The organism is Paenibacillus sp. MCAF9 (genome assembly GCF_052114265.1).
GTDB lineage: Bacteria > Bacillota > Bacilli > Paenibacillales > Paenibacillaceae > Pristimantibacillus.
Genome location: NZ_JBFREL010000003.1, coordinates 461,371 through 519,041 on the forward strand (window position 1 = coordinate 461,371; position 57,671 = coordinate 519,041).

Sequence of the window (57,671 nt, forward strand, 5' to 3'; positions counted from 1 at the left end):
AAACTAATATCAACTACACCAGGCTGGCTATTGCTGTATGCATGGAGTACAACGTTCGTACAAGCCTCGGTTACAGCAACCTTCATATCTTCAATTTCCTCATAAGAGAAACCTGCTTTGTTCGCAACGCCAAATAATGTAAGTCTAACAATATCAATGAATTCTGCTCTCGCCGGAATCGATAAACGAATGAATGAGTTCATAGTCGCTTCTGTCCTCTCTTCTATGTTCCTATTATAGCTTATATTTTCTTAACTTTATTCCATATCCTTATTGTGGATATCGCACCATCATATATCGTACTTATTAAGCTAGGTTCTGACGCTGGTTTCTTCTTCCCTTCACCTTTTATGGAAGCAACTACGCTTGCTGCCGATTCCTTAGCCGCTCCGGTAAATGAGTGCAGGGCGTGACCAAGATCATTGACGGATGCGAACAACACATCGAGCGAGCTTAGCTTCGTTCGTACATCAAGTGTCATTGCATTCGTATTATGAACGGCCTCCTTCACCTCAACGCTAATTTGAGTCACTTCGGTTCGCAGCGAGCCAACGGTTTGCCTCATTTCATCAAGTGCACCTCGCAATACTTTCAACGTTTGAATTAGTGAATACAAGAGAACAAGAAAAGCAATCGCTATAACCGCAATACTGATTTGCATAAGTAGATCCATCGGTCATCACTTCCTTTTTTTCATTACATACCCGCTATTTCATTCTTTGAAACAAAAAGCGGTTTTTCTCATATAAGAGGCAGGAATATTCTATGCACTCTTTCATGCTATAATAAAGAGAGACTGTTACTAGAATTCTTTCATATAAAGGAGTTTATTCTATTGGGTAATTTACGTTTCAAAATCCGCTCAAAGATTTTACTCGGCTATTTTCTGATCATAATCTGCTTAGGCGTTTCTATCCTTGTCGTCAGCGAGAGAATATCATCCTTGCAAACAGAAATTAAGTCAATTACAAGCCGAGACATCGAAGTGCATAATTTGATTACCAGTATTCGCTATAATGTCGTAAGCATGGAGACTAGCCAGCGCGGTTATGTGATTACCGGCAATGACCTATATTTAGAGCCCTATATTCGTGGAAAAAGCGAATGGGAAGCCAACTATAACGCACTGTACCAGTATTTGTCCGATAATCCTACTACACTCAAAACGATGGAAGAAATAAAACTGACCATACAGAATTGGATCGAAATTGCCGGTGAGCCTACTCTAACCATGCGCAAAAATAACGATACGCAAGGCATTATTGATTTCTTTAATGACGACATTGGAAAAGACCATATTGATTCTCTTCGGATACAGTTAGAAACCTTGCGACAAAATGAGATCGCTTCAACGAAAGAGCATATTGCTGAATTGGAAAATCGAAATGACATCCTCATTATTAGCTTGTATCTCATGCTGCTTATCGTGTCAGTTATTGCTTTCATTATCGTTTCATTTGTTTCCGGCGCAATCGTCAAAACGATCCAACAGGTTGTGAAGACGATAAACGATATCGCATCCTCCGGAGGGGATTTATCCACTCGTATAAAAGTAAATACACGAGATGAAATTAAAGATCTCGCTGAAGCTACCAACAGTTTGCTTGATAATATAAACGACCAAGATTGGATCAAAACGAAAGTTGCCGAGGTGGCAACGATGAATCAAGGCATTAATGATACCTCAACGCTAGCCGATTCGTTTCTCACAAAACTTGCTCCAATTCTAGGTGCTGCCTATGGCTTATTTTATCTCCGCCAAGGTACAGGCGAGCAGCAGAGACTTGTGAAAATGGCTTCCTATGCAGCCCATGGCGATCAGTCAGGACTAGAAAGCTTCCGATTGGGCGAAGGCCTTGTCGGTCAAGCAGCGCTTGAAAAACGTACGTTTTTGTTGAACACGGCTCCAGAGCATCCTATTAGCTTAACCTCAGGTCTTGGAACGCTTCAGCCCAAGAGCATCCTGATCGTGCCTTTCGAGTATGAAGGCAAAGTAGTAGCTGTCGTTGAATTTGCTTCCGTCGATTCGTTTACTTCCCAGCACTTAAAGCTGCTTGAGCAAATCGATACTCATTTTGGCGTTGCGATTAACAGCGTTGTTGGCCGAATGGAAATCGAGAGGCTGCTTAGCGAATCGCAAGTAATGACGGAAGAGCTTCAAACGCAAACCGAGGAACTGCAGACACAGTCTGAAGAACTTCAGATGCAGCAAGAGGAAATGCGCATGACTACCGAGCATCTAGAGGAACAGAATCTATTTGCCGAACAGAAAACAAAGGAATTGGAAAAAGCAAAAGAAGAGCTTGAGGCCTATTCGGAGCAGCTTAGACAAAGCTCGCAGTACAAATCCAATTTCTTGGCTAATATGTCGCATGAGCTTCGTACTCCATTAAACAGCATCTTAATTCTCTCTCAGCTCCTTGCGGAAAATGAGAACCATACGCTTAATTCGGATGAAGAAGGGTATGCAAAAGTCATTAATACATCCGGTAAAGATCTATTAACGCTAATAGATGACATTCTTGATTTGTCTAAAGTCGAGGCCGGAAAGCTCATTTTGACAATGGATGAGGTAAACGTAAGTGAAATTCCTGAACATATGAAGCTGCTATTCCAACCTGTCGCTGAGCAGAAAGAAATAGCTTTCCATATTAACGTCAATGCTAATGTCCCTCAATTGCTTTATACGGATGGTCAGCGGCTGCAGCAAATTTTGAAAAATCTATTATCCAACGCTTTTAAATTTACGGAAAAAGGATCAGTTACTCTGGGCATCCAAAAGGCTGGCTCGCATGAAGTACAAAAACTTGTACCCGCACATATAAATAAAGACGTTTTGGCCATATCTGTAACCGACACCGGAATAGGCATTCCACTGGATAAACAGCAGCTTATATTTGAAGCGTTCCAGCAGGTCGATGGCGAAACAAATCGTCAATATGGCGGAACAGGATTAGGCTTATCCATTTGCAATGAATTTACTAAGCTTTTAGGCGGCAATATCGTCCTTAACAGCTCGCCAGGAAAAGGAAGCACTTTTACGCTTTACGTGCCAAGCCTGCCTGATATGGAGAAAGAACAGCTTGTATCCCTTGATCAAGAGGTTGCAGCAGCTTCAGAAACTGTGGTCATCGATGCTGCGCCTGATATTGCCGATCATAACATTTCTGATTTATCGGAAGATGAATGCACTCTATTTAAAGGGAAAAAGGTACTGCTCGTCGAGGATGATTCCCGTAATGTGTTCGCACTCGTCAAAGCGCTCGAGAACAAAGCCTTTAACGTAACCGTGGCAAGCAATGGTAGACAATGTTTGGATATTATAAAAGAACAATCCAACTTCGATATTGTGCTCATGGACATTATGATGCCAATTATGGATGGATTTGAAACGATGCAAATCATACGTCAGGATACTGAAATGAAGGATACGCCAATTATTGCACTTACGGCGAAAGCGATGAAAAGCGATCGCGACAAATGTTTGGAAGCCGGTGCTTCCGATTATATTAGCAAACCTCTAAATATGGACCAGCTTTTCTCGCTGATGCGGGTATGGTTGACGAAGCAGGTGGGCAATTGACCAGTCAAGGAAATGAAGAAGCTGTAGATTATAATGAATTAACGCTCGATGATCTGGAACGAATCGAAATCGATTTGTTATTGGATGGCATTTACCGCGTCTATGGTTATGACTTCCGCAATTACTTGCGTTCATCGCTTCGAAGACGCATTACGCATCGAATGAATCTTGAAGGCTTGCCCACGATCACCTCTCTCCTTGAGAAGGTGCTCCATGAGCCTGGATTTATTCATATATTGCTTAATGATTTCTCCATACGAGTAACGGAAATGTTCCGTGATCCAAATTTCTTTGCTTCGTTCCGCAAGGATGTTATTCCTTTTCTTAGGAACCTTCCTGAAATTCGCATTTGGCATGCGGGCTGTGCGACTGGAGAAGAGGTTTATTCGATGGCTATCCTGCTCCAAGAGGAGGGCTTGCTGGATAAAGCGAAGATTTATGCAACAGATATGAATGAGCATGTTATCGAGAGTGCAAAACAAGGGAAGTTCCCGCTCAAACGAATGCAAGGATTCACCAAAAATTACTTGCAAGCTGGCGGTACAAAAGAATTTTCCTCTTATTATACGACTGATTATGAGCATGCTTTATTCCATCCTTATATCAAAGAAAATATGATGTTTGCCCAGCATAACTTGGCAACGGATCGTTCTTTCAATGAGTTTCATGTTATTTTGTGCCGGAACGTTCTCATTTATTTTGACCCGGATCTGCAAAGCCGTGTTCATACTTTGTTTTTTGAAAGCCTCGCTCTACAAGGCTTCTTGGCACTAGGCAATATGGAATCACTAATCTCGGTTCATAAAATCAAATACGAGGATTTTAATCAGTCAGAACGAATTTTTCGCAAAATAAGTAATTAGCTAAAGCTGCTTCAGCTCACGAAACAAATAAGAGCCAAAATCCTTTCCTAAGGATTTTGGCTCTTTTCATTTTATTACCGAACCTGCTGCTTTAATCGAGGCGCTAATCGTTAGTTTTTTCGCTAGGCATTGCAGCTCCTCCGCCGTTCCCTCGAATGGCTTGAGAGCAAGGCATAATTGCAATAAAGCAGCTTTTGCTGCCTCTTCAGCGAGATATGCATCTTGCAAAATAAAGTGAGCAACCTGATAGGCGTATGGCTCAACTCCTTTTAATTGCTGGAGCTTGCAAGCTGTTAGAATGGCTCTGCTCATAACATTTCCTCATCAATTTATTTTTCCGACGATTTCCATATTGTTTAAATGTAAATTCTCCTTTAATTCTTCTGGTGTTTGCTTGTCATTGCCGATTTCAACAACACGGCCAGTATAGAGCAATTTCCCTGTTGCAAGATCGAGCACAGATGCTCCGGCAACATCTGCATGTTGAGTCATAACGTATACACGATTTGATTTAATCAACGGGAATTTGATCTCGTCTACGTTCAACTGGTCTGCGGATAATTTGGCATAAGCTTGCTCGAATTTATTTGTTGATAAATGATACCGCGATAAGGTGATGTGTTCAGGTCCACCTTTTGCTACATAATACACATCGCCTTGCAGGCTCGTCCACGCTTCCTTAATATCTAAATTAGTCAGTTCAGTCATTAAGCCCATACGGTAGGAATAGGCAAAATATTTCTCGCTTAGCGTTTCTGGCACCTTGTTCGCTTCTCGATCTTGTTGGCTAATTTTCTCTTCCATCACAATAAAGAGTATTCTCTCGGAAGGAGTGCTGTATTGGGTGCTTGAATCCCCCAAATGTCCAATTTCGATTTGAACGTCTTTTTTATTACTTGTGGACTTGATGCTCAGTGACTCGATATTCGTGTTGCGCAGCAGCTTCCCGCTTTTCATATCGATGACAAATATCTCGTACCTGCTGCTCTCGTTGTCGTAATCATATGTACTGACGAGCAGATGAATCTCTTCATCTACCTTTTGAACATCTACTAAATTCATATAATTATTGCTGAAATTGTTCACTCTTGTCGTTTTCACAGCTTTCGGCAGCTCATAAGTCACTTTAAGCTTCGATACTTTGTCTGTTGATTCTTCAAGCAGCTCCAGCTGAAATACCGCAATTGCGGCTTCTGAGCCCTTTTTTTCTGCTTTAACTTCTGCATAGACAACCCATTCCTCGTCTCTGTAAAAGCCTTGTGCATTAAGCTTGCCCCGCATAAATGACTTATGATCTTTTATCATTTGCTTAATGTCAGGCTGCTTATAGAACCATGAGTCTCCGCTAAGCACATTTTTACGCATATTTTCGTTCGACCTGTAATATTCGCTTCCTTTGAAATTAATATTTAGAGCTTCGGAGCGTCTCTCTAAATATTGAGAGCCTGATAATTCGATAACAGCGCCTTCCTTGGCATCGCCTTGTATCGTTTCCAGCTTATAATCAGGCAAGAAATCTAATCTGCCATATGAATAATAAGTGGCTATTCCGCTTACAACGAGCACAACCATTAAGATCGATAACCAATAACGTCTCATGAACATTCTCCTTACACCGTAATCTTTTTGGCCATCAGCCGCATGCCGAGCCACACCGAAATGCCGAGCACAAGAATGCACAGGGTTAGCCCAAGCGCAAATATTTCATAGGGATACAAATAACTATAGTACTGATCCATATACAAAAATAAAAATGGAGCTGCCACAACGAACACACAACCGGCCAAATAAAGCACGCCATACAAAATGCCTAAACGGCGATAGCTTCGCTCCAGCAAAATAGCAGTAAACACAGCGACTACGACGATGGCTCCAAAGCCGTATAAATAAACAAACTGTTCAAACTGCTGCGGAATAAGCCATACAAGTGCTTGATTGCTGATGATTGCTTCAACGATATGGGAGTCTATTCGCTGATCAGCCGGAACGATGAGGTTGAATACGATATGCTGAACCTTGAGCAATAGTAATTGAAACGAAATAAACGCAAGAACGAACAGGAGAAATGCCGATATTTTGGCTAAATAAAGATTCCTTCTAGCCGTTGGCAGCATAAGCAATCGATATACAAAGGTAGAGCGGCCAAACCAATCACGGTACCAGATAACAAAAACATACAAAGCAAGTACACCCATACAAAGGAACATCGGCAAAATATAACCCATCTGCGAGCTGAAAATGGCCCATTCAAACGATAAATATTGAGGAGAAAAACCACCCAGGAGACTCTTGTCTACAGTCTCTAACAACAGCTTTTCTCGAAATGACAATTCTTTGGTCGTCGCCCAAATGAGCGAAGCAAATTGGGTAATCGCAACAATTGCCATTAGAATAGCGAGCACCCAGCGAAAACGATGTACTTCCATATGAACAAGCTTAAAATAACGGTTCATCCTCGGTACACCTCTCTCATCACATCAATGACTGATTTCCCTTGCTCGCTGCGCATTTCTTCGCAGTAAAACGATTTGTTTATTTTACCGTTCTGCAATAAAATAGCTTTATCAATGAGCTGCTCCATCTCTCCGATTTCATGCGTTGTGAGCAAAACGCCACGCCCCTCAATCAATTCACTCGTAAACACTTCCACTATCGTTTCTCTGCTGAACAAGTCAATGCCGGAAAACGGTTCGTCCATTAAGATATAATCAGCATCTTGTCCTAACCCCAGCATGAGATTGAATTTAGCGGCAGTTCCTTTCGACAGGTTCCCGATTTTATCCGAATACTCCAGCTTAAAAAACTGCATGAGCTCACTTGCGCGTTTTGGATTCCAGCTTTCATAAAAATCAGCCATAAACCTGATCGCTTCGGATATTTTCATGCTGGTTGGCATCGTCAAATGATCGGGCACGAACGCTATTTTCTCATACAAGCTTGGACTTAAAAGTTGTTCATCAATAAGGATCGAGCCTGCCGATATAGGAGTCAGTCCCATGATTGCCTTCAGAATCGTTGACTTACCGGCTCCATTCACGCCGATAAGGCAAGCGATTTCTCCTTTTTGCACGGTAAAAGAAACGCCACTCAGAACATCGCGGCGTCGATACCGCTTATGTATATCTTTTACCTCAATCATGCTCCGGCTCACCTTCCTCATATTTGTTTTTAACCAGCTGCAGCAGCTCTTCGATAGGTACATCAATTTTGCGCACCGACGCCACAAAAGCACCTACCGCCTCGCCAATAAGCTCCGATCTTATATGATTCAGCAGTTCTTTATCATTCGTAATTCGGCTAGGTGAGTTTCCTTCCGTAATAATCAATTGCTGCTCCTCCATTTCCTTATACGCTTTCTGTACCGTATTGGGATTAATTTTCATAAGCGTGCCCAGCTCCCTTCTGGAGGGAGTTTCCTGGCCAGCGGCAAGCTTTCCCGTTGCGATTCTTTCTTTAAAATGACGGACCACCTGCAAATAAACAGGGTCCCGATTATTGAACGCAACTTCCGTCCAGCCTTCAATCGTGTTCATAGTCATACCTCACATTCATCGCAAATGTGTATTACGCGCGTAATACACTTCATAAGCGTATTATGCATGTAATACACTTGGAAGTCAATGGGAAATTATCCAGAAACTCTAGATCAGAATCAAAAAAAAGCGGTGCAGGAATTATTCCTGCACCGCTTTTTTTGATGTTTTTGTAACCTTAATCTCACTAATCCTCTGCTGCTGCATCCAAATATTTCGTTAGGACAACTTCTGTTCCATTCTCCAACGGATGAACCTCTACCTCGTCCATCAGCGCCTGCATTAAATAAATGCCTAGACCGCCAACACGAAGCCCGCTAACATCCGCATCTGGGAGCGGAGCAGCTTTATTAAGTGCATCCGATAAAGGAAAGGTTGATCCACTGTTCTTTACTTTGATCGTTAATCCGGTTTCAGTTGGTTCAAAGGAAACGTCGATAACCTCTTGCTCGGAGCTCTGAACGCCATGAATAACTGCATTATTGCAGGCTTCAGAAACAGCTACCTTCATATCTTCCATTTCTTCATATGCATAACTCATCTTTGAGGCAATTCCGAATAGACAGATTCTGACCAGATCGATATAGTCCGCATGGGCCGGTATTTGTAAACGAATGGCATTCATGCTTGGGCCTCTGTCCCTTCTATTAAATATCTTGAAATGCCTGTGATGTCAAACAGACGCTTAACCGCGGAAGGAATATCCCGCACGAAAAACGGCGCTTTTAGCTCATCACGAAGTTTTAGCACCGAAACGATAATGCCGATTCCGGTACTGTCGATATATTTTAAATGTTTAAGATTTAGAATCAATGCTTTATCTTCGCGGTTCATAACCGGTTCCAGAGCTGCCCGCAGCTGCGGCACTACAGATAAATCCAACTCTCCGCTTACATGAAGAATAATTTGATTTTGTGTCTCTTCTTGCTTGACTTGAAATTGCTCAGCTTTCATTCCATTCACTCCGCTCACGTTTGTTTAATAAATAGTATCAAGATCCTTCTCCTTGTACAAGCAGTACAAGTGATTTATTACATAGAGAAGCTGTGGAAGTAATGAATGGACGTCAGCTTCTGCGTATCCGCATCAATAAAAAGCTTTAATAGGGCTTCATCTCGCTCGAATACGATACCGTCCTCCGTCACATAATCGGGCTCTCCTAACGCATTCTTTACAGCATCTACAGTCGCTGCAACTTCACTTCCATCAATCAACAGCGTTTTGGTATTCTCCGCCATTTCAACAGATTGTATGAACTCACCGCTAAAGATGACATTCATATTCGGGTAATGATAGGTGATCAGATCAGCTAAATCCGGGTCTGCCGTTTTGCTTTTTGGTTTGCCCAGTTTCTGAATCACAAGGCTTGGATCATCATAAAGCATGATGCCGTTAACCATTTGAAGCGTAAATTCTGGTTTTTTTGCCTTCACAACCGGTGTTGATTCTGCTGCATAGGTAACTTCCGTTACAGTAGAGGGAGATGCAGAAGCGATTACAATGTCATGAGTTGCTTCCTCAGCCTTTATCGCCTTCACTGGGCTTGAAGCAGTCACTGGCGAATACGTCGCGGCGACCTGCCCAATATCTCCCGTGTATGCGAATATACCTCCGATTAAACAACCAATAAGAATAAACGTCCTCATAATTATCTCCCTCCTATGCGGGATTGTCGAGCTTCCTTTTGCTTATACTTACATATAAACCGTTCGGATTGCTTTGAAACAGGTTAAACATTTATTTTTAAAATATAATGATATCTCCAAGCCGGAGAGTTATTTGGTTTCAATCATGACTAAGCATATATCGTCCTTCTGGCTTACACTCGCATGCTCCGATAAAAACTCGCTGACCATTTCCGCATGCTCACTCGCATCTTTTATTATTAGCTGTTCAACAAGCATATTAAGCTTATCCTCTTCGTTATCGCCAAGAGATTCACTTAATCCATCCGTATAAAGAACGATCTTCATATGATCCTCGTAAGAGATGCTGCCCTTTTGGATGTCTATATTTTCAAACAGCCCAATCGCACAGCAGCCTGCAGTCAACAAGGTTGTCTCATCGCCAATTAGTACTTTTCCCGGAGGATGTCCGGCATTTACATATTCAATGACCCGCTTATTCGTATCCAGCACTAAATAAATGGCGGTAAAATAATAATTAAGCAGTTCTTCCTTCTTATACAGCTGGTTCATATACCGATTCAGCTCGCGCATAACAAGACTTGGATCGGTAATATGCGTAATTGTATCCTTAAGAACCGAGGAGATATACATGCAGACCAGTGAAGAAGAAATGCCATGTCCCATCATATCCAGCAAAATAACGCCATAACGATTCTCATCAATCGGGTACCATGCGTAGAAATCGCCCGCAAGCTCCGAAGAAGGCTGATATACAGCGCTTATCGCCACATGATCATCATTGATAGGCTGGCTTAATACATTTCTTTGCACTTTTTTGGCTAACTCCAGCTTTGCTTTAATCTGCCTGTCTCTTTCTTTGTGCCAATCAATTTCTCGCTTGAGCCTTAAAGCAGATCGAATTCTAGCCAGCAGCTCCATCTTGTTGATCGGCTTCATCACGTAATCACTGGCGCCGGCATCAAGCGCTTCCGCCATCTTGCTGGAATCGCCAAGCGCAGTAACGAAAATAATCGGTACATCCTTATAGCGCTCCACCTGTAAAATTCGTTTGCAAGCTTCCAAGCCATCAATCTCCGGCATCATCATATCCATCAAAATCAAATCTACGTTTGATTCAGTCGATAGCGTACAATCAATGTCCAGCATCGTATAAAGCTCCTTTGCCGAGGACGCGATTTTCAAATTTTTATAACCTTCTTTATTTAAAATAGCTTTAATAATAATCTGGTTAGTAGCATTATCATCTACAATTATAATACTCATATGCAGGCTCCTTTAGCTCCAATAACTACTACTTATATTCTGAGCGTAAGCGGTAGTAGAGTCAAATTTTTATAAGTAAAATTACCAAGCAGCACAATAGCTTATAAGCTTACTTATAAAATTGAAACTTAGCTTTTTAATAAAGGGCCTACCCTCGCGGATAGGCCCTGATTAGATTCTCGGTAGTTGTGGAGCCTGTTGTTAGCCCATGTATTGTGGGTAGTAGTATACGGCAGGATCAAACTCATCACCCGTATATTCTTTACCGCCCCATGCGATGACTAAGATTTTATCCTGATCCATCTCACGCTCAAGACGCTGTGACTCTTGCTCCGAAATACCCAGTGATCTCATCTTCGCCCGCAGCTCATCTCCGTTCGAGCGGAAAATGTTTGCGATAGCCGTTCCTAGGCCTTCCTCGGCAATGCCGATTTTCTCAGCATCCGTATTGTCAGCAATACGGTTTGTCCGGTCCTTATCATGCGTCAGTACAAAAATTTTGTCCTTCGCATAACCTTCCGTTTGAAATTTATAAACCTGCTCTTGCACCTCGACAGCGTTGTTTACCGTGTGTACCTTCGTATTGGATAGTTGATTCATAATAAATTCCTCCTCAGTATTTGTTTGGAATTGTTTGATTTGAGTTCTTGTTGTTCTATCTGGTTAGATGAAGTTAACTGACTCGTCTTCTTCCAACGATGAGAGAAACAATAAAGAGAATAACGAATACGACGAATAATATTTTTGCTATCCCAGCGAGTGCCGAGGCAATGCCTAGAAATCCGAAAATGCCTGCGACAATGGCAAAGATGAAAAATAATAATGCCCATCCTAACATCGGAATCATCCTTCCTTTGAAGCTTTGTTTTTGTTGATTGGTTAATTTGTTAACTTGTCATGATATTAACCAGCCTATTGACCTTTGAAACAACCCATTCTCAGACTTTCGAATTGAAAATAGGGCTATTAATGAAGAAATAAATAATCCGTTTTTTCAAATGTTTCAGAAGCTCTGGAATAGGTTAAGAGACTACACCAAAACAAATCGATAATAGAAAAGGCTGGTGATGATCGATGGAAAAGCAGCGTATACACGTTAATGGCATCGATTTAGTCTATGAAGAATGTGGCAGTAGTAAAGGAGACGTCATTGTATTGCTCCACGGCTTTTGCGGCTCATCTCAATACTGGCAAAAAATCTGTCCTGTATTAGGTGATCAATATCGCGTCATCATCCCTGATCTCCGCGGTCACGGCGGTTCATCTGCTCCTGAGGGCCCGTATACAATGGAGACTATGGCCGAGGATATTGCAGCACTTTTGGAAGCACTTGCAATTGAGAAGGTTGTTATGTTCGGTCATTCCTTGGGCGGTTATGTAACGGCTGCTTTTGCAGAGAACTATCCGGACAAGCTGGCAGGTTTTGCCCTTATCCATTCGACTGTGCTTCCCGACTCCGAGGTTACAAAGGAGAAACGTGATACAGATATTGAAGCGATTCAAGAAAAAGGCATTTCAAAATATTTGTACAGCATCATTCCTAATCTATTTACCGATGATAAAGTCGGAGAAATGCGCGACGAGGTCAATCAGCTTATTGGTGTAGGTCAAGAGATGGAGGCGCACGCTGCTATCGCTACATTAGAGGGGATGAAGATGCGTCCCGACCGCAGCCATGTGCTGGCAGAAGCCAAATACCCTATATTGCTAGTAGCAGGCGCAGAGGATGGCGTCATTAAACCTAATGATACGTTCACGGTTACGAGTCTGGATCAACCAGAAACGACGTTCAAATACCCTCATATTCTGGAGACAACATTCGAGGATGTCGGACATATGAGTCTTATGGAAGTATCCGATCAGCTAGCGAGAGTGATGTCGACCTATTTGAAGACGCTATTAGAGCGTGAGAAAACGAGAACTGAAGCAAAAACGGAAAATGCCGCAAGCAGCTAAGTTATCTTATTTCACTACAAACTGTTTCATATCATGCTAAGCGGGGTAAATAAGAATAAGCAGGTAACCCCCTATCTACCTGCTACAAAATAACTGGAGGTGCTAGTTACTATGAGTAGTACGAATACTTCTTATCGAACGGGAGAAATTGTTAAGCATGCTGGGAACTACATTTCAGAGTCAGGCAAGAAAGATAAGCTCCAAAAGGGAGAAAAATTCCCTGCTTGTCCTATTAGCGGTAATGAAACAACTTGGAGTAATGCCGATTAGCGCAAAATAAACGTATGGAACCATATTGAAGGGCTGTCTCAGAAGTAGATCATCTACTTTTGGGGCAGCCCTTCTGGCATTTTAAATTTACGCTTACGCGATTGTATACTTGTATGGTAGTATGGTAGTGTGAAGATGAAAGGAATGAGCCGATGGATTACCATGTACGTCAACAGCCCCTATCCACTAGAGACTCCGTTTATATGCAGCTAAGAGAACAGATTTTGAAGCTGGAACTGCCGCCTGGAACAGCTCTTTCAGAGAATGAGACCTCCATTTTGTTCAAGGTCAGCCGTACTCCCGTAAGGGAAAGCTTCCTTAGACTCGCTCAAGAGGGTCTTGTTCAAGTGCTTCCACAGCGGGGAACACTCGTTTCATTAATCGACACTGCACTCGTAGAGGAAGCAAGATTTATGCGAGAGCATCTAGAGAGGGCTGTCATTCGGTTAGCGTGCAGCCATTTTCCTGCGCCCTACCTTCTCAAGCTTCAGAACAACCTTCACCTTCAGCAGGAAAGCATTCACAACAAAGATAACCAAAGTATGTTTTCGCTTGACGAGGCTTTTCATCGCATCTTATTTGAAGGCTGCAGCAAGAGCAACACCTGGTCGAATATGCAGCAAATGAATGGGCATCTCAATCGAAGCCGTATGCTGCGTCTGGTGGATGATCTCCACTGGGAAAATCTTTATGCGCAGCATCGCATGATGGCAGAAGCTGTAGAAGCTCAAGATGCGGATACTGCTGATCGGCTCATGACGGAGCATCTTACTCAGAACATATCCGATCAGGCCGTGCTTAAGGAAAAGTATCCGCATTACTACAAATAAAACGGGAGGATTGATACGCATGAAAATGACTTTTAGATGGTTCGGAGAAGGCAACGATACGGTTCCCCTTAGCTATATTAAACAAATTCCCGGTACAGACGGTATCGTCTGGTCGCTTCATGATGTTGCGGCAGGAGAGGAATGGCCGCTGGAGCGAATTTTGGAGGTAAAGCAGCAAGCAGAGCAATACGGTTTGCATATCGATGTTGTTGAAAGCGTTAACGTACACGAGGATATTAAGCTTGGTTTGCCGTCGCGTGATTTATACATAGACAATTATAAGAAAACAATTGAGAAGCTAGGCAGCGTTGGCGTTAAAGTTATTTGCTATAACTTCATGCCCATCTTCGATTGGCTGCGCACCGATTTGCACAAGCCGATGGGCAATGGTGCAACCGCTTTATTTTACGAGAATAGCCGAATTGCTGATGCCGATCCATTCCAATTTGTTGAAGAGATTAACGCGAACTCAGCGCTAACTATGCCGGGTTGGGAGCCTGAGCGGCTTCAGCATTTGACGAAGCTGTTTGAGGCTTATCAAGGCGTGACCGAAGAGCATCTATGGGAAAATCTTCGTTACTTCTTAAATGAAATTATACCTGTGGCAGCACGCAGCGGCATTCGAATGGCCATTCATCCGGATGATCCGCCATGGTCTGTGTTCGGATTGCCGCGTATTATGACAGGACAGGAAAACTTCAGAACTTTCCTCAAGCTTTATGATAGTCCGTTTAACGGAATTACGCTTTGCAGCGGCTCGCTCGGCGCAAATCCCAGCAATGATATTATTTCTATGATTCATGAGTTTGCAGACCGTATCCCATTCGCCCATATCCGCAACGTCCGCGTGTATGAGAACGGAGACTTTATCGAGACGTCTCACCGTACAGAAGATGGAACCGTTGATATCGCCGGCATTGTGAGAGCTTATCACGAGGTGGGCTACACAGGATATGCAAGGCCTGACCATGGGCGTCATATTTTTGATGAGCAGTGCAGACCGGGATACGGCCTATACGATCGCGCGCTCGGCATTATGTATTTATGGGGGCTTTGGGACGCGTATCAGCTTGCAGCCGCTTCAACTGCAGGTTTGGAGGGCAAATCATGACACAGCTGCCTAAGCATAAGTCATTTGAAGGCAAGGTCGCTGTCATCACTGGCGGTGCGGGCGTACTTTGCCGAGTCATGGCGCTTGAGCTTGCTAGACAAGGTGCCAAAATCGCCATACTCAATCGCACCGCTGAGAAAGGGATTGCCGTGGCTGAGGAGATACAGGCTGCCGGCGGGATCGCCATCGCTGTCGCATGTGATGTCACGAGCGCTGAAAGCACGAAAGCAGCGGCAGCCGCTGTGCTCGATAAGCTTGGACCATGCGATATATTAATTAATGGTGCGGGCGGCAATCATCCTAGCGCGAATACGACGAACGAGACCTTTAAGCCAGAGCATCTTCACGCAGAAAATAAAACGACGCTGTTTAATTTGAGCATTGAAGGATTCCGCAGCGTCATGGATCTCAACTTTATCGGCACACTTATTCCAACGCAAATCTTTACAGAACAAATGCTTGGCCGTCAAGGCGCAACAATCATAAATATTTCATCGATGAGCGCTCCATCGCCGATGACCAAGGTACCTGCCTATAGTGCAGCCAAAGCAGCTATCGTCAATTTCACGCAGTGGCTGGCCGTTCACCTAGCTGAATCCGGCATTCGAGTTAACGCTATTGCTCCCGGGTTTTTCCTGACTGAGCAAAACAGAAAGCTGCTATTGGACGAGGATGGTCATTTAACCGAACGCTCGGGCAAAATTATTTCCCATACTCCGATGCGCCGTTTCGGCAAACCCGAAGATTTGCTGGGCACTCTATTATGGCTCGCTGACGAGACAACGGCAGGTTTTGTCACTGGTACAACGATTCCAGTTGATGGCGGTTTTTTAGCGTATTCAGGTGTTTAGTTTTTCATAAAAAATAGCAGGCTGCCTAATGAATGGACTTATCGTCTGAGGCAGCCTGCTAACCTTTTCCCATACATTTTCTTAGAAAATTCAGCTTAATCAAGGGTATATTCAAGCGCTGGCATAATTAAGGTCAAAAGCTGCTGCTGCTGTAAAATCCAGCTCCGTAAGGCCGCCATCATGCCATGTCGTCATTCGGAGCGTTACCATTTTATAATCGACAGCTATGAATGGATGATGGTTCAGACGCTCGGATGCTTGCGCTACCTCGTTTACGAAAGCGATAGCGCTTGGAAACGATTTAAAGCGATATTTTTTGATAATCCATTTACCCTCCTCCCGCTTCCAGCCTTCACATGCCGCCAAGCTTTTTTCGATTTCGGGCTCCGTTAGCTTCATACATTCCACTCCCTCGTCTCACTATGACTCCACTCCTGTACAAGGTCTATCTTATTTCATAATGTTATAGCAAGAAAAAGGATTGAACAAGTTTGGCCATACGAATTAATGAACATATTGCATATGCGAACCTTCGCTATTAAATGGAGAGTGCGACAGCAAGAAAAACGCCGCCCAGGGAGCTGGACAGCGTTATTTTTTAAGGCTTATGCTCTGTACAGGTCGGCTTCCTGCACGTCCAATATTTTCAGCGAAATAGCCCGGCAGGTCGTAGAAGACCTACTGGGCTATTTTTCTTTGAATCATTATTCTACTTCATTGGATGTCCGCAGCTCATAGAGTTCGGGTACATCACATTTAATCGTTGCAGCTATCGAAATCGCCACCTTAAGCGGCATGATTCGTTTGTTGTCGATATAGTCGCCGATCCTCTCGGGTCTCACCATCAGTGCATCTGCAAGCTGCGCCTGCGATAACCCGCGTTCGCTTAATCGCTGCTCCAGCAGGCAATTGCCCAGTTCGTATTTCATCGTATTGCACCTCCATTTAACAGAACGCACAATACAAGTCTACCCAAGCAACCCTCTCTATACCCTCTCAAGACTTGTCACTATCACAACATGGAAGGAAGGACTATACATTTTTAAATTAATTAGCTATTCACTTTCTCTTTGGTATAGCGATTCGCCGGAATCTGTAAGCCGAGATTGCCGCGCAGCGTATCCGATTCATAATCAGTGCGATAAATGCCGCGCTCTTGGAGAATTGGAACAACCAGCTCAACAAAATCATTCAATCCGCTTGGAATCGAAGAATGAATAATGAAGCCGTCTGCTGCTCCCTCTTCATGCCACTCCTCAATCAGATCTGCAATTTTCTCAGGTGTACCTATGAATTGCGGACGCGGAGTCGCGGATTGAAGCGCAACCTGGCGCAGCGTAAGATTTTTCTCTTTTGCTACTTTTTTAATTTTGTCCGTGCCGCTGCGGAAGCTGTTTTGACCGAGGTCACCAAGCTCTGGGAACTGCTCATCAAGCGGATATTGCGAGAAGTCATGATGCTCGAAGAAACGCCCTAAATAGTTCAAAGCATTCTCGATCGTCACTAACTCTGCCAGCTCTTGGTACTTGCGCTCAGCTTCCTCTTCCGTACGTCCAATAATCGGACCAATCCCAGGAAGAATAACGATATCATCCACCGAACGGCCTTCAGCCACCGTACGATCCTTCACGTCTTTATAAAATGCTTTGGCATCTTCGATATTGTCATGGCCTGTGAATACCGCATCTGCTGCTTTGCCAGCCAGCTTCTTGCCGCTCTCAGAAGAGCCAGCTTGAAAAATAACCGGATGCCCTTGCTTCGAGCGAGCAATATTAAGCGGACCTTGAACAGAGAAATACTCGCCTTTATGATCTAGACGGTGCAGCTTAGACGGATCAAAGAACACACCTGACTCTTTATCTCTGACGAAAGCATCGTCCTCCCAAGAATCCCACAAACCGCGTGTCACTTCCAAATACTCTTCGGCAATTTTGTAGCGCTCATCATGTGTCGGATGATCCGTTTTGCTGAAATTGCTTGCCGAGCCCTCAAGCGGAGATGTAACGACATTCCATCCAGCACGACCGCCGCTAATATGATCTAAAGAACCAAATTGTCTTGCAACCGTAAACGGCTCACTATATGAGCTCGACAATGTGCCAACCAATCCAATTTTGGACGTAACAGCTGCCAGCGCAGACAATATCGTAATCGGCTCAAAGCGATTTAAAAAATGCGGAATCGATTTTTCGTTTATATATAGACCGTCAGCGATAAATACAAGATCGAACTTACCCGCTTCAGCAGTCTGTGCCTGCTCCGTATAAAATTTAAAGTTCACGCTCGCATCAGCCGGCACTTCCGGATGCCGCCATGCCGAGATATTGCCTCCCACACCATGAATCAATGCGCCAAACTTAAGTTGCTTGCGGTTCGCCATAATAAACATCCTCCTAATAAACATAGTATGATTGATCTTCTGACAGCAAAAGCAGCAGTCCTGCTATGTTACCTGCAATAACGATGCTTCCTTTAATTGAAGCCGATAGCTCTTAACGAGCGTTTCCCCGTTCATTAAATCCTTATCGAATGCGCGCTCGAAGCCGAGGCGCTCGTACAGCCTTACAGCTGAATCCATCATGTCTGAAGTATGAAGATGCAGCGTCTCCGCTCCCCATTCCTTTGCAAGCTTTGCACTGGCACGGATAAGCTCCGTCGCTACACCAAAGCCGCGTGCTGTCTGCGATACGGCGAGCAGGCGAATAATCGGTGAATGAATTTGAAGCTCCGGCCGTCCATAGGCCGCTTCAGAGGAATCAAACAAGAACACACTTCCAACGATCTTCCCGCCGAGCACCGCGACTAAACGCGCCTTCGTTGCTGCGCCTTCAACAGATTCCAGTATGCTTTCTTTATATTGATTCCATGCCGCTTCAGGCAGCACTTGCTCATATTGGCCATAAGCATCAATAAGTACTTCCCGTGTAGCATCTAGATCCTCAAGCTCAGCATTACGAATAATGACAGCTGTATCAGACATGCTTCTTCACCTGCTCTCCCTTTATATGATCACAATGGCTATACCTTTTAAAATGGCATTAATCTAACTGCGAGAGTCCAGCTCTCCCTGCTTGATTCGACGAATTTGACCTAAGTGACCTTGCACGTGCTTCACAAATGCCGGTACGATCACAGCTATTGATACGGGCTCACCTTTAAAGTTAATGCCGGTCTTGCTCCATTCTTCCTCGGTCAAACGATTAAACAACAGGCTGTTATATTGAACAAGTGAACGTGCCGCAAGCAAAGTGTCTTTAACATCGCCTTCATTTGCTCTTTGGCCAGACACCCAAGCATCCTGTTTAAAGGAGGGCAGCCTTGTCTCGGAGCCAGACAAGATTTCACGAATGCGAAAGGATACGATAATGCTGTGATCAATGAGATGAGCGAGCACCTCGGTCACACTCCATGACTCAGGGGCAGCCTTCCATTTCAGCTGTTGATCCGACAGCCCTTCCAATTCCTGCTCAATTTGATCATATACGTTCACAAATGCATGAATATCGACAATGGGTTCGCTCATTTAAAATCCTCCTCGTGAATAACAAAAGTAAATAGCGTTATGCCCTGCTAAAACGATCAAGCTCAAATAATCGCAAATCGTACCCTGTATTCTTTTTTTGTATTTTATCAGCCAAAATCTCGCCTACCACGCTCGCAAATTTAAAGCCATGACCGGAAAAACCGCCAGCAAGCAGCACATTATGATGCTCAGGATGAGCATCAATAATGAAATCCTCATCAGGCGTAAACTCGTATTTGCATACTGCACCCCGCAAAAGCTTGCCGGCCGCATCCGGAACAAAAGCGGCAAGCGCACGGCGAAGATCCTCTTCATCTTCTGGATAAGCACCAAATGGAGCAATCGGCTCACCTGGCTGCCATTCCACGCCTGTATCGTGTCTGCCAATTTTAATTCCTGCGCCGCCAATGCTCGGAAAGCCATAGTAGCCTCCCATCGCGCCGCCCCAAGTGAAGCCGGGAAATACGCCTGCATCAAAAGCGGGTGAACGCGTTTCAAACCACCCAACTACCTTGCGAACTGCACGAATGGGAAGCTTAACATGCTTCGCGAGCATGCCAAACCATGCGCCGGCGGTAATAATGATTTGCTGTGCGGTATAGGCAGCTTCATTCGTATGAACGGTGACGCTTGAAGCATTCGCCTGAATATCTGTAACGAAGCTGTTTACCAGAAGCTCCGCACCAGCTGCTATAGCCTGATTCTTATAAGCAGCTACACATTTTTCACTGTACAAGTAACCCGCATTCGGCTCGTACATCCCTTGAAAGGAACCAGCCAATTGAACACCTGGAAAACGCCGATTAATTTCGTCCGCACGCAGCAGCTCCACTTGAACGCCATTGGCCATAGCATCGCCTAATCTGCCTTCATAATTGTAAAAGCTCGATTCTGCCATATTGAGCACGCCTGATCGCTCCAGCAGCTTTTCCCCCGTTGCTTTCTCGAGTGCCAGCCACCTCTCATCGGCACGAAGCGCCATCTTCACATAAGTATCGCCGCCATGATAGGCATGCCGGATTAGACGCGGCTCGCCGTGATGGCTTCCCATATTATGCGGCGGATCAAAAGCATCAATGAGCAGTGTCCTTGCTCCGCGGGCTGCGAGCTCATAACCTGCGCTCATCCCCATGGAGCCCGCTCCAACGATGATCACATCATATGATTTCAGAATGTTGTCGTCCTCCCGGCGCATTCTCGCCCGCCAGCTTGCGCAGAGCATCCACAGCAAGGGAAGCAAAAAAAGAAGCAGCAATCGGCAATGCTTTTTCATCTAAATCAAAGGCTGGATGATGCCATTCCTGTGAGCCGGCTGTGCCAAAAAACACAAACACCCCTTCGGCTTCCTTCAAATAAAACGCAAAATCCTCGCCTGCCGGAGAAGGCGTCGGCTTCACCACTGCAAGGCCAAGAGCATTCGCTGTTATCGAAGCTTGATCGGCCCACTTCTGATCATTGACCACTGCCGGCGGCCCTTCCAGCCAATTCACTTTCGCACTCGTTGCAAACGCCGATGCTACACCGTTTACGACCTGATCAAAGCGCTCGCGGACTGTCGTGCGGACATGCTCTTCAAACGTACGCAGCGTACCGTCAAATACCGCTTTGTCCGAAATAATATTCCAAGCGGTTCCCGCATGAAGCCTCGTCACACTAACAACCGCACTGTCCAGCGCGCTTACGCTGCGGCTTACGATCGATTGCAGTGCCGTAATCATATGCGCCGCGGTTACGATCGGATCAAGACCCGCTTCAGGTACTGCGGCATGACTGCCGCGGCCTTCCACTTCAACGACAAAACCATCAGCTGCCGCCATGATTGGCCCGCCTGTAATTCCAATCGTTCCAACTGGGAGATCCGGCTTGTTATGCATGCCGAACACCGCGCTCACGCCTTCCAAAGCTCCGCTTGCAATAAGCCTCTGAGCACCCTTTGCTTTTTCTTCCGCAGGCTGGAACAACAAGCGCACCGTTCCTTGCAGCTCCTGCTCCCTTTCCTTGAGCAAAAGAGCAGTTCCTATGATTGAGGCCGTGTGGAAATCATGTCCGCAGGCATGCATTTTACCCGGAATTGTTGAAGCAAATGCAAGACCCGTCTCCTCCTGTATCGGCAGTGCGTCTATATCCGCGCGAACCGCGACAATTGGGCCGCCATGCAATCCTCCAATCTCTGCAATGACACCGGTTTGAAGTCCATAATCAACAACGCGAATGCCCGCCTCCGTTAACCAGCCGCGTATGGAAGCCGACGTCTCGAACTCCTCATGAGAAAGCTCAGGATGCTGATGCAGCTGCCTTCGAATGGTTATCAGCTTCTCTTCTATGAATTGGGCTGAGAAATCGCTCATACCAACTCTCCTTCAAAGGCTTCCTTAAGCAGCTCGAAGGATCGTACACGCTTGGCGAAATCAGGAATAATCGTCGTAAAAATAAACTCATCCACGCCATACTGCTCCCCAATTTCAAGCAGTCGTTTGCGAACCGTCTCCTTGGTGCCGCGGGTAATATCCGCATCCCTTTCCTCTGCTGTAAACGTCTCTCCCGCCTGCCTAGCAAATTCCTTCGCTTGTTCCAGCGTGCCTACGTTTACAGTCTTGCCGCTTGCCAGTGTAACTCTCACATTTTTAAAATGACCTGCGAGCTCATTCGCTTCTTCTTCCGAATCTGACGCTATTACTGACAATGCTAGAATAGCTTTAGGCTCTCCGCCAAACGACCGATTAAACTTAGTCCGATACGTATCTATCGCTTTTTGAGCCGTATCCGGATCGTTATTAATGAATAATGCAAAAGCATACGGATAACCCTTCTCCGCAGCCAGCTCCGCGCTTGATAAGCTTGTGCCAAGCAAAAAAATGTCAGCAGGCTGCTTCGGCAGCGGACTTGCAACAAGCCCAGCCAGCGGATGCTCCTCACCAGTCTTATCATGGAGCAGGTGCTCCAGCTCTGTCAGCTTCTCAGCTAAAGTATCAGCTTCCGCTACGCCCTTCTGCAAAGCTTTCGTAGAACGCGGCAATCCGCCTGGCGCTCGCCCGATGCCAAGCTCAACTCTTCCTGGCGCGAGTGAAGCAAGCACATTAAAATTTTCTGCTACTTTATAAGGGCTGTAATGCTGGAGCATTACGCCGCCTGAACCAATGCGAATGGATGATGTTTGAGCCAGCAAATAAGCAATAAGCACCTCTGGCGAGGACCCCGCCATCCCGGGAGAATCATGATGCTCAGATACCCAGAAGCGCTCGAAACCAAGCGTTTCTGCCAATTGCGCCAGCCTCACGGTATTCGCCAAGGCTTCAGCAGCAGTTTGACCGGGAAAAATTATACTTTGATCCAGAATGCCAATTTTGAGTGACATATTGATTCGCTCCTCTATGTGTTAGATGGAATAGACACCCTCAGGTGTGATCCGTTTCAAAAATTGCTTGGTTCGTTCTTCTTTCGGATTGGTGAAAATATCGTTAGGCCTGCCCTCTTCAACGATCGCCCCGCCGTCCATAAAGACAACATGGCTGGCAACATCCTGCGCAAAGCTCATTTCATGGGTCACGATAATCATCGTGATGCCTTCTTTTGCGATTTTGCGAATAACGCTAAGCACCTCGCCAACCAGCTCTGGATCAAGCGCCGAAGTCGGCTCATCGAACAATATAACTTCTGGATTCAGCGCCAGCGCGCGAGCGATGCCCACACGCTGCTGTTGTCCGCCAGAGAGCTCGCTCGGATAAGCATGCAGCTTATTGCCAAGGCCAACCTTTTCAAGCAGCTCCTCGCTTTTTTGCCGCGCCTCTTCTTTCGGAAGCTTCTTAACGATGAGGAGACCTTCCATTACATTTTCAATTGCCGTCTTATGCTTAAATAAATTATATTGCTGGAAAACCATTGCGCTTTTTTGCCGAAGCGTATGAATTCCTTTTTTATCTGGACGCTTGCAATTAACGGTGAAATCATCAATCGAAATTTGACCGTCGCTAGGCTTCTCTAAATAATTGATGCAGCGCAGCAGCGTTGTTTTGCCGGAGCCGCTTGGTCCGAGTATCGCAACGACCTCGCCTTTTTTGACTGTAAGATCGATTCCTTTGAGCACCTCATTGCGTCCAAAGCTCTTCTTAATTTGCGTCAGCTTAATCATGAGACACCGCCTCTGTTGTACAGGTTAAAGCGCTTCTCGGCTAACGCGGTCAGTCGCTCGATGAAAAAGGTTAATCCCCAGAAAATAAGAGCTGCGGCAAGGTAAGCCTCAAAAAACTTCCAGTTTGTTGAAGCAACGATTTGCGCTTTTGCATTAATGTCAACGACCGACACTGTAAAAGCCAGCGTTGATCCGTGCAGCATGCCAATTACCGAGTTCGATAAGTTAGGCAAGCTTGCGGCAAAGGCTTGGGGCAAAATAATTCGGCGCATCGCCTGAGAGGTCGTCATTCCAATGGAATACGCTGCTTCCATTTGTCCGCGGTTAACCGCAAGCAGTCCCGATCTGACAACCTCAGACATGTATGCGCCAGCCGTAATCGAGAAAGAAATATAAGCGAACCCTATCATGGGAATCGAGACCGAACGGAACGATAAGCCCAACGCCTCAGCTATACCATCAACGATAATCGGCAAACCGAAATAAATAAGCAATAAATGCGTTAGCATAGGAGTTCCGCGGATGACGGTAACATAGGAAACGGCGATAGGATAAAGGACTGGAATCTTATAAAGTCTAATGACAGCTACAGATGTGCCAATGAGGAAGCCGCAAAAAACAGAAACGAACGTAATCGCCAAAGCCGTTGGCACCGCGCTCAAAAGCTGAACAAACGCCGTCCATATGAATGCGAAATCAAGCTTCATTTTCCCTTCCTCCTCTGCCAAAGCCTATCCCGGCTGCAAACCGCCTTGCTTTATCTTTTTTGATAAGAGGTTCTTTGTCTTCTACCGCGATGCGGCGCTCGTGCTTCAATAACCTGCGTTCGATCAAATGGAACAGCTTCTCAAGCCCAAAGCTCAAAATAAAGTAGATAATCGCGAGCGATACATACGTTTCAAGGAAATGCCTGGACATAACAGCCAGTGTCTGTGATTTTCCTGTTAATTCCATAATACCTAACGAAAAGGCGAGTGATGTATCCTTCAAATTTGCAATGACAAGATTAGAGAATACCGGCAATGCAATCGAAACGGCTTGAGGTAGTACAATTCGGGTAAAAGCTTGGAAACCCGTCATTCCTACCGCATAAGCTGCTTCAACCTGGCCCCGATCCACTGCCCCGACAGCCGCGCGAATCATCTCCGCTATATAGGCTCCGCTGTGCAGCGCATAAGTAAGAATGACAAAATATAATGCCGGCACTTTAGCCACATCCAAATGAAAAAGCTTCAAAACTTCAGGCAAGCCGTAATAAAACAGAAATAGCTGAATGAGTATAGGCGTCCCTCTAAAAAAAGATAAATACACCTGTGAAAACCGTCTTAGAACCGGAATCTTATAAAGCTGGGGAAAGGCGACGATAAATCCGACGCCAACCCCAAGTACGATGGAACTCACCACAATAAGAAGAGTGACTTTCAAGGTAGGCAGCAGCTTTATTAGATACTCGAACACATAGCTGATATCAAAAGGTTCTCCCACCTTAGCCATCTCACCTTTCAAATGGGTTTATTTTTCTTGGGAAGTAAAATCATCGCCCAGCCATTCTGAGCTAAGCTTAGCCAGCGTACCGTCTGCTTTCAGTTCTTTGATTACCACATCAACTGCATCAGAAAGCTTTTGCTGCTCCGGATCGTCCTTGCGGAACATGAACAAGATGTCTGCTTCGCTCAGTGCCGGACCTACTGCTTTAAGCTCTTTCTTCGGATCAACTAACGATAAAGTAAAGTCAGCAGCGAGGAAGGCATCCACTCGGCCCGAGGTTACTTGCGATACGTTGTCGTTTGCACCGCCATTTTGATACACAAGCTCAAGCGCGTTTCCGTTTTCCTTATTGTAATTCTCAAGAATCGTTGCCGCTGCGCTTGTTGCCGTTGTTAGCACTTTTTTACCTTTTAGATCAGCCAACGTTTGAACTGAATTATTGTCCTTGTCTACTATGATCTTGTTTCTCCAGTGCGCATAAGGCTCTTTATTAAAGAGGTACTTCTGTACGCGTTCCGGATTTTGCTCCATCTCATGTGCAATCATGTCAATTTTTTTCGTTTCCAAGCTTAACAGCAGGTTCGTAAATTCAAGCGTTTGAATGTCAAATTCATAATCTGGAAGACGTTTATCAATTTCTCTTACAAGCTCTACATCGAAACCAGTAAGCTTACCATTCTCATCTATAAAGCAAACTTTAGGGAATTGTGTTCCTGTGCCAACAACAATTTTTGTTACGGATTTGGAAGCCTCTCCGCTTCCTGTTTCCACACTGCCGCCGGTGTTGTTTTTATTGCTTCCGCAGCCAGCAACTGTAAGGGCAAGGACGAGTGCAATCGATAAAACGAAACGTTTTTTCATTTTCTTTTTCCCCCTAAATGTTTAAATCCTTATAATTCCTACCTGTTAAGTAAGAATTGTGTTGAATTCACTTTATCACCGGACTGCCAGCTTCGTCAATCCTATAGCTTATAGAGATCTTCTATAAGAAAATTGAATAATCCAATGATGCTTTTATCAACAAAAAACGTCCGCTGCTTCAGTAGGAGCAGTGGACGAATGTGATTAAGTGCACTATTCATATCGGCTTAACTGTAATTATGAATGTACCATATCAAGCGCCTATCGAATAATAGAGTTTTTATATTACAGATTTATATTTGCTGATAAGCTTAGCTCCGCATCTGCTAATTGCTTGCCTATTTCCGTAATGGCATGTACAAATTCCAGATGCTCTCCATGATGCGAAATGAGGTTCGTCTGCAAAAAAATACCTTCCGTCTCCGGGACGCGTATCGGATAAAGCTTCCCATCCTGCAGCTCCTGCTGGACGCATAAGCCTGGAAGAAACGCGATGCCTGCTTTCTGAATGACAAGCTTTTTGGCCATTTCGGAATTGTCCGTCTGAATTTGAATGTTGGGCGGCAGCTCCAAATTCTCGAATATACGATGAATGCGAAGCCAATCCAATGAGCCGCATTCAAAAAAAACGAGCGGCTGTTCAGCAATCGCCTCAACCGTCAGCATATCCGTTGTTAAGAACGGATGCCCATGATACACATGCAGCCGTATTGGATCTTCATAGAACTTGGTCGACTGCAGGCTTGGATGATTCACCTTGCGAACAAAGCCAATATCCACTTCCTTGCTCAGCACTTTATTCACAATCTCATCCGTGGTGCTTGTGATAATCTTATAGTGAGTGTTTGGAAATTTCTTCTTCAAGCGAGGCAATAAGTCAGGAATAATATAATTGGAGACAGACACGGTACAGCCAATTCGGAACTCGTTCGGCAGTGACTTCTTTTGATTAATATGCTGCTTGCCCTTCTGATAGATGAGCAGCAGCTGCTGGGCATAAGGGAGAAATCGTTTACCGTCTTCGGTTATTTGAATCTGTTTGCCATTTCGGTCGAACAGCTTGCAGTCGAGCTCCTGCTCAAGGGACTTAATTCTTGCTGTTACAGAAGGCTGAGACAAATACAACGCGTCAGCTGCTTTATTAAAGCTTCCACAATGGATGACATAGACGAATGCTTCTATATTCTCAATGTTGATTTGACACACCTCCACTCACTTAAATCCAACTAAACCAATACGAATATATATAATTAAAGTAACAAACTAAGGAGTTCATGTCAATCGAGCAAAAAAACGGGTTGCCCCAAAAGTAGATACCTACTTGTGGAGCAACCCTTATTCTTTACATTCGTTCCGCTCTAACGAGGGATTGTATTGTCGTCCGCATACCTGCTATCGCTGCGGTTGCCTTTCTTAAATAGTTTGCGCAGATAAGGAAGGGCAAAGTAATCAATACCGAATTTGCCTGCGTTCGTGCCAGCGATGAATACGATAATTCCGATCAGCAGCATCCAAGGGTTAGTCGATACCGTACCTGCAAACATAAACATGAAGTTCATTAATAATCCGAAAAATGCTGCAGCTGTCGTAAGTGCGCCAACGATAAGTCCAAGCCCTACCAAACATTCACCAACGGGAATGAGGAAGTTAATGATGCCTGCATTCGGAAGAGCAACATGTTCTAGAAATGCAGTGAACGTCGGATAAACTAATTCGTTTGTCGCTTTATCCATTACTGGGTTGCCGATAGCTCCTTTTAAAAATCCGCTGGCATCAAATCCGCCAAGCTTATGCCATCCAGCGCTCAGCCATTGCCATCCCAAGTACAACCGCAGCACAAGCATTAAGCCCGCTGCATATTTGTTTTCGCTTAGCCATTTGGTTACCATGACGATCAGCTCCTCTTATTTTTGTCTAAACCGAGATCGTTTCAATCAGTTCCTTCAGCTTGTTCGCCGAACGGTGCAGCAGCGCTTTTTCTTCCTCTGTAATTGGAATGTCCAGCACCTCTCTTACTCCATTGCGATCAACGACGCACGGAACACCCATGTATACATCTGATATGCCGTGGTAGTTTTCTACTAACGTGGATACATTGAGTACAGCCGACTCATTGGATAGTATCGCAGTTACAATGCGATCCAGTGCTAACGCAATAGCGTAATAAGTGGCACCTTTCGCTTCTATGATTTCGTAGGCTGCATCTCTCGTATGCGTAAAGATGTCGGACTTTTCTTCCTCGCTGAGCGAGATGGACGAACCAGCTACGTTTGCGAGGCTCCATAATGGAAGCTCGGAGTCCCCATGCTCCCCAATGATATGGGCATGTACGCTGCGCGGGTCAAGCTGCAATCGCTCGCCGATCAGGTAGCGGAAACGAGCACTATCGAGCAATGTGCCCGAACCGATAACACGGTGAGTTGGCCAGCCCGACTTTTTCTGGCAGAAGTAACTCATAATATCTACCGGATTCGTCGCGATTAATAGAATGCCGTCATCATTGTATTTCAATACTTCGGATACGATGCTTTCATAGATGGCAATGTTGCGCTTTAATAGATTCAGCCTTGGCTCCCCAGGCTTCTGTGCTGCTCCAGCTGTAATGATGACGATATCCGCATCCTTACAGTCCTCGTAAGTTCCTGCCCATACTTTAGTCTGACCAAGGAATGGCATCCCGTGATTCATATCAAGCGCATCCCCAACTGCTTTGCCTGCATTCGCATCTATTAACACAAGCTCATCCATCCGGCTGCGAAGCAGCAGCGTATAGGCTGTTGTGGATCCTACTGCTCCTACACCAATAACGACAACTTTTGATTTTTTCATTGTTATTCCACCTCTTCAAATGGTTTGTTTACGAAATAATACATAACGCCCATAAGGACGGAGCCACCGATTAAATTACCTAGTGTTACAGGTACAAGATTATGAATCATGCCTTCGAGTGAAATGGTTCCTGGATGATTCAGCACAAGCGCAATGGCGAAGGTGCAAAGATTAGCGATGCTGTGCTCGTAGCCTGAAATAAAGAAGCAGAATACGAATAGCATCATAGCGAACAATTTCGGCCCATCTCCGCGCAGTGACATCGGAACAAAAAACGCTAAGCAGACCAGCCAGTTACACAATACACCTCGGAAAAACAATTCCCATACCGGAGCGTGAAGCTTCTTCTCTACGACACTGAGTAAAAATCCATTAACGGACGCATCGCTGAACAATCCGGTTGCCCATATGAGAAGGGCGAAAGCAACTGCACCAAGAAAGTTGCCTGCGTAGCTTGCACACCATAGCTTTACAACGTTTTGCCAGCGCATTTTGCCCCTAAGAGCTGCAAAGGTGAAATAGAAGGTGTTACCTGTAAAAAGATCTCCTCCGCCATATGAGATTAGAATGATTGCTGCACCAAACGTTATCGCCGCCATTGGATAGGTTAGCGGACTATGTGACTCATAGAAAAAGCTGCCTGTCTTAAACGCTACGATTACGCCAAATCCGATAAACATACTCGCTAACATGGCTCGCAATATATATCTCAGCTTGCTTGTCAGAAACACCTTTTGCTTCTTCAAAGCAAGCTGTTCAACCCTTCTCAAAGGAGCATGCTCCATATGAAATCCTCCTAATGTGTGGTGTTAATCGTTTATGCTGTGCTCGCTTTCGTTTGCTACACCTTTAGTTTAGGGGATTCTCTTCCATTTGTATGTCGGGGAACTCCCTGAACTATAGCTAAGGGTTTCTATGCGAAAGCTGCTTAGCAAATAGGGAGGTTCCCCGATGCGGCCTCCATGATCATACTTTTATAATAGGAATAAGTGATCGGCAAATGAGAGGATGGCGGTAAACAAAGTGGACATACAGACATCTTTAAATGAGGATAACAAGGAGAATACAAAAAACGGAGCACCGCATGATAAAGACAAGGCAGCTGGTCATCGTCATAACGGCAAATGCTGCAATTGCTCAAAAAGCTCATGTCAGGACAAAACTGAAGCAGAATCGCCTCTTGATAAGTAGCAAATAAGCGCCAACACGCAATAAAGGAGCAGCTCTTTAAGGTTTATGACCTATTGGAGCTGCTCCTTTTTTGTTGTCCTGCTATGCCATGTGGTTATTCCACAACCATTTTAATTTCTTCATACTTCTCGTCAAAAGAAATGCGAAGCGTCTTATTATCCAAATACCACAGATTGTCATCTTCTATAAAATAGGTAATACCTTCTACGACATCACGAAGTCCCGCTGTCTTGGGCTCATCCTTCATAATGCCAAGTGAAAGTCCTGGATGAACGCTGCCGCAGCCGCCCAGGCGAACGTAAATACGAATCGCATCACCATCGGAAAGCCCCATTTCTTTTTTGTACCAGCGAGCTGCTGGTTGTTCCACTATTAAATTCATCTTAGGTCAGCTCCTTCCGCTACATGCTCTACTCCATCATCACGAAATCGCTTAGCGGTGTCAACCCTTTCGTACCAAACCGTCATCAAAAAAGCCTCCCACCTTCGTTTAAGAAGGAAAGGGTTATATAATCCCATACTTTTTGAGCGCAAACTCAATTCCGTCCTCGCTCGACTTTTTGGTAACAAAATCAGCTGCTTCTTTTAGCCGTTCACTCCCATTGCCCATCGCAATGCCTAGCCCTACAAATTCGAGCATATCTATGTCGTTCTCGCCATCGCCAAAGGCAGTATAAAAGGATAACCCGTGGTCATTGGTATGAGCAAAATCAAATACTTGTCTCATAAGCGTTTTGTCCATCGGCAATTTATGAATGATCTCTTTCTTATGTTTTACATACGCGCCATTTGCTGTGATGAACGTATCGATTCCGAGTTCTCTTATTTCTTCGCACATGGATAACGGCCTGCCTCTTGCAGCAACGACCTTGATTCCTTTGTCGATTAGCGCCTTTATCGCTTTTTTTGTTTGATTTGAAATGCTGCCATCCTCATGGTGCGTAATCGTTCCATCTACATCGAAAAAAACAATTTTGTAATCCATAAGCATCTCTCCCTTGCTTTACTTTACCTTTGCAATTGAGATCTAGCAATAAATTACATAATAAAAAGACTGCCAACTGGCAGTCCCTAATCTAAACTTTTATGTTATTTCTTTGGCTCCGAGCCGCCAGCATCCATCTCCAGCTTGATTTCCTCAGGCAATTTTTTAGAAGCGCTGGGCACTTGTCTCGTTTTTGCATTAACGTCTTCCGAAGAGCAAATAACGATGCTAACCTGCCCTCCCTGCGCATAAGCACGAATGAGTATAGGCTGATCATATTTATTTTGAAACACAAAGTCCGGCCCATACCAGCTTACCGTCGCATCGCGTCCTGGAGGAACATATTTGACATGCCGGCTGTGTGAGTAGCGCTCAACAATTTTGAGTCCTGCCCGGTCCACCGCATTAAAGAGGGTAGATGAAATTTGACAAATACCACCGCCGACGTCTTCCGAAACTTCTCCCCTCACAATGACTGGAGCACGCAAATACCCTTTTTCCCTTGTCCGCATGCCAACAACCTCATTAAAAGAAAACCGTTCATCCGGGAAAACGACATGGTTATTAATTGCTTTCGCAGCTAATTCAACATTATGAGAACGGTTTTTGTTGCGTGAGTTGTAGTATGTAGCATAGAGTCCAATTTTTTTGATTTTGATGTTCGAGAGCAGCTCGCTGTCTACTTTCGGATAAGTCGTTAGCATAGGAGCCTCAAGCTTTAATAGTTCCCCTTCAAAAATAAAGCTGTAAAACAGCTCCTCGAACGCTTTCCGATTAAGCTTGCTTCCTGTCTGCTCGGACATGATTCTCCCCGCTCCATCAAGCGCTGCGTTAATAGGAGCCTTCTGCACACGTTTATCAAGCTCATCCATAAATTTATCAAGCTTCTCTTGATTAACGAGCGGAATGCCAGTCATCGAATCGCTATACTGTGCACGTTTCATTTCCGAAATCGCATGGCCTTCATGCTCGATAACTAAAGAATCAGAATATGCTCCTTGCTGGAACAAAAACAATATGGCCAGAATCCACGGCAATCCCATTGTCGTTAATCACCCCTATACAGTAGTATCCGTGCTAGTATGAATCATTTTAGGCAGAAGCATGCATGCGCGGTGACCACATAATTAACGTGAAAATGGCTGAATATAAAGATAACGACAATTGGGATTGGAGGAGGACAACTTATGACCCGGATCTGGAGACAAGCAGCTGTTGTTGTATTCGTTCTTATATCGCTGTTAATCTTACAAGCCAACGATGCCGCTGCGCAGACGATGATGTTGAAGCCAAAAAAATCAAATGAGCAGCAGCAACATATAATGATTATGACTGTCCGCTCTGGTCAACAATCCTCATTTATGAGCGAGCTGCAAATTGAAAGCCAAGAAATAAATGCCGCTTTGCGTCAATCCAAGCATGTCCCTGAAGCTGAAATAGACTATTATTCCGATATAGACATTGTACTAAAGTCTGCTGAAACGGTACATTATCGCTTGGATCGCTCTGGACAGCTCTGGAACGAAGCAAAAGCAGAAAAAATAATTTTGCCTGACAACCTGGCTAAGAAGCTGGTTCGATTAGCCGAAGGTTTGCGGACACAGCATTACGGGAAATTGTTGACATGGCAGCAAGCAACGGAGCTTTTGCCTAAAAAAAGCATGTTTTCCGTGACGGAGCTGGAGACGGGATTAACATTCCATGTACAGAGGCGCGCTGGCAGTGATCATGCAGATGTACAGCCATTAACGAAAGAAGATTCCCGTGTTATGAAGCAAATTTATAATGACAAATGGAGCTGGAAAAGAAAAGCCATACTCGTCCACTCCGGCGATACCTGGCTCGCTGCTTCTATGAATGGCATGCCGCATGGCGGAGACGGCATTCCGGAGAATGGCTTCTCTGGTCACTTTTGCATTCATTTTCTAGGCAGCTCCACCCATAAATCAGATACGCCAGACCCTGCGCACCAAATGATGGTACATAAGGCTGCTGGTCAAATCAAACCTTATTTCGAATCTGTTCAGCCGAGCGTTCTGGCTAGAAGCTTCGTTGAAGCGATGTATCATCAAGACCATGAGTTGTTGCTTCCGCTCGCCAAAGAAATGCCTAAGGAAAAGCTCGCTTCCATCTTACATGTCATGGAGTCACTCGTTTCCATACGAGAGCAAATCCCGCCAAAATCCAAAGGTCAGATCCACACCGATGAGCTTGGTGATGCTTTAACGACCGAAATAAGATTGCCTGTATCCATCCATCAGCTGAATAAGCCTCGCCGAAGCAGCGTCTATACCTTTATGTTCAAACGAGAAACTGCTAAGTCCCCATGGCATATTCAAGATATTATTGAATAAAAAATCCCTATAGCTGCGGAATCCGAATCACTCGGCTTTCCTTCGCTATAGGGATCTACTCAGTTGACGTATTTTATTCGAGCATGCTCATCATCGAATAAATGACTTTTGCTGCCTGTGCTCTTGTACTCCATCCATTTGGCATAAATGTATTACCCGACATGCCGTTCAGAATGCCTGTCGACTGCATTTCCTGAACAGCCTTGACTGCATAATCGGCAATCTCCTTCTGATCGGTGAAAGCAATTGCGCTTCCGCTCACAAGCTTCAAGCCAGCCACCTCAGCTGCACGGTAGGCCATAACGGCCATGTCCTGCCGTGAGATAAGCTCGTTCACGCCAAAGGTTCCGTCAGACTTGCCTTTTATTATGCCAAGCTTCTCAGCTGCGGCAATTGAGCTGGCGTACCATGCGCCTGCTTTCACGTCGCTAAAGCTGCTTACGCCTTCGCTGTCTTCAAGCTCTAATGCCAGCATCAGCATTTTCACAAATGCTCCTCGTGTCACCTCGCCATTTGGCTGGAAGCTGCCATCTCCATAGCCATTAACAATGCTGCGCGCTGCCAATGCTTCAATTGGATCGATTGCCCATAAAGCTTGATTCAGATCCGTGAATGCAGATGCCGCATATAGGCTAGAATAATAGCTGAAATGATTCGTCTTGAAGGTGATCGTCCCTGTTTTTGCATCATACTTTCCATTGCGAACGATTTCGAATTTGCCATCGTCTGCGATATAATAAACAACCACATTGCCCGGCTTCTCACCTGGCTTAAGCACATAAGGAACACTTATCTCAAGTGCATGCTTGCCGCCCGCGAATTCACTTATTTTCTTATCGCCTACATATAGATTGAAATCATAGACGGTTCCATCGCCAACTTTCTCTCGAATAGTCTCGGAGAGACCAGAAGCATCCATCCTATCGATTGATAGTTTAAGCGTTTCTGTACCTGCGCCAAGCGCACCCTTAAGTGCTTTGCTTGAAAGGGTTACTTTTGCCGAGCCCGTATCAATGGTTAAAGATAATTCATCCTTCGTATTCAAGCCCGCAAACGCACCGCCACGAATGCTGATCTCTACTGATTTGGCAGACCCTACCGCATTCACCTTAATGGCGAGCGATTTCGCTGCTGTTTCGATCGCTTTTTGGAGATCCGCAGCTTCTACCACCGCTGTCGCTTTTCCGTTCACTGTCACTGCTTCAACCGTTACTTGATTGCCAGCAGGTGCTGGAGTTGGCGCTGTACCACCAGGCGGTGAATCCGGTGTTGGACTTGGAGTTGGTGTTGGTGTCGGTGTTGGACTTGGTGAAGCGACTGGATTCGCAAGCAGGGTAATTTTTTTCTCCCCTTTTACACCCGATCCATCCGCAGCCGTCGCTATGACGGTTACCTTTCCTTCCGCTGCCGCATGAAGCAGGCCATCTGTTCCGATTGCTGCCAGAGCAGTAGAGCTGCCATCCTCATTCACAACTGACCAAACAACATTTTTGTTAGCCGCAGTGTCCATATGAACCTCTGCATTCATCTGGAGCGTGCTGCCTACTTTAACAGAATCAGCTTGCCCTGCCGCTGTTACCGTTATCGAGGTAACTAGCGCTTGAATATATTGAATATTTGGAGCTGCTGGCATCGCCATTCCGTCTCCTAAATAGAAGCTTGGATGCGGCGGCTGATTATAAGCAACATTTTGCCAAGCTACTCCTAAACGATAGTTCGGATCATGCATCAGCGTGCGAATGCGATATTCAGTTTCATCCACAGTAGAGTAGATTCTAAATTCACTGCTGTCTTCTGAACGCCACATGATCTCCTCACGCCAGTCGCCGAACAAATCAGCCTGCAAGCTAGAGTTCGCTTTCGTCGAGTTATTTGTAGCGGAGCCAACTGCGGTCAATAAATTAACCGTTTTTGCATTCATATAATCCCATTTATCGATGCGATTATAATCCTGCAGCTCGCGCAGCAGATCGCCATCCCACCATACGCCAAAGTTTGTCGAGCTTGGGATGCTCGTCGTTATTTTCTCGCCTTTAGCGCTGTACAATCCTGTAACCGGGATATGCTCGCTACTTACAATATTGGCGCTCCACATCTCTTCACCCAAATATCTTGGATCGAGATCAGCTGACATCCCGCGGCCCGTATCTACGCCGGTATGAATACCCCAAATAATTTCGCCTGTACGCGCATCCTTCAAATCCATCCCGTATGGAGAGTCGCTATGCTCTTGTACAGCGAATATTTCCAGTCCCGGACGTTCAGGGTCGAGGTCGCCAAAGTGCATCGCATCACCGTGGCCAAGTCCCGTATTGTAGAGCGGCTTGCCATCGTCATCAATACCCATCGCGCCAAAATGAATCTCGTCTTTGCCGTCGCCGTCCGAATCGCCTATCGATAAATTGTGATTCCCTTGGCCTGCAAAGGAGCCGTTTCCTTCATCGTTAGAGTCAAATACCCACCGCTTCGTCAGCTGACCATTGCGATAGTCATAAGCGGCAAGCACCGTTCGCGTGTAATACCCTCTGCTAAAAACTAAGCTCGGCTTCTCGCCGTCAAGATACGCGACCGCTGCTAGAAAACGGTCTACCCGATTGCCGTAAGCATCTCCCCACGCTGCAACATCACCGCGAGGCGGATCATACTCTGTTGTGGCAAGCGCTTTTCCAGTTAAGCCTTCGAATACGGTTAAATATTCATTGCCTAACAAAACATATCCGGTACTGTTGCGATAATCCTTGCTAGGATCGCCGATGGCTTTGCCCGTTCCGTCAATCGTACCATCCGCTGTCTTGAACGTTACTTCCGCACGTCCATCACCATCCAAGTCATAAACCATAAACTGCGTATAATGCGCTCCTGCTCGAATATTTGGTCCGAGATTAATGCGCCATAGCCGCGTGCCGTCAAGCTTATAAGCGTCCATATACACAATGCCCGTATAACCGGCTTGGGAATTGTCTTTGCTGTTTGATGGCGACCATAACATGACAATCTCATATTTACCGTCACCGTCGAGATCCCCTACGCTAGCATCACCCGCTGAATACGAGTACGGCTGTCCGTCCTTCGTATAATCATCGGCTGGCTTTTGCAGCGGCACTGATTTGTACTGCTTTTGCCAAACGCCGAAGCTGCTGGTCGCCGCCTGCTCAATACCGCTCAGCACCGAAGTAATATGGTACGAGGATGTGTCTGTACCCGCCGTATCCACATAGTTCGTGCTCTTCGTGATCAGCTCATCGTTAAGCTTGACGCCGTCACGATAAACATTGAAGCCGATTGAATCTGGATCAAGTCCTAACATACGCCATCCCAAATAGTTGCCGTTCTCCGTCTTAATGGCTACAGGCGAACGATCCAGATACTCCATTGCACGAACAAGCGTTGTAATTGCCTGCGTCTCCAAAGCACCCGACAGCTCAGAAATGCCGCCCTCATTGACAGAGGCCACTTTATAGTAATAAGGAATCGTCGTCAAAACGGTGTTGTCGGTATAAGCTGCCATAGATGACTTTCCAATCAATGTATAAGGGCCATTCGCTTCTTTGGCGCGATACACATTGTACATTCTTGCCTGTGGAACGGCATCCCAAGTGAAGCTGATATCGTTTTTGTGAATGGAAGCAAGCGCAAGGCCAGATGGAATAGCTGCTTTCTCCACATTCGGATCAATCATGGACACCTGTAGGAAATTAGAGGTCACCGACTCAAATCCGGTATTGTCTATTGCCGACACCGAATATACGTACTCAAGGCCAACATACACGCTAGTATCAGTAAACGTTGGTTGCGTCGTCACGCCTAGCAGCTCAGCGCTGCTTGCGACAGTAGCCTTGCGATAAACATGATATTTTACAGCATCCGCAATTCCCGTCCATGAAAGCTCTGCCTTAATTGGGTTGCTGCTCAAATCAAGATCGTTTAGTTTTAGCTTCGTAGGCGCTAGAAGCAGCGGCGTTATTTCAATCCCATTCAAATGAGCAGTCTGACCGCTGAGGATCATGTTCAGCTGCCCGTCCTTAACGGCAATCATGTTGAACACTCGTTCAGCAATATTTTACTTGCCCGATGATACCGTGCCATAATCCTTATTTTCAATATTAATATTCGTTTTCGTTGACCCGATCCAGTCCCCCGTATAGGTTTTGACTGAATAATAACCGTTTGGCAGGTCTACTTTGAATTCATAGCTATTGCCAAAATAAGCAACAAAGTCTCGTCTGAGCGCATCTGTACCCGCTCCGCGGTCGCGATCTATCATACCTGTGCTGTCTGTTATGCCATACCCGCGTTCAGCGGTGTAGATCGTATTGCGAGTAACCTCGGTATAACCGGCCTCAACTACACCGCCAATCGTTCCGAAATCATATTTGTACAATGCCGATTTCGTTTGAATAAAGATGGGATCGGATGGCGCAGATTCTCCTTTGCCATTCACTGCTGTCACATAAACATAATAGCTGTTCCCTTCAACTAGGCCGCCCATATTCAGCGTCGGAAGTGTAGAAGTACCAATCATCGCATACGCGCTATCCGGCTCTGAGGAAAGCTTGCGATAGATTTTGTAAATGTCTGCCGTTGCTGTTTTGTCCCATTTGAGCAATGCTCCTGCATTGCTTATGCTTCCAGCGATAAGGCTGGTCGGCTTAGCTGGCACGTTTGCTGGCAATTCAATTTCTTTTACGGATTGAGCAAGAGGCAAATCCAGCTGCTTGATCGCTGCCGAGAGCATACGCGCGAGCTGGATGGCGCCATATTCTTGGAAATGCGTATCATCAGCGGAGCCATTCGGGAATGCTCCGTATACACCAGCTGGCGTATGAAGGAACACGGATAACGTTGCTGCTGGACCGATTGAATCGTAATACGCAATACTCAGCGTGCTCAAATCGACCACATTAACGTCAAGCTCCTGCCCAACTTCCTTCATCGCTTGCACGTATTCTGGGAAGCTGACGTTAAACTTTCCAGTCTCGGCGTTGAAGCTGCGCCTGCCCATCGGCGTCACAAGAATTGGCGTTGCTCCGCGCTGCTTCGCGCCGTTTACATACATTTTCAAATAGTTTTTGTAATCAGCTGGAGATGCATAACGATCCGGAACGCTAATCGTTGCATCATTATGACCAAATTGCACGAGGAAATAATCGCCCGGCTTAATCGCTCTCAGCACCTCATCCAAGCGGCCTTCGGATATAAAGTTTTTGGTGCTACGACCGCCGATCGCATGATTTTTGAAAATAACATTTTCAGAGAAAAAGCTTGGAATCATTTGTCCCCAGCCCGCTTGTGGAAGCCAGTACGGATCGTACGTTTGTACTGTAGAATCACCCGCTAAATAAATAGTAGGCAGCTCGCCTGGTGTACGCTCCGCCTTTTTCGTAATGACGAGCGCGTTGATTTTTGGAGCAGTCCCCGCAAACTCGAAGTTCAGCTGCCCGTCTACGAGCGCAATATCAAAGCTCATTTCAAGAAATTGACCTGCTGGCCTAACCGCATTGCCGTCCAGTCGTTTTACCTTTTCAATGTTCTCGACCGTAATTGAAATATCCGTTACGCCATTCAGATCCCCTGCAATAAGAGACACGGTGTAATCTGCATTCGGCAGATCCACAATGAAGGATGTGTCCTTTATGATGCTGAAGTCCGAGCGCAGCGCATCCGCTGTGCCGCGGTCGACGAAGCTTACCTTTGCCGGATCACCGAATCCGTATTTTCGCTCCGCGGAATAAGCAGCAGCAGAGGAAACGGAAACATAACCATCGGCTGCCCAACCTTTTCCAAAATCAAAAAGTTTTACATCTCCATCCGGCAAGACGATCGGCGGCATATACACGGTGCTTGCCGCGTAAGCCGAGAAGTCGGACAAGACTTGTCCATTCCGTGCTTTTATTTTGTAATATTGTACGATAGCAGTATTCGCAGTTTGATCGATATACGACAATGCTGCTGATTGGCCAATCTCAGCATACGTCCCATCCACTGCATCCGAACGATATATGACATAGTCCGCCGCTCCGGCAGAAGCGCCCCAAGCAAGCAGAGTAGAGGCGGCATTTACTTCGGTAACTGCTAGATTGGTTGGAACAACAGGAGACTGCGGCATCGGAATCGAGGCAGCCTCGCTAGCTGTGCTTAAAGGCGATTGCTGGCCAAAGGCATTGACGGACGAAACATAATACGTATAGCTATCCCCAACACTTACATTAGCATCGGAATAGCTCGTTTCTTTGATTTGCTCAGCAATCGGCGCACTTGGCTCACTGCCGCCAGTCGTACGGTATACATGGTAGTAAACCGCATCCGTGACAGCTGTCCATTTCATTGAAACTTCGCTTGCGCTTATACTCGTCAGCATGAGTCCTTCTGGCGCAGAAGGAAGCACTTGCTCGATGATGACAGCGTTCAATACACTGAATGTTCCATCGCCTGTCAGTTGAATATTTAGTTGTCCATCTGCGACTGAAGCATGATAAGCCTTGCTCTCTACAGCTCTGCGAGAGTTGATAGATTCCCCGGCTACATCCTCAATCGTTACCTTCGTTTTGTAGGTAGAAGTCGTTTGAAGAAGATCACCGGAATAAAGCGTGACCTTATAGTTGCCATTAGGTATGTCCGCTTTGAATACAAAAGGAACATTGGTTCCTCCCAAAACAAAATCGTTAATTACGTTATCCGGTGATTCTGCCCCTCGAAAACGAGAAGCAAGATTCATATCCAAACCATAGCCCTTCTCAGGTGTATAAAGCGTCGTTCCAGTAATTCCGATATAACCATCCGCAACAGGACCGCCTGTACTTCCAGCAGGTGCTGGCGCTGAACCAAAATCAAACTTCCACATCTGCGCCTGCGTCGTTTGCGCGGCCTCTGCTTGCTCATTTGTAAATCCAGCAAAAACCGTGCAGAAAACCATAACTACTGCCAACACTAACGACATGCTCCGTTTCAATCGCTTACTCATTCAGCATTTGTTCCCCTTTCATAAATGGGCTAAAATAAGCTGTAAACGTTTCTAGCAATCATGCAAAATTTTTGGCAAGAAATATTTACCTCTTAATAGTACTCTTATAAAGAATGCGCTTTCATTAGAAAAAACCATAATGATTGTTCAAATATCCGTGTATTTAGGCAGCTTTTGCAAAAACGACAGACTTCGGCGGCGGCATACAGGGCTGTTGATTAGTGAAGGTGACTGTAAGCAAGTCGGTGTTCTAAAAGCCTTAAAGTTATGTTAGTTTGGTAGCTGTAGGTACATATATACGCTTATTGAGTTTGGCGGGCCGTTGTAGTGGGGATTTATGCTGGCTATTAGAACGTATATGTTCTTAGAGCATTGAAGTATCATGAGTTTAGCGGCTGTAAGCACATATATGTGCTTATTGAGTAAAACCAGCGTTGAAATAGTGATCTAAATTGGCTGTTAGCACGTATATGTTCTTAGAGCCTTGAAGTATCATGAGTTTGGCGGCTGTAAGCACATATATGTGCTTATGGAGTCAATTCGCAGTCAGAGCGGGACTTTGGGCGGCTGTAAGGTTGCTTACAACAAGCTAGTGTTCTGATTTGTACATGCAATTGGAAAACATGATATAATTATGTGTGCATTTACCTTGCAAGCAATATGATCATTTAAAATAGACATTGTGACGTTGGAGAGGGGGATATTGATGTTTGCGAAGCGCCTTAAACAGCTGCGTAAATCGAGGAAATTAACGATGCAGGAAGTTGCTGATTATTTAGGAGTTGCGAAAAGCACCTATGCAGGCTATGAATCCGGCTATCGACAGCCGACTCTTGAATCCATTCAAACCATTTCACGCAAGCTGCGCACTTCCGCTGATTATCTTCTTGGGCTTACTGATTATCCTGAGCCGCCAATCGAGCTCAATCATAATGCGAAGGAATATTTGAATTATGAACAGCTGCACTGGGATGGGGTTCCTTTGGAAAAGGACGACCTGGATTTAATTCGCAACTTGCTCGAACGTGTACTCCGCGATCGCACCTTGCCAAAGGATGAATGATCTTTCCACTATATCTATATTTGATTAAAATAAGGAACTCCAAACGTTCTTAGCTTCAACCGCCCATCAATTGCAGCAGCTTCGCCTCGAATTGCCCTTGAAGCTGCAGCATGAGATCGCTGAACGTTTGCTCCCACTTATCCGCAATTTCTGCCTCTACTTTATCCTTTTCTGCTTGTGCAATAATTCCCTGCATTTTTGTACTGCATGTCGCTTCCACCTTCGAAAGCCCATCCATCCATTTCTGGCTTAACTCCTGAAACGCGTAAGGATCAGACATATCCAATTGTGCAACACTTGTTTCCGCCCCTGCCAAAACATCATTCATATCCTGCGTACACTTAGCTTGAATCTGAACAATCTGCTGCTCATACTTTTCTGTTGACGTAATTGGAGCTTCCGTTTCCGGCACATTCGGTAGATCAGGCGAAGGCGTTGGCTTTGGTTTTGTCGTTGGCGTTGACGTTGAACCATCATTCGGCTTCGTCTCCGTCCCTTTGTTCGGTTTAGTTGTACTTGATGGCTTCGTCGTCTGAACGGGCAAAGGATTTTCATTTTCCCCTGCCGGCTTATCCGCCTCTTTCTCCGGCAGTACAGCTTCCCCTCCACTTCCAGCAGGCTTACCCGCCACCTGTTCCACTGGTTTGCCGGTTTTGTCAGTCGTTGGCGGTACGCCATCTACAGTTGGACTCGTTTTCTCAGGCGCTGTCCCATACAGTTCTTCCTCACTCAGCTGTGCTTGCTCGTTTAATGCTGCGCCATTCGCATTCACAATAAGTGATTGTTGTGATGATTCATTCCAATAGAGACCGCCCCACACAAATAATAGAATAAGCGTTAACGAGCCTAAAATAATATTAATCGTATCCGGCTTCTGAAGCCGCGGACGCCGTTTCTTCCTTGCATGATGCTTGCTCATATTATGCTCATACCACCTTCCGTTTTGAATAGAAAGAAGCCAGTCTCCTTTCTCTTAGACGAGAAGGAAGACTGGCTGCTTTTTGTTAAGATCGCATGATTTCCATAATAATAGTAGTAAGCAATTTGTTGACCTTGCTTTTCGTTTCGTTTATCGCCTTATTTTTCAGCGCGTTCGTTGTTTTTACTTTATTGATCTCATCAACAGCTACATTTCTAGCCTGTACAACATCCATGATCAGTTGTGCCTTCTGCTCATCGTTGGTCGCTGCTTTCAGCTTTTTCTTAACCTCGTTCAGCTTGCTATCCAATTCTTCAGCTATTCTCTTAAACTCTGCCTTAGGATCAATTTCGATATCTTCATTAACTAGCGTCACCTCTTGCTGGAAAATCACTTTAGCAGAGCCGCCGTATGGATTCACTAACGTCGCTTGAATAACAGCCGTACCATTAGCAACCTTTTTCGGAATCGTGACTTTCCCTCGCGAATCGACCGTGACATCTTTGCTTCCCGATACTTTCTTCCATTTCAAGAACGAGGATGGCAAAACAGTGCCAAGCAGCTTCAAGCTGTATTCATGCTGCCTTCCGCTATCCGTAATCTTCACCGCCGAAATAACTTCTGAACGGATATAAGCAACTGTTAATGCGTTAAGGGCCCGCTCATCATATTTCAGCTTTAGTTGGAATTTAAAAACAGATAGTCGTACATCAGCCGATTTAACACCTAAGTTGTTCAGCGCCTCGCTTAATGCATAATCATCCTTTTTGGATAAAATTTCACCCATGGCTTCCATAATAACCGCATTTATTTTTTCCTTGTTGCCGAGCAGCTGAGCGATCTCCTGAGGCTTCATATCCGAGATAATTTTGCGAACGGTCCCTTCAACACCTAGGCGGTCAGCTCCATCACCGAACAACAGAACGAGGAAATCATCCATGCTAAGGCTTGTTACCCCGCCTGCAGCGGCAATCGTCTTCAGTGCAGCACGGAATTCTGGATTCGTTCGAATCGCTTCAAGTCCCTTCGCTTCTGGATCATATTGCAGGGAGCCTACAGACTGAATGATCTGGAACACGGTCTTCTTCAGCTCCGCTTGGTTAACCGATGCGGGAAGCTTAGGCGCTATTTTGACCCAGACAGGATCAATAAGGGATTGATCCTTGGCAAAATCAAGCTTGGCGATCTCATCGCGCAAATTGCGTACATCCTGCACATCCGAAGGATCTCCAGCAAGCAGCGCCGCGTGAAGCTTATTCATTCTCTCAAGGAATTCTTCTGCCGGGAAGTGTTCTCCCTCTCCATTTGTTGCTTTTAACGTAACCTCTTTCTCAAAAATAACCTTAGCTTGTCCGCCATATGGATTAATCAATGTCGCTTGAACAACCGCAGATCCGCTGGCAACGCCTCGCGGAAGCGTAACCGTACCGCTTGTAGATACTTTCACATCTTTGCTTCCAGATACTTTGCTCCACCTTAGCGCAAGCGGCGGAACATCTACACCGAACACTTTCAAGCTGAATTTTTGCTCACGGCCATCTTCACTGACTTTGACAGCCTCGACAGCTTCGGAGCGCATATAAGCGATAATTAGCGCTTGAATTGCTGGCTCATCCATCTTCAATCTTGCTTGGAAGTTAAGCATGGTCGCAGTAGACTCCTCCGCTGTTACACCTAACTGGCTTAAAACAGAGCTGACCTTATAATTGCCGGTTTCACTTAGCAGCTCTTCTGTCTTCTGGAGCAGCAGTGTGGAAATCGCTTGCTTATCCCCAATCAACTGCAGCAGCTGAGTCGGTGACAGGCTGGCAAGCTTCTGCCTTATCGCGCCATCTACACCTGGGTTAACGCCACCATCGCCAAATAAAAACATGAGAATATCGTCTATTACAAAGCTAGTTTCACCGCCTCCGGCTGCTCCAAGCTCAGCTAACACCGCACGATATTCTGGATTTTTGCGAATCGCCTCTAAACTTGCAGCCTGCGGGTCATATGGAATCAAGCTAATGTCCTTAACCATATTGAACAAAACAGCCTTCAGCTTTGCTTGGTCTGCTTCTGCGGGCAGCTTTGCTGCAATCTTCTTCCAAATCGGATCAATTAAATTGTGATCCTTAGCAAAGTCCAGCCCGGCAAGCTCATCACGCAAATTGCGAACGGCCCCAATATCTGCCGGATCTCCTGCTGCTAGAGCAGAATGCAGCTTATTCATCCGCGCAAGGAATGACTCTACAGGAAATTCGGTCTCATGCGGGACGGCAGCCTTTAAGGTAACCTCTTGCTCAAATATAACTTTTGCAGAACCGCCGTATGGATTAATCAGCTTGGCCTGAATAACTGCTTTGCCGGTTTTCGCATCATCCGGTATTGTAACGACGCCTGTAGGCAATACGTTCACATTAGAATCTCCGGATACCTTTGACCATTGCAGCACTTGTGGGAAAAGATATACGCCGAACACATTTAAGCTATACGTATGCACACGGCCGGTATGATCTATTTTTACGTTTGATTTCACGGTAGAACGAATATATGCCACGGTCATCGCGCTGATTGCAGGTTCATCCTTCTTCAGCTTCACCTGGAAGTTTTGTACGGTCGCTCTTACATCCTGCGGCGTCACCCCTAAATTTTGCAAAATAGAGCTGAACTTGTACTCATTCGTCTCACCCATCAGCTTCTCCATCGCCTGAAGAAGCACCGTTACAATGCCCTGCTTATTGCCAAGCAGCAAAATCAGCTCCTGCGGTGACTTCTCCGCGATCAAGCTGCCAATCGTTCCTTCCACGCCTTTACGGCTGCTGCCATCGCCAAACATAAAGACAAGAAAGTCTTCCAATCGGATGTTCTCGTCACCGCCGGCAGCTGCAATCGTCTTTAACGTTGCACGAAACTCTGGATTCGTGCGAATAGCTTCCAAATCAGAGGCTTCAGGGTCGTAACGGAAGGAGCCTACAGCCTTGATCAACCGGAACAGGCTCGCTTTAAGTTCCGCTTTATCGGCAGACTCAGGAAGCTTCTCGCTAATTTTTGTCCAAATCGGATCGATCAGCTGCTGGTTTGTTGCTTCATCCAGGCCAGCAATTTCATCTCGCAAATTTTTAACCTCTTGCATGTCCGTCTTATCCCCAGCTGCTAGTGCAGCATATAGAGCCTGCATACGCTCCAAAAACACGCTTGAAGGCAGCGCAGCTTCTGCGGCACTCGCCGCTTGAACAAATCCCAGCTTCTCCGTCAGCCCTTTCTGGCTGAGCGGCAATCCGCCTAGCGATGCTGTAAGCATGGAGATCGCCAGCGCGGATAAGGTTACTTTTTTTCGAAACGTCATTTCATTCACCTCTGGTCATTAGTTTGGTTTAAAATTGTAATACAGGTATTTGCTGCTTTACGCCTTGATTAAGGCTAGGGCGGCCTACGGAGTAATAAACAAATTCAGTACCAACCAAATGCTCCTCTTCGAAAACATTGCGGCCGTCAATCAGAATCGGACTTTTTAATACTTGTTGAAGCAGCCCAAGGTCAACATGCGAGAACTCCTCCCACTCTGTCAGCAAGCAAAGCGCATCCGCATCTTTTGCCGCTTCCATCGCGTCCTCGCACCATTCAACACCGCTAATTTCATATAAAGTGCGGAAGTTGTCAGTCGCAATAGGGTCATAAGCCTTGACCTTAACGCCGTTGTCCACCAAATGTTGAATAATTTCCGATGCCGGCGAATCGCGCACATCATCGGTATTCGGCTTGAATGCAAGCCCCCATACTGCAATCGTCTTGCCTGAAAGCTCACCTTGAAATATCGTCTCCAGCTTGCGAATAACGTTGAAGCGTTGATCCTGATTGACCTCTACTACCGAGCGCAGCAGCTTGAACTCATAATCAACATGTCCGGCAATTTGAATTAAGGCGCTTGTATCTTTCGGAAAACAAGAGCCCCCGTAGCCGATTCCCGCTTTTAGGAACGATGGACCAATTCGCTTGTCATAACCCATTCCTTCAGCTACCTTCGTTACATCTGCGCCTACCTTCTCGCAAATATTAGCAATCTCATTGATAAATGATATTTTGGTAGCTAGAAATGCATTGGACGCATATTTAATCATTTCAGCGCTGCGAATATCTGTAATAACGATTTGTTCCGTTAAAGGAATATGAAGCAGCTTCATAATTTCTGCTGCGCTTTGTGAGCTGGCTCCAATAATAATGCGATCGGGATGCAGCGTATCTTGTATCGCCGAGCCCTCGCGCAAAAACTCTGGCAGCGAGATACTGTCAAACAACTCACTCGTGTGGGAGGCGATGACGGTTGCTAGGCGTTCATTCGTTCCAACGGGTACAGTGCTTTTTACCGCTATGATTTTATAACCGTTCATCGCCTTTGCAATCTCTATGGCTGCTTGGTCAATGTAAGATAGATTAGCCTCGCCATTTGGCAGCGGCGGTGTTCCTACCGCCAAAATAATAATGTCCGATTGCTGTACCGCGCTTCGCAAATCAGTCGTGAAGGTGAGCATTCCTGCTGCTCGGTTCGACGCTGCGAGCTCCTTGAGGCCTGGCTCATAGATCGGAATGCCGCCAGCGTTTAGTGTCTCAATTTTGCGCGGGTCCTTGTCTACGCAAATGACGCGATTGCCAAGCTCCGCATAACAAATGCCCGACACGAGCCCCACGTAGCCAGTTCCAATAACCGTGATGTTCATGCTATTCGCTCCTTCATTGAATGATTTATTTATACGGTGCATATTTGCATAATCTCATTCCAATCGAAGGCAAGCCGGACGATGTCCTCTTCAATAAGCTCCGTCCCTGTCTGAATTTCGATAATGTCCATTTCCGTTTCTGCGCGTAGACTATGAAGGCTTTCTTTCGATATCGTTAGCACATCGCCTGATTTCACTTCAAAGCTTCGACCATTCAGCACCATGACGCCATGTCCGGCAACAATCGTCCATACCTCGTCTCTCAGCAGATGATATTGATAGCTTAAGTTCCGTCCTGGCGCAACGCATATTCGTTTAGTCAGCACTTCCTTGCCGTCGGGATATTTCAAATAATCAAGCACACGATAGCGGCCCCAACGACGCTCCTCATACATCGGACGCTGGTCGGAATGCTTCATGACCTCCTTGATCATAGGACTAGCCGCTTTGTCCGATACCAAAATTCCGTCCGGACTCGCCGCTACAATGACATTCGATACATTCAGCAGCGTAATCGGGATGTCGAGCTCATTTATGACATGCGTGTTCGTTGAATCTCCCGAAATAATCCCTTTCCCAATAAGCGGCGTTTCGATTTCCTCGGTCAAGGTGTTCCAAGTTCCAAGGTCTTTCCAATCGCCCTCATATGGCAATGCCACGATATGATTGGACTTTTCTACGATTTCATAGTCAAAGCTGTTTTTCGGCATCTTCCCGTATTGCTTCAGCATCTCGTCGTATTGAATCGGCAGTTCATTAGCAATCAGAATGTTAATGAGAAAATCAAGCTTGAATGCAAAAACCCCGCAGTTCCAAAGTGCAGCCTGCTCAATCATGGCTGCCGCTTCTTCTTCGCGGGGTTTTTCTCTAAAGCTGTTTACATTGACATAATGGTTCGCCTCAGCTGCAAGCTCAGGAACGATATAGCCGTATTTTTCCGAAGGATACGTTGGCTTCACGCCCATAAGCGCTAAATCTGCTCCCGATTCATTCAAAACCAGCTCAAGCTCCTTCGTCTTATGGAAAAACGATTGCTCCACGTAGGGATCAACTGGCATGACAACGACTGTTTCATTCAAGCTTACACCTTGCACCGAATATAAATAGGTTGCTGCGAGTGCGATAGCAGGGAAGGTATCCCTTCTTTCCGGCTCAACGATCACTTCAATCTCGTTTCCGAGCTGGCTATGGATCATATCTACCTGCGGCTTGCTTGTTGCGATATAAGCATGCTCGCGTAAACCCGCCTTCGTGATTTGTCCCCACACGCGCTGAACCATCGATTCACGCTCGCCGCTCTCGTCTTTTAGCACCTTCAAAAACTGCTTGGATCTCGATTCGTTCGACAACGGCCACAGCCGCTTGCCCGAGCCTCCGGATAGAAGAACAATCTTCATGTTGATTCCTCCTAATCGTTTTTATGATACGGTGATTCGATTTGCACTTACTCTCTTCGATATGCCGGGGTTATTATGCTTCGTTCTTCACCACCAGCTGCGCTGACTTGATCCCGCTGGTCCATGTATTGTAATAGTTCGAGTTTTTGCCATATGAGTTATCGAGCAGCGTATTAGGCTTGTCCATCAAGCAGGATAATATATGCCCGTGCAGCCTAGAGGTTTGCACGACGCGATAGCCGCTGAAGCGCTTGACCGCTTTGTCTACGAGATAGTCGGAGTACTTGCCCCATATCGCCTGCATCGGCAGAGGAACACCGCTTTTCGTCATCATTTGCCCGATCATCTTAATTGATTTTTTCTCGACGCGATTGTATAGGGAAGCCCAGTCCAAATAATCGCCTCTCCCTGCCAGTTCAAAGCTCGCCTGCTCGCTCGTCTTCTCGATGTCGGTACGGAAGAAGCAGAGCAGTTCCTTGCCGGGGCTGCTTTTGGGCAAAATCGGCCACAGCTGATGCGCCATATCCGGCGATAAGTATACGCAGCATTTATCAAATTTTTGAGCTGCTATCCCATAGGACAGCGTATCCCGCACAAAAAGATGAACATCCTTATGTGCGTTAAAAATACGCGCCGTGCGATCATACTCCGCTTCCTTCTCGAAGAAAATCGTCTGCGGCAGCAGTACAATTCGGTGATTAGGATAATCCTTTACGATTTTCTCCCGCAGCTTCTGATGAACCGGATACAAATCACCAAAGTTGCCTCCGCCTTGAAGCACGATAATTTGATCATTCGGAATGGTCAGCTTGTCTGGGAAATCAAGAACGCTATAACGCGCAGCCACGCGGATATGATTGTCTTTAAAAAACGCCTCTGCACCCTTCATAATGAGCAAATCGCCGCCATTGTTGTAAACGGGATAATCGATATAATAAATGCTTGAACCCGGCGGTATCACCTTCGTAATTCGGAGAAGCATCTTTTTGAGGCCCTCCATCGGATGTACCTGTGTTTCAACTTGCATATCAACGCGCTCCTTTACGTTGTTTTTTGTCTTTCAAACGCTCGATTAAAAAACGGAAATCATTTTTATCAAACAACATCCCTGATAGCTTTACTTGGAAAATAATTCTCATCGAGGCCAACGTCACTACTAAACGAATGACTGCACCGATTAATAAAGCAAGTGCAATTCCATTTAGCCCATACAAGGGTGTAAACAGAAAAAACAATCCGATGGTTGCCGCTAAGGCAATAAGCTGGCGGACAAGCACCAGCCCTGGACGGCCCATCGCATTAAACGAGGATGCCAAAATCCATGAGCCCCCGCCGAGAATGCATTCGAACGACAGCAGATAGAAGGCCCCGCTTGCTTCAAGGAACGGCGCTCCGAACAGGATGCCCATCAGATAACGCCCGATGAACATGCTCGGGATAACGACGATCGTCATCAGCAGCATCGATAGCCGAAACGCCCTGCCTACCGTTGCGATGATGGCTGACTTCTCCATGCCGGTAACCTTCGGAAACACAACATTCGTAATCGCCATCTGTACGACATTGAATACACGGGACAGCGCATAAACAACCGTATACAACCCCAGTTCTCTAGCTGTCAGCATCGATAAAATGACAAGCTTGTCAAACTGTGTGTAAAGCGTGCCGAGAAGCTCCACTCCGAACACTTTGCTGCCATAGCCAAATAACGCTTTCGCTGCCAGCCGATTGCCGAGTCCCTTCAACCAGTTCATCTGAAGCGTTTCTCTTAAACTATAGAGTGACCATGAAACGACAAGCACGCTGGTTACGAGAAATACAAGCGAAGCATTATGCAGGCTTAAATCACCAATCGCCCATAACCCCAAGAGCCCAACCAGATTGCACAGCGGAACCAATAAGCGCACACCGTTATAAATGTTAAACTTGCCCGTACTTTGCGCCAGTGCAGATATTAAATTGATAGCGAGCAGAATCGGCAGCATGAGTACCGTATACCATCTCGTAATTTGAATGATGTCAGCAGGATAGTTGCCAAGCCATACCGGCAGCCATACCCACGCGACCACGCCAATGATGATGCTGACCGGAATTTGAAATAGAAAACCCGCTCTAACAAAATCGCTGCCGCTGCCTTTGTTTTGCTTCATATTATAAATAAGAGAGGTCGGCAGGCCGAAGCCAACAAGACCCGCGAGCAGCGTTGGCCAAAACAAAATGGCTGAAAATTCGCCTTTGCCAACAACGCCGAACATACGCGCCGTCACGATGGAAGTCAGCGTGCTGATAACCATGACTAGCAGGTTCGTTGCACTCGTGCGCATAATCGTTTGAACGAGGCCGTTGCCTCTCCACGCTTTTGAAATAGCAAGCTGTGCCATAGCTTTCCGTCAACCCCTACCGTTATAGCGCAGAATGCCGACTAATGACCCGTTGCGATAACATATTTTCACGACTTGACTGATGAATTTCTTAAAATGAAAAATCGACAGCAAGGATGTTCCGATTGCCTGAATCATTCGGATCAAATGTTTTACGATAGCAATGAGGCTTCGATCCTGCCGCTTAACCGCATCGCTCACGCCTTGCCAGAAGATCCGCTTCAAAAACCATTTTTTTGTCGTTCTCTCCTTGGCAATTTTGTGTTGAACGGATCCATATGGCGTATAAAATACTTTGTAGCTTTCACGAATCCGTGCGATAAGCTCACTTTCCTCACTTGAGAGCAGGTTTGTGCCTACCCGCCCAAGATCCTCTCGGAACGGCTTATACTTATGAAAGACGCTTGCCCGAAATGCGACGTTTGCGCCATATGGAATGGACGGTGCAGGCATTTCCTTCACAACGTTTGCATAATCAAGAATCGTGAATACCGAGCGATGCTCCTCTGGAATCCAGTCCGGCTCAGCCGCTTCCCAGATCGGATCAATTTTGCCGCCTACGCAGCCAATCGCCGGATCGCTTTCGAACACGTTCACAATATGCTGCACCCAGTCCCGAGAAGCCAACGCATCATCATCCAAAAATAAAATGAATTCACCGTTTGCTTCCTTAATCGCTCGATTGCGTGCTACCGACAAACCAAGCTTGTTCTCAAAAATATACCGAATGCTTGGACCATACCGATACGCAAGCTTGCCTACCACTTCAGCCGTATTGTCTGTTGATCTGTTGTCGATTACAACAATCTCGATTTGTTCCCGCTCAAAGCTTTGAGCAATTACGCTCTCTATTGCCTCTCCTGTATCCTTCGCCCGGTTATGGGTGCAGATGGCCACCGTTACCTTCATCCTTTATCCCCATCCTTGGTAAACATTTTTTATCCTCTGTGCGATCGCGCTCCAGTCGAGCTCCTTAAGCACTTCTTCATACTTAGGCGTCTTATGCTCTCTCTTCACATTTAACGCGGCTTTCATTGCATTTTCGAGACCGTTGTAATCGCTTGGGTTGTAGCTCACGACCATATCTTCCATAAAATACTCATCGATAAAATCATTGTCCGGCATGACGATCAGCTTCCTGAACGAGAGGCCAAGTATCGCAGAGCCGGAGGTCGTAATTTCCTTGTACGGCATCACCATCACATCAACGGCGCTAATCAAGTCAGCTACTGCTTCATTTGGAATGAAGCGCAGGTCCAAAATGATGTTTTCCTTATCCTCTACCCGCTTCAAATAGGATTCCATTTGCTTGTCCGCTTTGCCCGCAATGATCAGATAGGTGTTTCGAGTCTTGAATGCATTAAACGCTTCAATTAGATCCTCGACACCCTTATACGCTTTGATTGCCCCTAAAAACAAATAAACATCAGCTTCCTCGCTGATGCCATAAGACGCTCTGAAGTTGAAGCCTGCAGGCTTATACACGCCAAGATAATGACCATGCTTTACGACAAAAAGCTTGCTAGCCGGCACTCCGAATTCCTTCATAACCTTACGTTTGATCGACTCCGAAGCAACCAGCAGCTTGCTGCAAAATTTGCAAATAATCGTTCGCATGTAACGCTCCAGCCGCTTATACTTCACCTGATGCGGATACAGGTTATGAATCGTCCAAACCAGCTGCACTTTTCGCAGCTTCAAATAAAGCATCGTCATTATAAATATGATCGATTTCACTATGAACAAAAGCAGATTATCATTTTGATAAGCATGATGCATCCAGTGAATATGGACGATATCGCCAGCTTTCGCTTGTCCGACCTGAAGCGCTAGCTTGCCATGCTGCAAATCCTTCACTTCCATGCCTGCACTGCTGAGTGAATCGGTCAATAAATCATTGTAAAAGTTTAATTCGCTTGATTTTGGCCACATCCATACTTTCATCGCCGTACGCTCCCTTTAGTTATATCTGCGAACCCATTCCTTCGTAATCTGGAGCTCGCGAATAATCTTTGCGGGTGCACCGCCTGCCAGCACATTATCCGGAATATCCCGCGTTACGATGCTGCCTGCAGCAATGACTGAACCGCTGCCAATCGTTACACCAGGCAAAATAACAGCTCCGCGTCCAATCCACACATTGTCAGAGATGACGATGTCCTTGCTGCCAGCTCGATCTTCCATATCTACGGGGTGGAAGTTGGTATCGATAATGTTCACCATCGGACCGATAATCGTGTTGCTGCCAATTCGGATCGACTTCGTACAGCCAATGTCGAGGCCATAATTAAAAAATACATTATCCCCTACCCAAAGCTCCGCCTGCTTCTCTACGGTAACTGAAGAAGGCAGCGGCTTCGCATGGAAGGAAACATTTTTCCCAACGATGAACCGCCCTTTGTTTCGCAAGGTCAGCTTTCCGGAAATACGGCCAAGCCTGCCAGCTGAACTCGTCTTGACTCGCAGTATCGCAGCCCCCTTCAATACAGCCAGGAGCTTGCCGAAGCTTAATCGATTATATACGGTGCTCATCTGACCATCCCGCCTGCCGCTTCCGATTTTAAGTTTGGCGCAAGCAGCTCACGATATGTCGACTCCACCTTCTTCGCAATGGAGCTCATATTAAAGTCGCTCATTACGCTTGCATAACCTTGGCTTGATAGTTCCTCATAATCAACTTCCCCATCGTAGACGCTTCTCATCGTCTGATACAGCTCTTCCACATCGCCGTCCTTCACGATGAAGCCGCCTCTTGTATGATGGATGATTTCTGGCGCTCCGCCCGAATCTGCAACGATAACTGGCGTTTCAACGAGCATCGATTCAATAATGACTCTGCCAAACGGCTCGTTAAGGGAGAAGTTTATCGTTAAATCACATTCCTTCATCACATCAAGCGGCTTTTTGCTGTAGCCATAGAAGACCACATGATGCTCCAAGCCGTAGGACAGCACCTTTTGGATCATGTCATTGTAATAGTCATCCGACCCGTCAACGGATGCATCGCCCACGATGAGCAGCTTCCAATTGTTCCGATTGCTGTCGCTTAGTTTCTTCACTGCCTCGATCATCAGATGGTATCTTTTCCATTCCACAATCCGGCCGAACGTGCCGATGACGAGCGTATCATCTTCCATAAAGGCTCTGCTCTTTCTCGTCAAAGCAAGCTCCGGATCAACACCGTTATAAATGATCGTCTTATTGCTGCCCTGAATCGAATTGGCTACAAAATGCGAAATGCATATCACCTGATCAAAAAATTTAGGCAGCACTTGGTTGAACATACGCAAATGGGTATAGTCGCGATGATGCCAGATCAGCTTTGACTTCGTCATAAACTTTAGCGGAGCTGTGTACCAAGGTGCGCGCCAGCCGTTGGCATGAACGATGTCGATGCGGTTTTTACGAACAAAGGATTGAATCTTAAGCACCGTTTCGATATAACCTAAGCCTAGTTTTTTCTTAATGCTGCCCAGCTGCAGCGGAAAATGAACATAATCCGATCTAATTTCATTTAGATATGTCGCATCGCGAGGACTTAACAAGAAAATCCGATATTTTGACGTGTCCAAATAATTGATGAGATGGATCAGGCTTTGCTCAGCGCCACCCTTCTTATCCGCGTGGGTAACAAACAACACATTCGTTTTACTTCGACTCATATTAGAGCACCTGCTTTACTGGATAACTGACGTTCAAGGATTGCATATATGTTTTCAATACTTCTTTGTGATTATAATGGGTGCGCAAGAAGCTTTGCGATGACTCCAGCAATGATTTTGCCCTGTGCGGATCATCGAATAGCTGCTTGATTTTCCCATAAAATTGCTCCGGCCGATCAGCGACCATAATATGCTCGTTATCTACAAGTCCTGTTCCCTCGTAGCCGATGGAGGTGGAGATAACCGGCAAGCCGTTCTGAATCGCTTCAATCGTCTTCAGCTTGACGCCTGCTCCGTTCTGCATCGGGTTAACGAATAAATAGCCGCTTCTGTATATTTCATCCAAACTTTTTGGCGTATCATGTACAATGACATTCTTTAGGTTGTAGCTGTCGAGCCAGCTGAGGCTCTGTTTTCTGCTGTTCCCTGCTATGATGAACTTATAGTCCGGCTCCTTCAGCATCAGCGGGTGGATATGCTCCAGATACCACTGAATCGCTTCTCGGTTGTTCGGCATAAATAGGGAACCAATGAACACGACATGCTTGCTGCGAAAATCACTAGCTTCGAAGTTGACCTTCGTAACCGGAGGCGGAAGGAACAAGCTTTTTGCAGCAGGATGCTGTTTGCGGAAGCTTTCAAATTCCTTGCTCGATATAAACAAGTATTTATCCACCTTCTCCAGCATTTTTTTTTGCAAAATCGTGAATTTGCGGCTCTCCATGTGGTAATACATTTTGTGAACGACGTTTTTGGTGCTATTGGCTAGCGCCTTGAAATAGACCGCTTCATCGTTATGCACCCGCAGGATAACCGTATCATGCTTGATCTTTGGATTTTGCAAAACCGGATACACGTAGTCGCCTTCAAGAAGTACATAATCGTAATCTCCTGCCAGCTCTACATTACTTAGCTCACTGCGCGACTGCACCTGCATCGGAATAACATGCAGCAGATCAGCCAGCTTGCTTCTTCGATCACATAACGTAATCTCTTCCACGTAATTATATACTGTGTCCATTTCTTCCTTAGACGGCATCTGCTTTCCGCAAACGAGCAAGTGGATATTCCAGCCAAGCTCCGCCAGCACCTTGATTCTCCCCCATGTGTCTACCCTTCCGCCATGATCGGCGGGATAGGGAAAATCACTGCACACCACAAGCATCTTCATTTGGATACCCCCGACCTTTTTGGTTGATCTATATCGTTTTTGCCTAAATAAAGGCTAATAAAAGCAAATAGCAGCCATATCTCATATTTAATCTCCAAGGAAACAAGAAGCATTGAAAATAAGATAAAAACTAAAGCAAGAAATAGTATAGAGCTGGATTTCACTTTGACGATCAGGTTTTTGGCAAGCAGATAAAAGAACACGACTGCGAAGAGTCCGCCAAACATAATCCATTGGAAAAAGCCCGATTTGACGCCTAAGTTTTTGTCCGAGCCCGAATATTGCAACAGCTCCCCCGCATTAATTTGGCTGATGCCAAATGTATTGTAATAGAAATGGGACATCATGCTGATCGAATCATTCACATACTTATCGAAATACATGAGATATGCTCCTGTGCCAACCCCGAGCGGATTGTGAAACACCGTAATCAGCGCGATGATGATCGTTCCCATACGCGTGTAGGAAGATGTGTAGTTTTCGATGTCATTACTGAACGAGCTGACCAGCCCCGCAGAAAAATTAGTGATGAACATATACATGGCCAGAACGACTGAGATGAGCAGAACAAAATTTTTCTTTTTCCGAAAATCCAAAAACTTAATCATCGTCACGACTAGCGTGAACAAGCTGATAATCATAAACCCTTTGGAACCTGTAATAAATAAGTAAAACAGAAAAAAACCTGAAGCATAAACGATCGTTAGCGTCTTTCCGAAGCTGTTCAAATACTTTGCCAGATAGACCAAAATGGATGCATACACGACCACGATGGAGCCCGTCGTGCTGCTCTCCGAGGTCAACATCCGAACCCTCCAATAAGGGTTGCTCCCTGCATGCAAATACGTGAAGGCGTGCGGCATACTCATAAGCTCCAAAATCATAATGACCGTCAGCAGCGTAACGATTGCAAGGAAGCAGCCATACAGCGTCTTAAAGCTTGTAATTTTTGAAAAAACGAGCTGCATATGCCTGATGTAAAGCAGGATGAGCACAAAATAAATAAGTACCTTTATCGCTTTGCCAAGCAAATTCTCTGATCCAAAGCTATAGCTGCCTTGAATGAATTGAATAAGCAAATAGGCAATGCTGATAAAGCACAAATATAAAATAAATCCGAATATATACTTCTGCAGCATGGTGCCATGCATCACCCGCTTATGCTTCGCCAGCAGCCCAATTTCGCATAACGCAAACAGCGGAACCAGCAAAATAATGGGTGACCTGCCAATCTCGCCGATCATATTGACTAACGGGAAATCCTGGTAGACGGTCAGCACCAGCAAGAAGCATAAATAAATCGCCAAAAAGATTTGCTGCTTCTCTTCTTTTTTGGCTAATTTAGCTTTAATCACTAGATTGCTTTGCAAGATTTGGCTCATCTTCTCTCCATCCCCGTAAATCTAGACGTATTTTTTGACGGCGGAGGATAACGGTTTGCTAGATTTCTGCAAGGCTTCCTCGTAAAGCCGCTCGATTTGGTTGTTCATTTTATCCGAATGGAATTTCTCTTGGAAAATGTCCCATCCCGCTAAGCCCAGCTCTCTCAGCTTCGGCTTGTCCAGCTCATGAATGATGTCTGCCAGCTCCTGCTTGTTATCGAAGTCGAATACATAACCGTTAACGCCATCGCTAATAATTTCCGGCAGCGCTCCTCGATTGCTCGCAATAACCGGCTTCTTATTCCGCAGCGCTTCAATGGCGACGATGCCGAAGCCTTCCCAGCGAGATGGAATAATGACCGCATCACAGGATTGCATATAACGATCGATCTGAGAATTGTCCACCCAGCCGATCTTAATTGTGTTCTCAGGAAACGTATATTCAACCTCCTTCAGCACAGTATCGCCAACCAAATATAGGCGAACGTTTGTAAACTGATACTTGTTGAACACCTCAAGCAACAGATCAAACCCCTTCTGCCGATCGAAGCGTCCTACATAAAGTAGATGAATCATATCAGGATCAGTCTCGAAAGGCGGCGTGCTTAATTCCGACGTATCCGAAACACCGTTATAGACGACTCCCGACTTGGCTGCTGGCAGTCCATAATGCATGGCCTTCTCATATTCATGCCTCGAAATATTGATAATGAAATCAGTCCGAAGTGCGAGCGTCTTCTCAACTAAGGCGAAAATCCGCTGCTTCCAT

56 protein-coding genes (2 of these 56 only partly in view) are annotated in these 57,671 nt (G+C 45.7%); 9 read left to right on the forward strand and 47 right to left on the reverse strand.

What is annotated here, in order from left to right:
* Together rsbW (AB4Z45_RS07485) and AB4Z45_RS07490 are read right to left on the reverse strand one after the other, a co-directional pair.
* Positions 1-203, reverse strand: partial view of an anti-sigma B factor RsbW gene (rsbW, locus tag AB4Z45_RS07485; protein ID WP_076269046.1) — the 5' portion only. Its footprint begins 238 nt before the window's first position; only the first 203 of its 441 coding nucleotides appear in the window; the start codon lies at positions 201-203; the stop codon falls past the left edge of the window.
* A 38-nt stretch (positions 204-241) separates the two neighbouring features.
* A complete protein-coding gene (locus AB4Z45_RS07490) occupies positions 242-673 on the reverse strand; it encodes a DUF948 domain-containing protein (RefSeq protein WP_441908542.1) in 432 nt (143 codons plus the stop codon).
* Between the two features lie 162 nt (positions 674-835).
* Here AB4Z45_RS07490 and AB4Z45_RS07495 point away from each other — a divergent pair, with 162 nt between their 5' ends.
* Both AB4Z45_RS07495 and AB4Z45_RS07500 read left to right on the forward strand, forming a co-directional pair.
* Positions 836-3,583 (forward strand): response regulator, encoded by a 2,748-nt coding sequence (locus tag AB4Z45_RS07495; protein WP_441908543.1) that lies wholly within the window; start codon positions 836-838, stop codon positions 3,581-3,583.
* Positions 3,580-4,446, forward strand: a complete 867-nt coding sequence (locus AB4Z45_RS07500) for a CheR family methyltransferase (protein ID WP_441908544.1) — start codon at positions 3,580-3,582, stop codon at positions 4,444-4,446. The genes AB4Z45_RS07495 and AB4Z45_RS07500 overlap by 4 nt, the downstream gene beginning before the upstream one ends.
* A 66-nt stretch (positions 4,447-4,512) precedes the next feature.
* On the opposite strand, the gene AB4Z45_RS07505 is transcribed toward AB4Z45_RS07500, so the two are convergent.
* From AB4Z45_RS07505 to AB4Z45_RS07555, 11 genes are all read right to left on the reverse strand, one after another.
* A complete protein-coding gene (locus AB4Z45_RS07505) occupies positions 4,513-4,758 on the reverse strand; it encodes a hypothetical protein (protein WP_441908545.1) in 246 nt (81 codons plus the stop codon).
* 12 nt (positions 4,759-4,770) lie between these two features.
* The gene (locus tag AB4Z45_RS07510; protein ID WP_441908546.1) at positions 4,771-6,045 is read right to left on the reverse strand and encodes a hypothetical protein; all 1,275 of its coding nucleotides are present in this window, start codon (positions 6,043-6,045) and stop codon (positions 4,771-4,773) included.
* A gap of 11 nt (positions 6,046-6,056) precedes the next feature.
* Positions 6,057-6,899, reverse strand: coding sequence for a hypothetical protein (locus AB4Z45_RS07515; RefSeq protein ID WP_441908547.1), 843 nt, complete (start codon positions 6,897-6,899; stop codon positions 6,057-6,059).
* Complete coding sequence (locus AB4Z45_RS07520; protein ID WP_441908548.1) at positions 6,896-7,585, reverse strand: ABC transporter ATP-binding protein; 690 nt, start codon at positions 7,583-7,585, stop codon at positions 6,896-6,898. Before AB4Z45_RS07520 ends, AB4Z45_RS07515 begins: the two co-directional genes overlap by 4 nt.
* Positions 7,578-7,979, reverse strand: coding sequence for a GntR family transcriptional regulator (locus tag AB4Z45_RS07525; protein ID WP_441908549.1), 402 nt, complete (start codon positions 7,977-7,979; stop codon positions 7,578-7,580). Before AB4Z45_RS07525 ends, AB4Z45_RS07520 begins: the two co-directional genes overlap by 8 nt.
* Positions 7,980-8,166: 187 nt before the next feature.
* Positions 8,167-8,604, reverse strand: a complete 438-nt coding sequence (gene rsbW, locus AB4Z45_RS07530) for an anti-sigma B factor RsbW (RefSeq protein ID WP_441908550.1) — start codon at positions 8,602-8,604, stop codon at positions 8,167-8,169.
* Positions 8,601-8,933, reverse strand: a complete 333-nt coding sequence (locus AB4Z45_RS07535; protein WP_076269057.1) for an STAS domain-containing protein — start codon at positions 8,931-8,933, stop codon at positions 8,601-8,603. The genes rsbW (AB4Z45_RS07530) and AB4Z45_RS07535 overlap by 4 nt, the downstream gene beginning before the upstream one ends.
* A gap of 77 nt (positions 8,934-9,010) precedes the next feature.
* Positions 9,011-9,625: a hypothetical protein gene (locus AB4Z45_RS07540; RefSeq protein WP_441908551.1), complete on the reverse strand. Its 615-nt coding sequence runs from the start codon at positions 9,623-9,625 to the stop codon at positions 9,011-9,013.
* Positions 9,626-9,754: 129 nt separating this feature from the next.
* Positions 9,755-10,891 carry a SpoIIE family protein phosphatase gene (locus tag AB4Z45_RS07545; RefSeq protein WP_441908552.1) on the reverse strand — a complete coding sequence of 379 codons (1,137 nt, stop codon included), beginning with the start codon at positions 10,889-10,891 and terminating at the stop codon, positions 9,755-9,757.
* Positions 10,892-11,092: 201 nt separating this feature from the next.
* Positions 11,093-11,491 (reverse strand): general stress protein, encoded by a 399-nt coding sequence (locus AB4Z45_RS07550; protein WP_441908553.1) that lies wholly within the window; start codon positions 11,489-11,491, stop codon positions 11,093-11,095.
* A 73-nt stretch (positions 11,492-11,564) separates the two neighbouring features.
* Positions 11,565-11,729, reverse strand: a complete 165-nt coding sequence (locus AB4Z45_RS07555) for a DUF1328 domain-containing protein (RefSeq protein WP_076269061.1) — start codon at positions 11,727-11,729, stop codon at positions 11,565-11,567.
* Between the two features lie 236 nt (positions 11,730-11,965).
* Between AB4Z45_RS07555 and AB4Z45_RS07560 the strand changes: the two genes are divergently transcribed.
* The 5 genes from AB4Z45_RS07560 (at position 11,966) to AB4Z45_RS07580 (ending at position 15,909) form a co-directional block, all read left to right on the forward strand.
* Positions 11,966-12,847 (forward strand): alpha/beta fold hydrolase, encoded by an 882-nt coding sequence (locus tag AB4Z45_RS07560; RefSeq protein ID WP_441908554.1) that lies wholly within the window; start codon positions 11,966-11,968, stop codon positions 12,845-12,847.
* 111 nt (positions 12,848-12,958) lie between these two features.
* Positions 12,959-13,117: a hypothetical protein gene (locus AB4Z45_RS07565; protein ID WP_179089827.1), complete on the forward strand. Its 159-nt coding sequence runs from the start codon at positions 12,959-12,961 to the stop codon at positions 13,115-13,117.
* A gap of 152 nt (positions 13,118-13,269) precedes the next feature.
* A complete protein-coding gene (locus tag AB4Z45_RS07570) occupies positions 13,270-13,947 on the forward strand; it encodes a GntR family transcriptional regulator (RefSeq protein WP_441908555.1) in 678 nt (225 codons plus the stop codon).
* Between the two features lie 19 nt (positions 13,948-13,966).
* Positions 13,967-15,058: a mannonate dehydratase gene (gene uxuA, locus AB4Z45_RS07575; protein ID WP_441908556.1), complete on the forward strand. Its 1,092-nt coding sequence runs from the start codon at positions 13,967-13,969 to the stop codon at positions 15,056-15,058.
* Complete coding sequence (locus AB4Z45_RS07580) at positions 15,055-15,909, forward strand: SDR family oxidoreductase (RefSeq protein WP_441908557.1); 855 nt, start codon at positions 15,055-15,057, stop codon at positions 15,907-15,909. Before uxuA ends, AB4Z45_RS07580 begins: the two co-directional genes overlap by 4 nt.
* 111 nt (positions 15,910-16,020) lie before the next feature.
* On the opposite strand, the gene AB4Z45_RS07585 is transcribed toward AB4Z45_RS07580, so the two are convergent.
* The 19 genes from AB4Z45_RS07585 to AB4Z45_RS07675 all read right to left on the reverse strand — a co-directional run bounded on the left by AB4Z45_RS07585 (position 16,021) and on the right by AB4Z45_RS07675 (position 31,958).
* Positions 16,021-16,308, reverse strand: a complete 288-nt coding sequence (locus AB4Z45_RS07585; RefSeq protein ID WP_441908558.1) for a 4a-hydroxytetrahydrobiopterin dehydratase — start codon at positions 16,306-16,308, stop codon at positions 16,021-16,023.
* Between the two features lie 305 nt (positions 16,309-16,613).
* A complete protein-coding gene (locus AB4Z45_RS07590) occupies positions 16,614-16,838 on the reverse strand; it encodes a helix-turn-helix transcriptional regulator (protein ID WP_076269070.1) in 225 nt (74 codons plus the stop codon).
* Positions 16,839-16,960: 122 nt separating this feature from the next.
* Positions 16,961-18,289, reverse strand: coding sequence for an LLM class flavin-dependent oxidoreductase (locus tag AB4Z45_RS07595; RefSeq protein ID WP_076269071.1), 1,329 nt, complete (start codon positions 18,287-18,289; stop codon positions 16,961-16,963).
* 63 nt (positions 18,290-18,352) lie between these two features.
* Complete coding sequence (locus AB4Z45_RS07600; RefSeq protein WP_441908559.1) at positions 18,353-18,889, reverse strand: GNAT family N-acetyltransferase; 537 nt, start codon at positions 18,887-18,889, stop codon at positions 18,353-18,355.
* A 63-nt stretch (positions 18,890-18,952) separates the two neighbouring features.
* A complete protein-coding gene (locus AB4Z45_RS07605) occupies positions 18,953-19,432 on the reverse strand; it encodes a DinB family protein (protein ID WP_441908560.1) in 480 nt (159 codons plus the stop codon).
* 37 nt (positions 19,433-19,469) lie between these two features.
* Positions 19,470-20,627 carry an N-methyl-L-tryptophan oxidase gene (gene solA, locus AB4Z45_RS07610; protein ID WP_441908561.1) on the reverse strand — a complete coding sequence of 386 codons (1,158 nt, stop codon included), beginning with the start codon at positions 20,625-20,627 and terminating at the stop codon, positions 19,470-19,472.
* Entirely contained in the window at positions 20,590-21,780 is a 1,191-nt protein-coding gene (locus tag AB4Z45_RS07615) for an amidohydrolase (RefSeq protein ID WP_441908562.1), read from the reverse strand. Before AB4Z45_RS07615 ends, solA begins: the two co-directional genes overlap by 38 nt.
* Positions 21,777-22,787: an LLM class flavin-dependent oxidoreductase gene (locus AB4Z45_RS07620; RefSeq protein WP_441908563.1), complete on the reverse strand. Its 1,011-nt coding sequence runs from the start codon at positions 22,785-22,787 to the stop codon at positions 21,777-21,779. Before AB4Z45_RS07620 ends, AB4Z45_RS07615 begins: the two co-directional genes overlap by 4 nt.
* Before the next feature lie 21 nt (positions 22,788-22,808).
* The gene (locus AB4Z45_RS07625) at positions 22,809-23,561 is read right to left on the reverse strand and encodes an amino acid ABC transporter ATP-binding protein (RefSeq protein WP_441908564.1); all 753 of its coding nucleotides are present in this window, start codon (positions 23,559-23,561) and stop codon (positions 22,809-22,811) included.
* On the reverse strand, positions 23,558-24,268 hold the full coding sequence (locus AB4Z45_RS07630) for an amino acid ABC transporter permease (protein WP_441908565.1): 711 nt from the start codon (positions 24,266-24,268) through the stop codon (positions 23,558-23,560). The genes AB4Z45_RS07625 and AB4Z45_RS07630 overlap by 4 nt, the downstream gene beginning before the upstream one ends.
* Complete coding sequence (locus tag AB4Z45_RS07635; protein WP_441908566.1) at positions 24,258-25,046, reverse strand: amino acid ABC transporter permease; 789 nt, start codon at positions 25,044-25,046, stop codon at positions 24,258-24,260. The genes AB4Z45_RS07630 and AB4Z45_RS07635 overlap by 11 nt, the downstream gene beginning before the upstream one ends.
* Before the next feature lie 27 nt (positions 25,047-25,073).
* Positions 25,074-25,910 carry a transporter substrate-binding domain-containing protein gene (locus tag AB4Z45_RS07640; RefSeq protein WP_441908567.1) on the reverse strand — a complete coding sequence of 279 codons (837 nt, stop codon included), beginning with the start codon at positions 25,908-25,910 and terminating at the stop codon, positions 25,074-25,076.
* Positions 25,911-26,195: 285 nt separating this feature from the next.
* Entirely contained in the window at positions 26,196-27,107 is a 912-nt protein-coding gene (locus AB4Z45_RS07645; RefSeq protein ID WP_441908613.1) for a LysR family transcriptional regulator, read from the reverse strand.
* A 161-nt stretch (positions 27,108-27,268) separates the two neighbouring features.
* Positions 27,269-27,799: a DoxX family protein gene (locus AB4Z45_RS07650; protein WP_441908568.1), complete on the reverse strand. Its 531-nt coding sequence runs from the start codon at positions 27,797-27,799 to the stop codon at positions 27,269-27,271.
* 25 nt (positions 27,800-27,824) lie between these two features.
* The gene (locus tag AB4Z45_RS07655) at positions 27,825-28,739 is read right to left on the reverse strand and encodes an L-lactate dehydrogenase (RefSeq protein ID WP_430059526.1); all 915 of its coding nucleotides are present in this window, start codon (positions 28,737-28,739) and stop codon (positions 27,825-27,827) included.
* Between the two features lie 2 nt (positions 28,740-28,741).
* Positions 28,742-29,524, reverse strand: a complete 783-nt coding sequence (locus AB4Z45_RS07660) for a formate/nitrite transporter family protein (RefSeq protein ID WP_441908569.1) — start codon at positions 29,522-29,524, stop codon at positions 28,742-28,744.
* 500 nt (positions 29,525-30,024) lie between these two features.
* Entirely contained in the window at positions 30,025-30,312 is a 288-nt protein-coding gene (locus AB4Z45_RS07665) for a HesB/YadR/YfhF family protein (RefSeq protein ID WP_441908570.1), read from the reverse strand.
* Positions 30,313-30,435: 123 nt separating this feature from the next.
* The gene (locus tag AB4Z45_RS07670) at positions 30,436-30,915 is read right to left on the reverse strand and encodes an HAD hydrolase family protein (protein WP_441908571.1); all 480 of its coding nucleotides are present in this window, start codon (positions 30,913-30,915) and stop codon (positions 30,436-30,438) included.
* 104 nt (positions 30,916-31,019) lie between these two features.
* Positions 31,020-31,958 (reverse strand): VanW family protein, encoded by a 939-nt coding sequence (locus tag AB4Z45_RS07675; RefSeq protein WP_441908572.1) that lies wholly within the window; start codon positions 31,956-31,958, stop codon positions 31,020-31,022.
* 144 nt (positions 31,959-32,102) lie between these two features.
* On the opposite strand from AB4Z45_RS07675, the gene AB4Z45_RS07680 reads away from it, so the two are divergent.
* Positions 32,103-33,269 (forward strand): hypothetical protein, encoded by a 1,167-nt coding sequence (locus AB4Z45_RS07680; protein WP_441908573.1) that lies wholly within the window; start codon positions 32,103-32,105, stop codon positions 33,267-33,269.
* A gap of 73 nt (positions 33,270-33,342) precedes the next feature.
* Here AB4Z45_RS07680 and AB4Z45_RS07685 read toward each other — a convergent pair whose 3' ends face one another.
* Both AB4Z45_RS07685 and AB4Z45_RS07690 read right to left on the reverse strand, forming a co-directional pair.
* Positions 33,343-36,642 (reverse strand): rhamnogalacturonan lyase family protein, encoded by a 3,300-nt coding sequence (locus AB4Z45_RS07685; protein ID WP_441908615.1) that lies wholly within the window; start codon positions 36,640-36,642, stop codon positions 33,343-33,345.
* A 687-nt stretch (positions 36,643-37,329) separates the two neighbouring features.
* Entirely contained in the window at positions 37,330-40,230 is a 2,901-nt protein-coding gene (locus tag AB4Z45_RS07690) for an SGNH/GDSL hydrolase family protein (protein ID WP_441908574.1), read from the reverse strand.
* Positions 40,231-40,936: 706 nt separating this feature from the next.
* On the opposite strand from AB4Z45_RS07690, the gene AB4Z45_RS07695 reads away from it, so the two are divergent.
* A complete protein-coding gene (locus tag AB4Z45_RS07695; protein WP_441908575.1) occupies positions 40,937-41,293 on the forward strand; it encodes a helix-turn-helix domain-containing protein in 357 nt (118 codons plus the stop codon).
* Positions 41,294-41,348: 55 nt separating this feature from the next.
* On the opposite strand, the gene AB4Z45_RS07700 is transcribed toward AB4Z45_RS07695, so the two are convergent.
* The 13 genes from AB4Z45_RS07700 to AB4Z45_RS07760 form a co-directional block, all read right to left on the reverse strand.
* Entirely contained in the window at positions 41,349-42,212 is an 864-nt protein-coding gene (locus tag AB4Z45_RS07700) for a hypothetical protein (RefSeq protein ID WP_441908576.1), read from the reverse strand.
* 85 nt (positions 42,213-42,297) lie between these two features.
* The gene (locus tag AB4Z45_RS07705) at positions 42,298-45,540 is read right to left on the reverse strand and encodes a hypothetical protein (protein ID WP_441908577.1); all 3,243 of its coding nucleotides are present in this window, start codon (positions 45,538-45,540) and stop codon (positions 42,298-42,300) included.
* A 28-nt stretch (positions 45,541-45,568) separates the two neighbouring features.
* Entirely contained in the window at positions 45,569-46,909 is a 1,341-nt protein-coding gene (locus AB4Z45_RS07710) for a UDP-glucose dehydrogenase family protein (protein ID WP_076269089.1), read from the reverse strand.
* A gap of 29 nt (positions 46,910-46,938) precedes the next feature.
* Positions 46,939-48,306 (reverse strand): sugar phosphate nucleotidyltransferase, encoded by a 1,368-nt coding sequence (locus AB4Z45_RS07715; protein WP_441908578.1) that lies wholly within the window; start codon positions 48,304-48,306, stop codon positions 46,939-46,941.
* Between the two features lie 73 nt (positions 48,307-48,379).
* Positions 48,380-49,333, reverse strand: a complete 954-nt coding sequence (locus AB4Z45_RS07720; RefSeq protein WP_441908579.1) for a polysaccharide pyruvyl transferase family protein — start codon at positions 49,331-49,333, stop codon at positions 48,380-48,382.
* Position 49,334: 1 nt separating this feature from the next.
* Positions 49,335-50,687: a lipopolysaccharide biosynthesis protein gene (locus tag AB4Z45_RS07725; protein ID WP_339204772.1), complete on the reverse strand. Its 1,353-nt coding sequence runs from the start codon at positions 50,685-50,687 to the stop codon at positions 49,335-49,337.
* A gap of 9 nt (positions 50,688-50,696) precedes the next feature.
* Positions 50,697-51,596, reverse strand: a complete 900-nt coding sequence (locus AB4Z45_RS07730; RefSeq protein WP_441908580.1) for a glycosyltransferase — start codon at positions 51,594-51,596, stop codon at positions 50,697-50,699.
* Between the two features lie 3 nt (positions 51,597-51,599).
* Positions 51,600-52,631 carry a glycosyltransferase family 4 protein gene (locus AB4Z45_RS07735; RefSeq protein ID WP_441908581.1) on the reverse strand — a complete coding sequence of 344 codons (1,032 nt, stop codon included), beginning with the start codon at positions 52,629-52,631 and terminating at the stop codon, positions 51,600-51,602.
* A gap of 15 nt (positions 52,632-52,646) precedes the next feature.
* A complete protein-coding gene (locus AB4Z45_RS07740; protein WP_441908582.1) occupies positions 52,647-53,219 on the reverse strand; it encodes an acyltransferase in 573 nt (190 codons plus the stop codon).
* Positions 53,216-54,349 carry a glycosyltransferase gene (locus AB4Z45_RS07745; protein ID WP_441908583.1) on the reverse strand — a complete coding sequence of 378 codons (1,134 nt, stop codon included), beginning with the start codon at positions 54,347-54,349 and terminating at the stop codon, positions 53,216-53,218. The genes AB4Z45_RS07740 and AB4Z45_RS07745 overlap by 4 nt, the downstream gene beginning before the upstream one ends.
* Before the next feature lies 1 nt (position 54,350).
* Positions 54,351-55,520, reverse strand: a complete 1,170-nt coding sequence (locus AB4Z45_RS07750; RefSeq protein WP_441908584.1) for a glycosyltransferase family 4 protein — start codon at positions 55,518-55,520, stop codon at positions 54,351-54,353.
* Complete coding sequence (locus AB4Z45_RS07755; RefSeq protein ID WP_441908585.1) at positions 55,517-56,902, reverse strand: hypothetical protein; 1,386 nt, start codon at positions 56,900-56,902, stop codon at positions 55,517-55,519. Before AB4Z45_RS07755 ends, AB4Z45_RS07750 begins: the two co-directional genes overlap by 4 nt.
* Before the next feature lie 21 nt (positions 56,903-56,923).
* Positions 56,924-57,671, reverse strand: partial view of a glycosyltransferase family 4 protein gene (locus tag AB4Z45_RS07760; protein WP_441908586.1) — the 3' portion only. Its footprint extends 368 nt past the window's final position; the window shows 748 of its 1,116 coding nt (coding positions 369-1,116); the start codon falls outside the window, past its right edge; its stop codon occupies positions 56,924-56,926.

Coding starts and splice junctions, on each gene's coding strand:
- AB4Z45_RS07555 (WP_076269061.1), bottom strand. CDS start 11,729: ATGTTAGGATGGGCATTATTATTTTTCATCTTTGCCATTGTCGCAGGC.
- AB4Z45_RS07535 (WP_076269057.1), bottom strand. CDS start 8,933: ATGAAAGCTGAGCAATTTCAAGTCAAGCAAGAAGAGACACAAAATCAA.
- AB4Z45_RS07690 (WP_441908574.1), bottom strand. CDS start 40,230: ATGAGTAAGCGATTGAAACGGAGCATGTCGTTAGTGTTGGCAGTAGTT.
- AB4Z45_RS07520 (WP_441908548.1), bottom strand. CDS start 7,585: ATGATTGAGGTAAAAGATATACATAAGCGGTATCGACGCCGCGATGTT.
- AB4Z45_RS07600 (WP_441908559.1), bottom strand. CDS start 18,889: ATGTCTGATACAGCTGTCATTATTCGTAATGCTGAGCTTGAGGATCTA.
- AB4Z45_RS07650 (WP_441908568.1), bottom strand. CDS start 27,799: ATGGTAACCAAATGGCTAAGCGAAAACAAATATGCAGCGGGCTTAATG.
- AB4Z45_RS07695 (WP_441908575.1), top strand. CDS start 40,937: ATGTTTGCGAAGCGCCTTAAACAGCTGCGTAAATCGAGGAAATTAACG.
- AB4Z45_RS07660 (WP_441908569.1), bottom strand. CDS start 29,524: ATGGAGCATGCTCCTTTGAGAAGGGTTGAACAGCTTGCTTTGAAGAAG.
- AB4Z45_RS07540 (WP_441908551.1), bottom strand. CDS start 9,625: ATGAGGACGTTTATTCTTATTGGTTGTTTAATCGGAGGTATATTCGCA.
- AB4Z45_RS07720 (WP_441908579.1), bottom strand. CDS start 49,333: ATGCAAGTTGAAACACAGGTACATCCGATGGAGGGCCTCAAAAAGATG.
- AB4Z45_RS07585 (WP_441908558.1), bottom strand. CDS start 16,308: ATGAAGCTAACGGAGCCCGAAATCGAAAAAAGCTTGGCGGCATGTGAA.
- AB4Z45_RS07615 (WP_441908562.1), bottom strand. CDS start 21,780: ATGAGCGATTTCTCAGCCCAATTCATAGAAGAGAAGCTGATAACCATT.
- AB4Z45_RS07620 (WP_441908563.1), bottom strand. CDS start 22,787: ATGTCACTCAAAATTGGCATTCTGGATCAAAGTATAATTTTTCCCGGT.
- AB4Z45_RS07655 (WP_430059526.1), bottom strand. CDS start 28,739: ATGAAAAAATCAAAAGTTGTCGTTATTGGTGTAGGAGCAGTAGGATCC.
- AB4Z45_RS07745 (WP_441908583.1), bottom strand. CDS start 54,349: ATGAGTCGAAGTAAAACGAATGTGTTGTTTGTTACCCACGCGGATAAG.
- AB4Z45_RS07580 (WP_441908557.1), top strand. CDS start 15,055: ATGACACAGCTGCCTAAGCATAAGTCATTTGAAGGCAAGGTCGCTGTC.
- AB4Z45_RS07605 (WP_441908560.1), bottom strand. CDS start 19,432: ATGAGCGAACCCATTGTCGATATTCATGCATTTGTGAACGTATATGAT.
- AB4Z45_RS07680 (WP_441908573.1), top strand. CDS start 32,103: ATGACCCGGATCTGGAGACAAGCAGCTGTTGTTGTATTCGTTCTTATA.
- AB4Z45_RS07595 (WP_076269071.1), bottom strand. CDS start 18,289: ATGGCGAACCGCAAGCAACTTAAGTTTGGCGCATTGATTCATGGTGTG.
- AB4Z45_RS07560 (WP_441908554.1), top strand. CDS start 11,966: ATGGAAAAGCAGCGTATACACGTTAATGGCATCGATTTAGTCTATGAA.
- AB4Z45_RS07735 (WP_441908581.1), bottom strand. CDS start 52,631: ATGAAAGTATGGATGTGGCCAAAATCAAGCGAATTAAACTTTTACAAT.
- AB4Z45_RS07700 (WP_441908576.1), bottom strand. CDS start 42,212: ATGAGCAAGCATCATGCAAGGAAGAAACGGCGTCCGCGGCTTCAGAAG.
- AB4Z45_RS07755 (WP_441908585.1), bottom strand. CDS start 56,902: ATGAGCCAAATCTTGCAAAGCAATCTAGTGATTAAAGCTAAATTAGCC.
- AB4Z45_RS07625 (WP_441908564.1), bottom strand. CDS start 23,561: ATGATTAAGCTGACGCAAATTAAGAAGAGCTTTGGACGCAATGAGGTG.
- AB4Z45_RS07510 (WP_441908546.1), bottom strand. CDS start 6,045: ATGAGACGTTATTGGTTATCGATCTTAATGGTTGTGCTCGTTGTAAGC.
- solA (WP_441908561.1), bottom strand. CDS start 20,627: ATGCGCCGGGAGGACGACAACATTCTGAAATCATATGATGTGATCATC.
- AB4Z45_RS07550 (WP_441908553.1), bottom strand. CDS start 11,491: ATGAATCAACTATCCAATACGAAGGTACACACGGTAAACAACGCTGTC.
- AB4Z45_RS07590 (WP_076269070.1), bottom strand. CDS start 16,838: ATGAAATACGAACTGGGCAATTGCCTGCTGGAGCAGCGATTAAGCGAA.
- AB4Z45_RS07665 (WP_441908570.1), bottom strand. CDS start 30,312: ATGAATTTAATAGTGGAACAACCAGCAGCTCGCTGGTACAAAAAAGAA.
- AB4Z45_RS07640 (WP_441908567.1), bottom strand. CDS start 25,910: ATGAAAAAACGTTTCGTTTTATCGATTGCACTCGTCCTTGCCCTTACA.
- rsbW (WP_441908550.1), bottom strand. CDS start 8,604: ATGAATGCCATTCGTTTACAAATACCGGCCCATGCGGACTATATCGAT.
- AB4Z45_RS07685 (WP_441908615.1), bottom strand. CDS start 36,642: ATGGAGTATCTGGATCGTTCGCCTGTAGCCATTAAGACGGAGAACGGC.
- AB4Z45_RS07630 (WP_441908565.1), bottom strand. CDS start 24,268: ATGAAGCTTGATTTCGCATTCATATGGACGGCGTTTGTTCAGCTTTTG.
- uxuA (WP_441908556.1), top strand. CDS start 13,967: ATGAAAATGACTTTTAGATGGTTCGGAGAAGGCAACGATACGGTTCCC.
- AB4Z45_RS07725 (WP_339204772.1), bottom strand. CDS start 50,687: ATGGCACAGCTTGCTATTTCAAAAGCGTGGAGAGGCAACGGCCTCGTT.
- AB4Z45_RS07515 (WP_441908547.1), bottom strand. CDS start 6,899: ATGAACCGTTATTTTAAGCTTGTTCATATGGAAGTACATCGTTTTCGC.
- AB4Z45_RS07750 (WP_441908584.1), bottom strand. CDS start 55,520: ATGAAGATGCTTGTGGTGTGCAGTGATTTTCCCTATCCCGCCGATCAT.
- AB4Z45_RS07710 (WP_076269089.1), bottom strand. CDS start 46,909: ATGAACATCACGGTTATTGGAACTGGCTACGTGGGGCTCGTGTCGGGC.
- AB4Z45_RS07705 (WP_441908577.1), bottom strand. CDS start 45,540: ATGACGTTTCGAAAAAAAGTAACCTTATCCGCGCTGGCGATCTCCATG.
- AB4Z45_RS07565 (WP_179089827.1), top strand. CDS start 12,959: ATGAGTAGTACGAATACTTCTTATCGAACGGGAGAAATTGTTAAGCAT.
- AB4Z45_RS07570 (WP_441908555.1), top strand. CDS start 13,270: ATGGATTACCATGTACGTCAACAGCCCCTATCCACTAGAGACTCCGTT.
- AB4Z45_RS07715 (WP_441908578.1), bottom strand. CDS start 48,306: ATGAAGATTGTTCTTCTATCCGGAGGCTCGGGCAAGCGGCTGTGGCCG.
- AB4Z45_RS07545 (WP_441908552.1), bottom strand. CDS start 10,891: ATGAGTATTATAATTGTAGATGATAATGCTACTAACCAGATTATTATT.
- AB4Z45_RS07490 (WP_441908542.1), bottom strand. CDS start 673: ATGGATCTACTTATGCAAATCAGTATTGCGGTTATAGCGATTGCTTTT.
- AB4Z45_RS07675 (WP_441908572.1), bottom strand. CDS start 31,958: ATGGGATTGCCGTGGATTCTGGCCATATTGTTTTTGTTCCAGCAAGGA.
- AB4Z45_RS07525 (WP_441908549.1), bottom strand. CDS start 7,979: ATGAACACGATTGAAGGCTGGACGGAAGTTGCGTTCAATAATCGGGAC.
- AB4Z45_RS07730 (WP_441908580.1), bottom strand. CDS start 51,596: ATGAAGGTAACGGTGGCCATCTGCACCCATAACCGGGCGAAGGATACA.
- AB4Z45_RS07740 (WP_441908582.1), bottom strand. CDS start 53,219: ATGAGCACCGTATATAATCGATTAAGCTTCGGCAAGCTCCTGGCTGTA.
- AB4Z45_RS07670 (WP_441908571.1), bottom strand. CDS start 30,915: ATGGATTACAAAATTGTTTTTTTCGATGTAGATGGAACGATTACGCAC.
- AB4Z45_RS07505 (WP_441908545.1), bottom strand. CDS start 4,758: ATGAGCAGAGCCATTCTAACAGCTTGCAAGCTCCAGCAATTAAAAGGA.